We start from the raw sequence: 57,671 nt of genomic DNA on the forward strand, positions 1-57,671 counted from the left end.
GTTCCACACGTACCCATCCCGAACACGACCGTTAAGCCCTCTAGCGCCGATGGTACTTGGACCGCAGGGTCCTGGGAGAGTAGGACGCCGCCAAGCAAATTTTTCTTACATAGATACAAGTTTTGCTTGTGGACATTGTATGATTAATTACACTTGCTTTTGCAAATGTATATTATTCCCTGATAGCTCAGTTGGTAGAGCACTCGACTGTTAATCGAGTTGTCACAGGTTCGAGCCCTGTTCGGGGAGCCAGTAAGGCCCGTTGGTCAAGGGGTTAAGACACCTCCCTTTCACGGAGGTAACAGGGGTTCGAATCCCCTACGGGTCATAGTAATACCTAATGTTTCAACAAGGGATGAGAATCCCGATATGGAGGCTTAGCTCAGCTGGGAGAGCATCTGCCTTACAAGCAGAGGGTCGGGGGTTCGATCCCCTCAGCCTCCACCATATACGCCGGTGTAGCTCAACTNGGAGGCTTAGCTCAGCTGGGAGAGCATCTGCCTTACAAGCAGAGGGTCGGGGGTTCGATCCCCTCAGCCTCCACCATATACGCCGGTGTAGCTCAACTGGTAGAGCAACTGACTTGTAATCAGTAGGTTGGGGGTTCAAGTCCTCTCGCCGGCACCATTAATGCCTGGAACCGTGGTGTAGTTGGCCTAACATGCCTGCCTGTCACGCAGGAGATCGCGGGTTCGAATCCCGTCGGTTCCGCCATTAATCCNCACCATTAATGCCTGGAACCGTGGTGTAGTTGGCCTAACATGCCTGCCTGTCACGCAGGAGATCGCGGGTTCGAATCCCGTCGGTTCCGCCATTAATCCTAAAACAAAATAAGGCTCGGTAGCTCAGTCGGTAGAGCAGAGGACTGAAAATCCTCGTGTCGGCGGTTCGATTCCGTCCCGAGCCACCATGTAATCCTGGAGGATTAGCGAAGTGGCCAAACGCATCAGACTGTAAATCTGCTCCCGTACGGGTTCGGTGGTTCGAATCCATCATCCTCCACCAGTTTTCTCATGAGTCATTAGCTCAGTTGGTAGAGCACCTGACTTTTAATCAGGGTGTCGAAGGTTCGAGCCCTTCATGACTCACCATTATATGCGCGTGTGGCGGAATTGGCAGACGCACTAGACTTAGGATCTAGCGTCTTTGACGTGGGGGTTCAAGTCCCTCCACGCGCATCCTTTATTTGCGGAAGTGGCTCAGCGGTAGAGCATCGCCTTGCCAAGGCGAGGGTCGCGGGTTCGATTCCCGTCTTCCGCTCCAATTTGCGCCCTTAGCTCAGCTGGATAGAGCGTTTGACTACGAATCAAAAGGCCGGGAGTTCGAATCTCTCAGGGCGCGCCATTATTTTTTTCTATATCGGGATGTAGCTCAGCTTGGTAGAGCACCTGGTTTGGGACCAGGGGGTCGCATGTTCAAATCGTGTCATCCCGATTTATCGTATGCGGGTGTAGTTCAATGGTAGAACTTTAGCCTTCCAAGCTAATAGCGTGGGTTCGATTCCCATCACCCGCTTAAATATTAAAGAAAAGTCCTGCATCTGCAGGGCTTTTTTGGTTCTAGCTTTTAATTTTTTATTGAGTATTGTAAAGGCTCTGAAGTTTTTGGTTTTAGAACTTTGAACCTTATGTTTTGCTTTTAGAGCTTTGGGTTTTATGTATATCCTCCTCTTTGAATGCAAGCATAGTTATAACAGACAGAAGCCCTCTCTTATAAAAGAAAGGGCTTCTGTTACATTCATCTCATTTAAGTGGATGCAGCAGTCATAACACTTCGAGCATACGCTCATGAAGATGAATGGCCTAGACAATGTATAGCGTTACCACGGTATTGAGCCGTTTATTTTAACGGTGGTCGTGGTCAGTTGCTCTTTTACGCATGCCTGCCAACCCTAGAAGTCCAAGCAGACCAAGCCAGCCCCAGTCCATCCCGTTATCACGGTCTGTTGCGGCATTTGTACGAATGCTGTTGGTACGATAATCACCATTGCCAACGTTGTTAGCATTAGGATTTGTGTAATTGTTGTTTCTGTAGTTGCTGTTCTCATACTCTGTAGTCTGCTTCGTGCTGTGGTTCATGTTGTTTGTTGCTGTATGTGCAGAGGCAGATCCCGCAAGTGACACCGCTAGAGCAACAGAAGCAACGATTGTGCATACCTTTTTCATGATAATGAATCCTCCCTTCAGTTATGTGCTGCGAGTTTAATATCCCCAAAGGAAGCCCTGTATTATGTAGTATTTTCACACGTTAATAAAAACCATTTTTTGTGGAGAATTTGGTTATGTTAAGATAGTGCTGTTTTGGATCATGTATTTGTTCGATTAGGTAGCTGTTTTCTTTTCAAATCAGAGCTTGTAGTGCTTCCATGGCGTAACACACAGAAAAGAAAGTTAAAAAAAATCTAGAATTTATTGCGTCACTGTGATAAAGTATACAAAAGCTTGCTTTGCCGGTCATGTTTCTTTGTGCAGCATCTTGCTTATACAATACAATAGTAAGTGTTTTGATACTCTTCGTTTGAACCCATATTCACATCACCTAGACTGTATATTTATGAATTTTAAAGTATAGGTATAAGTTTTGATTGGAATGAATAGTACGTGAAAAAGGTATCATGCAACAGCTATTGTCCATTAATTGAAGCAGAACAAGGAAATGCATAATAAAGCGCGTTTTTATGATCAAAATCGGGGTTAATCCCCATTTTTACTAGTAGAAAAATGAAGATTTTCGTACCATTTTATTGTATGATGTTATGAAGGTGTCAAATTTTCGTGTACGAATGCGAACGATCAGATGGGAGGATAAGCATGACTGAAACTATGGTAACCGCCAGCAAAAGCCAATCGAACAATCTGCTTCGGAGAGACGTGCGGTTCCTGGGTAACATACTCGGAGAAGTTCTAGTCCACCAAGGGGGCACAGAGCTTCTAGATATCGTTGAGAAGATTCGGGAAACGAGCAAATCGTTACGTGCAGAATTTTTGCCTGAACTGTATACAGAGTTCAAAACGATGATCCAGGAATTAGACTCGGAGAATCGCCACCAGGTTATTCGAGCTTTTGCAATTTATTTTCAATTAGTTAACATTGCTGAACAAAACCATCGGATCCGGCGTAAAAGGGATTATGAACGCTCTGCGGGAGATACTGTACAGCCAGGATCTATCGAGAAAGCCGTACAGGATCTGAAAGAACGTGGGTTGTCTCATAAGGAAGTTGAAGAGATTCTAGATGAATTGTCATTGGAACTGGTTATGACTGCTCATCCAACCGAGGCAATGCGCCGAGTGATTCTGGACATCCACAAACGGATATCAGAAGATGTCATGCTTCTTGATAATCCTACGCTAACGTTGCGTGAACGTGAGCAGTTGCGGGAGAAGTTGTTGAATGAGGTCATTACCCTCTGGCAAACAGACGAACTCCGTGACCGCAAACCGACTGTACTGGATGAAGTACGGAACGGGATGTATTACTTTCATGAAACGTTGTTCCACGTACTTCCGGACGTATATCAGGAGCTTGAACGCTGCCTGAATAAATTTTACCCTGACCATGACTGGCATGTGCCGACGTATTTGCGCTTCGGTTCCTGGATTGGTGGAGACCGGGACGGAAATCCTTCGGTAACTTCAGAGGTAACATGGCAAACGCTTCTGATGCAGCGCAAGCTCGCATTGCGTGAGTATCAGCGGATTATGATTGAATTGATGGGACATCTTAGCTTCAGCACTAATATTATTCATGTTTCCGATGAGCTGGTGCAGTCGATCGAGCAAGATCGCAACTGTGTCACATTGAAGAAAGTGGATATCTGGCGCAATGAGAAAGAGCCTTATCGTATCAAACTTGCCTATATGATTGCTAAATTAAATAATGTGCTTGATGAAAATAAAGAAGGTCAGCCAGACCGCTATAGTGGCGCTCAGGATCTGATTGATGATCTAATGATTATTGATCGCAGCTTGCGTCATCACTTCGCAGATTATGTGGCAGACACAACCATTCGCAAAATGATTCGCCAAGTTGAGTTGTTCGGTTTCCACACGGCTGCACTTGATGTACGTCAACATAGTAAAGAGCATGAAAATGCAATGTCAGAAATTCTGGCTAAAATGAACATTGTAGAAGATTATGCTCGCCTCACAGAGGATGGGAAAATCGATTTGCTTGCTCGATTGCTGGAAGATCCACGGCCACTGACTTCCCCTTATCACCAATACAGTGAGGGAACGAAGGAATGTCTGGATGTCTTCCGTACAATTAAACGGGCTCAAAACGAATACGGTGCAAACTGTATCACAAGTTACCTCATCAGTATGACGCAAGGTGCAAGTGATCTTCTCGAGGTAATGGTATTCGCAAAAGAAGTAGGCTTGTTCCGTAAAGGACCAAATGGAGAAGTTGAATCTACGCTTCAGGCAGTTCCTTTGTTTGAAACGATTGATGACCTTCACGCTGCTTCCGAGATCATGCAGAAGTTGTTCAACCTTCCGGTATACCGCGCAAGCGTAAGTGCCCGAAATGAACTGCATGAGATTATGCTTGGATACTCAGACAGTAATAAGGATGGCGGAGTAGTTACCGCGAACTGGGAGTTGCGTGTTGCAATGAACGCGATTACGGCAGTGGGTAACGAACATGGCGTCAAACTAAAATTCTTCCACGGACGTGGAGGTGCTCTAGGACGTGGAGGTATGCCACTCAACCGTAGTATCTTGGCTCAACCACCACACACCATTGGGGGCGGCATTAAGATTACGGAGCAGGGCGAGGTTATCTCGTCACGTTACTCTCTCCAAGGGATTGCATACCGCAGTTTAGAGCAGGCGACTTCGGCACTGATTACGGCTGCACTCAACGGTTTGGAGCCACAAGAGTCGGTATCTGAACAGCAGTGGGATAACATCATTAGAGAGATCTCTGAAGTATCACTGACGAAATATCAAGATCTTATTTTCCGTGATCCAGATTTCTTCAACTTCTTCAAGGAATCAACACCGCTGCCTGAGGTGGGTGAGCTTAACATTGGTTCTCGTCCATCCAAACGGAAAAATAGCGATAAATTTGAGGATCTTAGAGCAATCCCTTGGGTATTCGCTTGGACTCAAAGTCGTTACTTACTCCCGGCATGGTATGCGGCAGGAACGGGACTACAAAGTTTCTATCAGGATAAAGAGGAAAACCTTGCTGTTCTGAAAGAAATGTATGCAAACTTCCCATTCTTCCGTACATTGATTGATACGGTTCAAATGGCCGTTGCCAAAGCAGACCTTGTTATTGCCAAGGAATACTCTGCGATGACATCCAACAAAGAAGCACGGGATCGCATCTATGGCCAGATCGAAACAGAGTTTAAGCTGACGAAAGAGCTTATCTTGAAGATTACGGGTGAGACTGAGATTCTGAATGACGTACCAGTTATCCAGGAATCCATTAGGCTGCGTAACCCATATGTGGATCCATTGTCCTATATGCAAGTACAGCTTCTAAGTGAACTGAGAGATATGCGTGAACGTGGCGAAGATGACACAGAGCTACTTCGTGAAGTGTTGCTTACCATCAATGGTATTGCTGCAGGTCTCCGGAACACAGGCTGATATAACAAGTTAGAGGATCATTTTGGAATGAGCTATTCATTCGAAAACGCATATGTTTGTAGAGTAAAATAAAGCATTCTCTCTTCAGTTTCAGCGAGAGATAAGACGGGACTCCAAATGGAGTTCCCGTTTTTACTGTTTTTGGCCGTTATTTTGTAGCACAGTCTTGATTTTTGACCAAAGTTGATTTACGATTTGATTGGTGAATCACAAGTGTGGACGGGTATCAGAAGGCGGAAGACCCATCAGCATGTCTGGGGGAATTAGAGGTGGACAATTTAGAGAACAGGCTACTAAAGCTGGTGCTTAAGGGTGATCAGCGAGCCTTTGCAGAGATCGTTGAATTATATAAGGACAAACTGTTTCATTTGGCATACCGGATGCTGAACAACCGTCATGAGGCTGAAGACGTTGTACAGGAGACGTTTTTGCGTGTGTTTCGAAATATGGAGAAATATGATCCGAATCAGAAGTTTTCCACCTGGATCTACCGGATCGCGACGAACTTGTGTATCGACCGGCTGCGCAGGAAGAAGCCTTCTTACTCTTTGGATGCGGAGTTGAATGATCAGGAAGGATCTGACGGTTATGCGATGCTCCCAAGTGATGATCGTACTCCTGAGAGCGAAGCGCTATTGTCAGAAACGCAAACACTCATTCGTGAGGCCATTGACAGTTTACCCGCCAAATATAAATCAGTGATGATTTTAAGATATTTACAGGACTTGTCGTTACAGGAAATCAGTGATGTCACGGGCATGCCCGTAACAACGATCAAAACACGTGTACACCGTGGTCGTGATTTTTTACGCAAAAAATTAGAATATAAGCTGTAATTGCTCATTTCAAATTTTGGGCGAAATTATTTGAAACATATCCGAAACGGATGCGTATGTAATGTATGCAAGTCTTATGTATGCTTTTTACAGATACAAGGACTAAGTGATTGAAGAAAGGATTGGCTCTCATATGGATTGCAACTCGGCCGTCTCTTTAATGCATGAATGTTTGGATGAGTCGTTGTCCCCGGCACAGAAGATTGAACTGAAAGGTCATCTTGTAACGTGTCCGGAGTGTCGCATGCGCTTTAAAGAGTTAGAACAGACGGAAATGCTCCTTTTTGCCATGAAACATTATTCACCGTCTGCCTCGGATGAGCTGACCAATCGAATTATGAACGCTCTGCCCCAGCCCAAGAAACAGCAGTTTTGGCTCAAATGGGTCAAAGGACATCCCGCGCTGACGGCGGCAGCCTTCTTTTTGGTCGTGATGCTCTTTAGTGCTTGGAGTTTCTGGGATCAGAATAACGAAATGGTCGTTAAAGGGAATAATCTGGATCAGATCGTCATTGAAGGAAACACGGTTATTATTCCGGCAGGCAAGTCAATTGCGGGCGATCTTACTATAGAGAATGGAACCGCCCAGGTATACGGTGACGTAGACGGCAATTTGACGATCATCGACGGACAATTGTTTCAGGCATCAACAGCGCATATCTCTGGTCAGGTAAAAAGTATCGATCAGGCGCTAGATTGGTTCTGGTACAAAATAACCAATATGGTGAACGAAGTAGCTTACCGCTAGAACACGGTGAATTCTTCAATGGTAAATACCAAGCAGGGTACCTCAAGATTGCATGGGGTACTCTTTTTTTATATGGATGAGCTGTATTGGTTGAATTTGCATGGTTTATGTAAAGTTTGTGACCCCGTAACTTGCAACCTGAACGTGAACGTTATAACCTAGATACTAAAGAGAACATACTACTACATATAGATAAGCACTTGCATAAATCCTAAGAACGCCTCTCCATTAGCCAGAGCTAGATCTGGTGTGTGTATTCAACTAAGCGTTAGTGGAATTAGGGCACTTCTTACAAGTCACTTCAATACTTGGAGCGAACGGATGGAATATTGCAAAGTGCAGAGATAAAGGATTACTTAAAATCCTAATGGGTTAATATGAGATCAGGGTTTTACTCATCAATGGGGATAGCGGGGGCTGGCTTATGAATTATTTTGCTGACTTAACGTGGAAAGAGTCCATTAAGGACGTTATCGATATATTGATTGTTACCTATATTATGTACAAACTGATTCTGCTTGTACGGGGTACGCGTGCGGTTCAGCTTCTCAAAGGGATTCTATTCCTTGTGCTGATCTGGGCTCTAAGCACGTGGCTGAACCTGTATACACTCAAGTGGTTGATGAACCAGATGTTTACGTTTGGTGTCGTTGCGGTGTTTATTATCTTCCAACCGGAGCTTCGTCGTGGTCTGGAGCAATTGGGACGAGGTAAGCTATTTGGACGTTCAGCGGCAGCGAGTGATGAAGAATTAACCGTGTTAATCGGTGAGATTATTAAGTCTGTGAATTATTTGTCACGACGTAAAATTGGTGCACTCGTTGTATTTGAACGGGAAACCGGTCTCAATGATTACACCGAATCAGGCATACAGATGCAATCTCTCGTCAGCTCGGAGCTGATGATTAATATTTTCATTCCAAATACACCATTACATGATGGTGCGGTCATTATTCAGGGTAAACAGATTTCGGCGGCAGCCTGTTATTTGCCTTTATCCGAGAATCCTTTTATCAGCAAAGAACTGGGTACACGTCACCGTGCAGCGATCGGTATTACCGAGGTTGCAGATGCCGTATGTTTGGTTGTTTCTGAGGAGACAGGCCAAGTATCGCTGGCAATGAATGGACAAGTGGTGCGTGACATCAAGGAAGAATCACTCATTGCGAAACTGTATGAGGAGCTGCGCCCTACATCCAATCTGAACAAAAAGAATGGTTGGACTACCTTCTGGAAACGGAAGGGGGGACGTAACAATGGATAAATGGTTCAATAACAATAACTTTGCGAAAATTCTTGCCCTAGCGGTCAGTTTGCTGCTCTGGTTCATGATTCATCTCGACGAGGTTCCAACTACGCCCACCATTGCAACCGGGTCAACAAGTCGTATTGTGGAGCGTACGGTGCCTGTCCAGCCTTATGGACTAGACAGCAATTCGTATGTACTTACATCCTTAAGTACGGATGAGGTTCGTTTAGAGATCAAAGGACAGCGTTCTATGTTAACCTCTATTTTTACGAATGATGATTACAAAGTGCTTGTGGATCTCAGCGAGGTGAAGGATGGCTCGAATACGTTGCCACTTGTACCCGATCTGCCATCAGGCGTTGAGGTCGTCAGCATGGAGCCTTCCATGGTCACGGTAAACGTGGAAAAACTGGGCACCAAATCCTTCAATGTGAATATTGTACCCGAAGGAGAACCATCCGCTGGATACAGTGCTGGAACGCCTGTGGTTGAACCTTCAGGCGCAGTTAAGGTAACTCTCCCCGAAGGACAATTGGAGGCTGTAGCGAAGGTTCAGGGCAGTGTGAGCGTGAAGGATGCGAAGGATGATATAACGCAGAAAAAAGTGAAGCTTCAAGCATATGATGCAGAAGGCAAGGTAATCGATAATGCAGTTATCTCACCGGAAACGGTGGAAGTGCGAGTTCCGGTTAATCAGCCCTATACATCTATACCCTTGAGGATCAAATATTCGGGACAGCTCCCGGAAGGATTGGTACTGTCTAAGGTAGAACCTAACGTGAAAGAAGTCTCGGTTTATGGAACAGAGGAGGCGCTTGCGGGTATCCGGTCCTACGACCAACTAACCTTAGATCTTACTCAGTTTGAACAAGCCGGGGAATCGACAGTTAACCTGGACTTGACGCCGCCTCCCGGTTTTGAGAAAATCGAGCCTAGTTCGATTCAGCTTAAGGTAACTGTAGCGCCATACGATGAAAAAGAAGAGACGACCAAAGTCTTTCCGAACGTACCGATAACCCTCACGGGGATCGGAAACGGATTGGAAAGTGAATTGGTTACACCCAAGAGTGGTGGGCTCAACATCACACTCAAGGGTTCTTCAAGTATGCTCGAAGGTTTGAGCATCGATGATATCAAGCTGTCCGCAGATCTTCATGGTTTAGCAGTGGGTAATCACGAGGTACAGGTGACTGCTGATCTGCCACGATTCGCCGAACTTGATGAAACATCCAATGATTTGAGTGCCACGGTCAAAATTACTGAAAAAGCGGATGAAACTACGGTTACTCCTGGCGAAGATGCCGCGGATGAAGATACGGTGGGACCGGAGCCTTCACCTGTAGAAGTGGAGAATGGTGATACGGAGCCTGCTCCTGAAGAGGAAGAGACCGAATCGAATACGGAAACACAGGAGCAGACTCCACAAGGCAACGTACCGAATCGGGGAAATACGAATAGCAATAGTAACGCAAACAGTAGTGGATCGAATCCATAGGGATTCGAATCGTCAATTTGAATATTAGTCGTGTTCAAAAAGGCCGGTTTTCAGTACCGAGAAGATGGGATGAAGATAGAAATGGAGTAGCGGAGCGTAGATTAAGCTACGTGAGCAACTACATTGTTTCCGAAGGAAACAAACTTCGTAAGCCTCCACTTATTTCGGATGAATTCCATATTCGACGCTGAGGTGCCGAGGCATCCTTCGTAATCAAAAGCGGACTTTTTGAACAACCTCTATTACATTTTATGCTCTTATATGATGCGAATAAAAGGAGTTAGATCATGGGGAAATATTTTGGTACAGACGGTGTAAGAGGGGTTGCTAATAAAGAACTAACAGCAGAACTTGCGTATAGCATTGGACGTTGTGGGGGTTACGTACTTGCAGGTGGCGTGGAAAGACCGAAAGTAGTCATTGGTATGGATACTCGGATCTCGGGTCTCATGCTTGAATCTGCACTTGTGGCAGGTCTGTTGTCCATTGGTGCAGATGTCATCCGAATCGGTGTTGTATCCACTCCTGGTGTAGCATATCTTACACGTGTATTGAAAGCTGATGCGGGTGTTATGATCTCTGCTTCACACAATCCGGTTGAGGATAACGGGATTAAGTTCTTTGGTGGAGATGGTTTCAAACTGTCGGACGAGACAGAAAACCGGATCGAAGAGCTAATGGATGCGGAGACAGACCAATTGCCACGTCCTGTAGGTGGTGGTCTAGGTACGGTGACTGTTGATGAGCAGTCTAGATTCCGTTATTTGGATTTCTTGAAAACAACCGTTAATGAATCGTTCTCTGGACTCAAAGTTGTGCTCGACTGTGCGAACGGAGCTGCCTATGAACTGGCACCGAAATTGTTCAGTGAACTAGGTGCAGAAGTCATTGCAATTGGTGCTGAGCCTAACGGCCTGAATATTAATGAGCAATGTGGATCTACACATCCTGAGCAGTTGAAACAAGAGGTGCTGAAACATAAGGCAGACCTGGGTCTTGCTTTTGACGGAGACGCGGATCGACTGATTGCTATTGATGAGACAGGTGCAGAAGTCGATGGGGACTTCATCCTGTGTATCTGTGGGGATGCGATGAACCGTGCCGGCAAACTGAAGGATAGTACTGTTGTATCTACCGTAATGAGTAATATCGGGTTCTACAAAGCAACAGAGAAGCTGGCACTCAAAACAGCTAAGACGGCAGTAGGTGACCGATATGTCATGGAGGAGATGCGTCGTGGTGGGTATAACCTGGGCGGAGAGCAATCTGGTCATGTTATTTTCCTGGACTACAATACAACGGGTGACGGCATGCTGACTGCGATTCAACTCGTGGATACACTGAAGGCATCTGGCAAAAAACTGAGCGAACTGAAATCACTCATGACTCAGTACCCACAGGTATTGGTCAATGTGCGTGTTCAGGATAAGAGTAAATATGAAGGCAATACCGCAATTGGGGAAGCTATTGCCGTTGTTGAGAAACAGCTTGGTGATAACGGCCGCGTACTCGTACGTGCCTCAGGTACCGAGTCACTGATTCGAGTTATGGCGGAAGGGCCGGATAAGGTAGAACTGGAGCAATTTGTAGCTCAAATTGCTGATGTCGTACAGAAAGAATTAGTATAATTCATCGTGGAACGATGATTGAAGGGATTATTTGGATCAATTTATGGATCTGAGCGTATAGTCCCGAAGGATCGTCTCTGTCGTAATGAAATAGAGTAGTACATTCATAAACTCACATCCTGAACGGGTGAGACCATCGGTCTGTTTATACGGTCTAGGATGTGGGTAAATATGCTGAAATTGTCACAGGTACTTTGCTCCATTGCAAAATGAACCTGACGTGCATATAATGAGTGGAGTCGTCATTCAGACACAGAAAGTGAGGATCGTAAGGTATCAGTTACACAAGCGCCAGAGCTTGAAGTTGCGCGGGAAGCATCTTGCGTCACTATATCCAGGTTGAGCATAGGATATGGATGAGCAGGATCGACGGCAATCAAGCTGACGAGGTGGAGGTGTTCGGATTGTTCGGCGGGGACCTCCCGGTGATGCATCAGAGCCGTAAACCGGATTTTGCGGAAAATGGATGGGTGACTGTCCACACAACGCGTCGGTGGGTGCAGGATACAACTTAAAAATACAAATGAATGTGCACGAAGAGCACTACAGGTGCGCGCACGGGAAAATGATGTACATTCATGATTGCATTTATAACATTCATACCAGCTTATGATGACAGCGGAGCGGCAAGAGGCTGCTCTGATCATTGATAATTGAATAAGTAGCGAGTATTCATGAACCGTTAGGCAATCATTCATTTTTCCGCTATGCCGCGCCAACCAGTCTCTCTTCGTGACACAGTATTCATATACAAACGGAGGAACTTAAATTATGTGCGGTATTGTTGGATATATTGGTAATAAGAACACTCAATCGGTATTGGTCGAAGGTCTGAAGAAGCTCGAGTATCGTGGTTATGATTCTGCGGGTATTGCTGTATTTACACCAGAAGGTCTGCAAATCACCAAAGCGCTTGGACGTCTTGCGAACCTTGAAGCTAAACTGGAAGGTGCACCGCTGGTAGGTAATGCCGGAATCGGACACACACGTTGGGCAACTCATGGTAAACCTTCGGATGAAAACTCCCACCCACACACGGATGAGAGCCAGAAGTTCTCTGTAGTTCACAACGGTATTATTGAGAACTACTTGGATCTGAAGGATGAATTGATGGCAGAAGGCCACACATTCACTTCAGAAACGGATACGGAAGTTATCTCCCACTTGATTGCACGTGAGTACGATGGCGATATCGTTAAAGCAGTGCAAAAAGTAATTACGTTGATGCGTGGGGCATTCGCTCTGGGTGTACTGACTGAGTATGAGCCAGAGAAACTCGTAGCTGTGCGTCAAGCTAGCCCATTGATTATCGGTGTTGGTGAAGGTGAAAACTTTATCGGTTCTGATATCCCAGCGATTCTGGAGCATACACGTAACGTGTACATTCTGAACGATGGTGAGATGGCTGTATTGACACATGATGCTGTCGAATTGATGACGATTGAGGGCAATTTTATTTCTCGGGAAATGATTCATGTCGATTGGGATGCTGTAACCGCAGAAAAAGGCGGATTCGAGCACTTCATGCTTAAAGAAATTCATGAGCAACCAAAAGCATATCGCGATACAATGCTGGGTCGCATCGACAATGAAGGCAAAAAAGTTCAGTTGCCTGAGTTGAACATGACTGAAGAGCAAATTAAAAATATCCGTAACATTCAGATCATCGCTTGTGGTACTGCATACCATGCAGGTCTGGTTGGACGTACAATTATTGAGCAATTGGTACGTATTCCGGTAGAAACAGACGTTGCTTCGGAGTACCGTTATCGTTCACCAATCGTGAACAAAGATACCCTTGTAATCGTAGTAAGCCAATCTGGTGAAACTGCAGATACACTTGCTGCACTGCGTGAAGCACAGTCCAATGGCGCACACGTGTTGGCAGTAACAAACGTTGTGGGTAGCTCCATCGCTCGTGATGCAAATGATGTTATTGCAACGTTGGCAGGACCGGAGATCGCGGTTGCTTCCACGAAAGCATATACATCACAACTGATTGCGTTCAACTTGCTCGGTCTGTATTTGGCACAAGTACGTGGTACACAAACAGCAGAAGAAATCGAGCACATGCTTGCTGCAATGCAAGCTCTGCCTGAGCAAGTAGAATCCATGTTGGAGCAAGCTGATGCAATCAAAGGATATGCAGAGCAAATCTCCAAACATCAACATCTCTTCTTCATCGGCCGTGGTTTGGACTACGCTGTAGCACAAGAAGGTTCGTTGAAACTGAAAGAGATCTCCTACATCCACTCCGAAGCTTATGCTGCGGGTGAGTTGAAGCATGGTACACTCGCATTGATCGAGGACGGTATCCCTGTTATTGCTCTGGCAACACAGGAGAACGTACTTGAGAAAACGGTGAGCAACATTAAGGAAGTTAAAGCGCGTGGCGCAGATGTACTGGCAATTACGTATGAAGAGCATGTAGCAAGCTTGCTGAAATCCGTTGACCAAGCATTTGCTATTCCTAAGACGTTGCCATTGCTGAGCCCAGCTCTGTCCGTTGTAGCTCTACAATTGCTTGCATACTATGCATCTCTTGCACTGGGTCACGATGTGGATAAACCACGTAACCTGGCGAAGAGTGTAACAGTTGAGTAATTTGGTTCACGTTTAAAAGGACTATGAGACGGGCGACTAACGGTTGCTCAGTCCAATGTAGATAGATAACTAAAAACTCCTTACAACATTCGTTGTAAGGAGTTTTTTTAATGAAAAGAAGGGGGTGCCCCGGGTCATTGTATGACGTTTAAGGACACCCTTTTAACTATGAATTACATGATTTAGTGAATTAAATAAAATTAATAAATTATCCAATTATATGATAACTATGAAGTTCGTTTTGCAAGTGAATCAAGACTGTCTCTGAACAAGATTAACCATGTCTCAAGCCCAAGACGTAATCGTATCAACCGGGAGGCGGTAGGAAGGATATCCTGCTTTGGCTGCTTTACCGATGGAGATCAGCATGACAGGCTGGAATCTGGCCTTATCTAGGCCAAAGACCTCGGCGATTTGATCTTTATCGTAACCAGCCATAGGGTTAGTGTCGTAGCCATGAGCACGGGCAACAAGCATGAGCTACATAGAAATGAGTCCAGAGTCAATCAGATTGATATCACGCAGATCAGATGTGCTCAGGTTATCATAATACGGTTTCGCCTGCCCCATCTGCATCTCCTTAACCTCTTGCGGCATATAACCAAGCTCCACTGACTTATTGAAAATTTCTTCCATATATTTGATGTTGTGGGCATCATAGAATACGGCAATAAGAGCCGAAGAGGTTAGCGCCTGCGTCTGGTTAAACGAGGCTAGGGGTGCAATTTTCTGTTTCCCTTCAGCACTGTCAATAACGAGGAAACGCCATGGCTGCATGTTGATGGCAGATGGAGCACGGGAAGCCTTCGACAAGATTTCCGTCATTTCTTCGCGGGAAATTTTTACTTCGGGATCGTATTCTTTCACTGAACGACGTTCTAGAACGATCGAGTTAAAATCATTTGTTTTACTAAAGTGGTCAGTTGTATTCATGTAGGTTTCTCTCCTCTATAGGCATAATAGTGAGGTGTTAACTTTGTAATTCATCTCACTATGAGGAGTCTAAACTATGAAGTATACTTTATAGCAACAAATGAAATGAGGGTGACTTGAGTGAAAATTAACGAAGTATCTAAACGAATCAACCTTCCCATATCAACGCTCCGTTACTATGAGAAGGTTGGTATTATTACCGAAGAGTATGTGCTGAGAGACCAGAACAATTATCGCATATACACGCCGGGTATCATTCAGCACTTGGAAGTTGTTAAGCAATGCTTGGCGGTTGGGTTTACGATTCAGGATATAGAATCCATGATCTCGAAGAACGGTTTCTCCGAAAACGAACAAAGTGCTATCATTCAGGGGGAAATATCTGAAATCGAAGAGGCTCAGCTCAAGTTAGAACATGCGAAACAAAGTCTTAACGATATTCTTAGATTAAACATTACGTGTGAGGATGGCTTTGGGAAACACTAACGATAGGCATGTATGACTCATTGACTAAGTTCCGCAGAGACTTTCCAATCGGGCTCATCGGCTTGAACAAGCCATTTATCATTGACTTTCATCATCGTGAGCAACCCTTTGCTCGGAACCCGTTTAACCTCGTTCTCATCCTGGTCAAGCAGTACAAAGTCTAATGTATAATGCAGATCGTACGTGTTTTCAGTTGGCTGATTCAGTGGTTCGAATGCAAGATTTTCGGGCTTTAGGGATAATTGCTGCTTCTGTACAATAAGAAAGGGCAACGTTGTATAACGATTAAGCTCGGCTTTGGAATAATACTCGTCTGTAAGATATGGCTTCATTAATTTATTCCGTTCAAGGATCGACTCTTCTGAGAAAATATCCTCATGATATGAAACGGTATATTCCACGTTTTTGTATACTTCGCCGGCTTGGATTGCCTGGTTCACCTCTTTCGAATTGTCGCATCCCGTAACTACGGTAAGCAATACGATGAACATCGCCAATAAAGCCCCTTTTAATCGGAGTGTCATTATAATCTCCCCTCTCATGTATGTATAGTTTAATTTTACCATATTTGATACTTATATTATTGTTATTAATGAATTCACCATATGAAAACAATAAAAAATCCCCTACTTCCATAAAGGTAGCAGAGGGGGATTTTGAGATAAGTTACTTGATGGTTCACGCTATTCGCTACTCACATCAGCATCTGATGCATGTTCTAATATTTCTGTACTACTCTTTGGTTAATATTCTGCTATTTTGCTCTGTGAATTACGTCTGTTCCTTAGCTTAGCGATTACGGTTACCTGTATTTACGTTGCCACTTCCACCCTCAATACTGATAGACTTGCCTGAGGTATCGGTAATATTGTTCTTAATTTCATTCGAGCTAGAGTTGGTAAGACGGATACCGGTAATGGAGAAACCGGAATGGGTTGTCATCTCATTACCAATCACTTTGTTCTGGTTGGAGCCGTCTAGACGAATAACCGCATCTGGTTTAAGCGAAGTGTTGGTTTGGATAAATTCATTGTCTGTAAAGGTATTACCACTTGCTTGCACCAAGAGACCTTGGAGAGAGGCATTTTTGATCGTATTTCCGTAAACATGATTTCCGGTTGCTCCTGTCAGTACAAAGATACCCCGCGGATAGTTCTCGATCACATTGTTTGTAATGGTGTTGTTGGCACCGTCATTAGGGATACGAATACCAGCATAGCCGTCTGATTGGTGGGTACGGTTAATGATCTGATTGCCAGACACGGTGGTATTGGTTGCGCGAGATAAGTTAATTCCACTACCGCCGCCCGAATTCGTAATTTGATTGTTTATAATTTGAACGTTGCTAAACTCACCAGTCGGGAAGCTTTCGTGCCCTGTGGCAATGGCATGTCCATTGTTCCGGTCAAAGCGACTGTTGGTGATCTGGGAATCTTTCGTTCTACGTAGCAAGGCTCCAATGGTTGTATCTCGGATCTCGATCTGGTCAAGTGTGAGATGGGAGACAGGAATATCAATAATAATTCCACCTACCTGACTAGCACCGCGAGCTTCCCGATTTTCACGGTCGGCATCAATGGTCAAATTGGAGATGTTCACGTTGATACGATTGGTTTGATTACGGAGAATCGGATTACCGATGACATATTGGCTAGAAGAGCCTGTCTTTTTGAAAATGGTTTGTCCAATCCCATCACCGGTCAGACTAACTCCGGCATATAACCGAATAGACTCATCGACATAGTATGTACCTTTTGGAAAATAAACGGTTCCTTCCATTCCTCGATCATAGAAATACTTCAATGCATTTTGAATTTCCTTCGTTTGAGCATTTTTTGAATTGGCTTTGACCCCAAAATCGGTTGCCTTAATCACATTGTCTGCTGCTTGAACTACGCCCGTTCCGACTGTAGCCCCTTGAACAACAAAGGCAGTAGCGACAAGAAGCAGTAGGCTAAGACGAACCTTTTTCTTTAAACCTTTAAACATATACCTATTCCCCCTAACCAATAAGTGAGATTTATCACAAAAACCCCCTTTTTTTATTGTCGGTTTTTAACCTACATTATTTAAGAAGATGAGCGAATTAAAGTATTGGTACAAATCGAAATGCTATTGTATGATCAAGCCAATGATCTTTTATGTTCTATATCGATCTTCTGATTGTAAAAATATATTGTTATAAAATCAGGTGAATAAGTGATCCAAAAGTCCCGAATCCGGGTATCATTAATATAGTTATCTTAAATTAATATAGATACATATTATATGAAAAGTTATTTTAGCCTTTGCCTGTTATTGCAAGAGATTTCTATCATGGGATTAGAGTGGGGGATATGGCGTGTCTATAGTTGATGTGATGAAAAAAGATGTTGTGACGGATGAGTTGGTGATCAAAGCGATGGAGAAGAGTTTGGCGATTATTCGATTCGATATGAAACGCAAGGTTACGTATGTGAATGATGTATTTGCCACAACGATGGGCTATCAAAAAGAAGAGATGTACGGCATGCAACATGAACAACTTTGCTTTGGAAGCTTTGTGAACAGTGTCGAATACGAAGCCTTCTGGAGTAGTATTTTCAGTGGAGTGAGCTTTCAGGATAAGGTAGAACGTAAGGATGCAAATGGCAACTCCGTGTGGCTTGAGGCTACGTATATGCCTGTTTATGATGAGAATAATCAGAAAATACTCGGTGTATCCAAAATAGCGACCAACATCACTAATCGCCAGAACAATATATCAACAGTAGTTCATGAATTGAAAACGATGTCACATGAGCTGAGCGAGCAGGCAGATGGGGGCATCGGACGTAGTCAGGAATTAATGTCCAGTATTTCATATATTTCGGAGGTATCCGCTCATAACCGCATGACATTGAGTCATTTGCAGGAACAGGCAGGATCGATTCAAGGGGTGGTACAGACCATCCGTGAAATTGCATCACAGACACAGTTACTCGCCTTGAATGCAGCGATCGAGGCTGCACACGCGGGAGAGTATGGTAGAGGGTTCGATATTGTTGCCAAAGAAGTGAAGAAGCTATCGGGGATTGTAGAGAACTCAATTAATGAAATTCGTGATAGCGTTACTGGAATTACCAAAGAAATCGGAAATATTGCGGGCGGAACGCAGAAGGTTGAAGATTATGTGGAGCAGAGTAAAGAGCGGATTGAGATCGCTTTGAATGATTTCACGTCGATTGCTGCATCTGCTCAATTACTCGATGCCAAGGCGCAGCAAGTAACCAAAATCGTGTGATGAATCGCAAAGAAGTTTTCGATTGCAGATTCAATCATGCTATAACTGGCATGCGATTGAGTTACATAGGTTGATTTCATAAATATATATGACTTGAATAATGGATGCGGTTCCTTGAGGGGAGCCGTTTTTTGCTGTGTATTATTAGTCGAGCGAGACGAGACAGTACACTTTTCTTTTTTTTCATCATCCTCATCTTGATCTTGATCTTGATCTTGATCTTATATCTTGTCGTGATACATCCGTAAGCTTTGAAGTTATGCGACATTACTTCGCTATAATTAGGTTTACAAAAACGGGAATGTTTGTGTGGAAACGGGGACACAATACTTTCGAATACCTGCAGCTTATCATGCAGAGAAATGTTGGGGTGAGTATATGTGGTCTACCATGGTTTCCTATGTGCCCGAATGGTCAGTATGGATGCAGGCCTTCTTGGTCATTATCATCCCCATTGGCATTACCCTGACTACACGGTGGATCAATGCTTCGATCAAGCGTGGTAGCTTCACTCGTTCCAATAAACCGTCAGTATCCCCAAAGGATATCTCACCGGCCGCCGCAGGAGTAGGGAGCGGAACGGAGACAGGGCACTATGCCAATATTAAAATAACCGGTAACTACCATACGGATCTAATTAGTATTAAGGAAACTTTCGGTAAAAATGCAGATGTGCATCTTCGGGAGTTTACGATTAGAGGTACCAATACACGGGCTGCCGTTATGTTTACCGAAGGTCTGGTAGATGTGAATTTAATGGATGAATACCTTATTAAATCATTAATGTTCGAAGGTGTGCCTGAGCAGACTCAGGGGGAGTTTGTGCAACAAAATAACGCTGACTTCCTGGCGACGTATTTGAAGGAGCAACTGCTTCCTGTAAGCCAAGTGCAGGAGACGTCATCACTTCAGGAACTATCTGTTGGTGTACTGCTAGGCAAAAATGCATTGTTGGTGGATGGACTACCTGGAGCAATGTTAATCGGAACGGCTAAGGGGAAAACGCGTGGTGTAGATGAGCCTTTATCCGAAGGTTTACTTCGCGGTCCACGTATCGGCTTTACAGAGGAGTTAAGCGATAATACAGGGATTTTGCGTCGCCATGGCAGTAATCAGAGTTTATTTATTCAAAAATTTGAAGTAGGCACACGTGTCAAAAAAGATCTGGCGATTGCTTATATTCAGGATATTGCTGATCCTAAGCTTGTAGCTGAAGTGCAGAAGCGAATTCAAGAGATGGATATGGATGATATGCTCGAATCGGGTTATGTGGAACAACTTATTGAAGATAGTACGCTTAGTCCTTTTCAACAGATTCTGAATACAGAAAGACCTGACCGGGTGATGGGTGCTTTGCTTGAGGGTCGGGTAGCTATTTTGCTGGACGGCACACCCTTTGTACTCGTTGTACCTGTAACCTTTAGCATGCTGCTGCAATCGCCTGAGGATTATTACGAGCGCTGGATTCCGGGCACTTTTCTAAGAATGCTGCGTTTTATGTCCGCTATGCTAGCTTTGCTTGCTCCTGCTCTCTACATCTCTTTTATTTCATTCCATCCCGGGCTTATTCCAACCAAACTGGTACTGACGATAATTGAGACACGAACAGGAGTGCCGTTCCCTTCCCTGATTGAAGTATTAATCATGGAACTCTCTATTGAGATTCTAAGGGAAGCTGGAATTCGTCTACCTAAACCGATTGGACCTGCGATGGGTATCGTAGGGGGTCTAATCATTGGTCAAGCTGCCGTACAGGCGGGAATTATAAGTCAGTTCCTCGTTATTGTCGTGGCGGTAACAGCGATATCTTCCTTTACGATTCCTGTGTACAGCGCAGGTTTAACATTACGAATTTTAAGGTTTGCGGCGATGTTTAGCGCAGCTGTACTTGGATTATTCGGAGTGGTTATGTTCTTTTTACTCGTGTGTACACATCTGTCACGGCTTTCAAGCTTCGGCGTACCTTATGTTGCGCCAGCGGTTCCGTATCACCTGGGTGAATGGAAGGATTTCTTCATCCGTGCTCCGCTCAATATGATGCGTAAACGTCCCATCATGACTAATCCAATAGATAAGGATCGTAAAAAATAAGTTACTTTACAAAGGGCTGGAGGTGAAATGCATTGAATGAAGATAGGCCTCTAGGCAAAATTACGACGACTCAGGCCGTTGTAATTATCGTCAATTACATGCTGGGTGCTGGGATCTTGACGTTACCTCGAACGACGAGTAAAGCTGTTGGAACACCAGATGTCTGGATTTCCATTATTTTGGCTGGGTTGATCGTTACAGGCATTGGCATTATCCTGGTCACTTTGTGCCGCCGCTTTCCAGGGAAGACCGTCTTCCAGTTCACCCGCGAGATCACGGGGAGCTGGATTGCTTACATATTAGGATGTGCCATGATTCTGTATTTCACGATTATTGCTGCATTCGAGATTAGAGTTATGGCGGACGTAACGGGAATGTATCTGCTTGAACGTACACCCACTTGGGCGATCGTAATGGTTTTTATGTGGATAGGTATCTATCTGATCTCTGGTGGACTTGTCGTTATTGTGCGTGTATTTGAAATTATTTTGCCAATCACATTGCTAATATTTGTGATGGAAATTTTGCTTAGTAATCAGTTATTCGAGATTGGCAATCTTCGACCTGTACTTGGAGACGGAATTATGCCCGTTCTTAAAGGATTGAAACCCTCCTTATTATCATATACAGGTTACGAGGTGATGTTTGTCATAACTGCTTATATGCAAAATCCGAAAAAAAGCAATAAGGCGATGACATGGGGATTGATGACTTCCACCATCGTATATTTGATTACCGTTGTTATGGTTGTAGGTAGTCTGTCTCTGGATGGTATCAAAACGAGAACATGGCCTACACTGGATTTGGTGAGGAGCTTCGAGATTCAAGGACTAATATTTGAGCGTTTCGAATCCTTATTGCTTGTAATCTGGATAATGCAGATCTTCTCAACAACAGTCATTACCCATTACTGCGCTTCAGTTGGGATTCGTGATTTATTTCGTGTGAAGAAGATGCCAGTCATTGTGTATGCCCTGCTTCCATTCATCTATATCACAGCTTTGATGCCCAAAAATGTGGATCAGACCTTTGCATTAGGGGATATGCTGGGCAATGCATCTGTATTTTTGTTTGCTATTTTACCTCTGGTGTTGCTGGTGTTAAGCCTAATTCGCAAAAAAGGAGGCAAACATGCATGATGCGGTTTCGTATGCTTGTACGTACAATCACTAGTCTATGCATTCTGTTACTGATATCCGGTTGTTGGAGCAGTAGAGAGATTGAGGAGCTAAGTTTATATGTAGGGCTGGGTATTGACGTCGCCCAAGAGACAGAGTTTGAAAAGAGCGTTGCAAATCAAGGAGGAGATTATGCGAAGCAGAAAGTGTTAACTGCAACGGTTCAGATCGCCCCAGGGTATGCGAGTGGTCAAAATAGTGGACAATCGGGATCTCCATCTGCGGGTAAAACTTCTTATTCCAATGAACAGCTAACAGGGGATTCTATGTTACAGATCTTTCGTCAGTTTGCATTAAGACGAGATCGTCCACTCATCGGACATCATCTGAAGGTCATCGTAATATCGAAGGATATTGCCAAAACGTATGGTTTGGATCAACTGCTTGATTTTGTACTGCGAGATAACGATATTCGCCCAAACTGCCTGGTATTGATCAGCCATCGACGTGCAATTGATGTGCTCACTTCAGATGATCCGACGCGAATTCCAGCTTTTTACCTCACAGGGATCAGTAACAATGCGTACTTATCCAATAAAATTATGGAACCTGTTCCGTTAACTAAATTAGATGCACAGATGCAATCTGGCTCTAGTTTTTTGCTACAGAATGTACTTAGTTTTAAAGGCGAGGACAAATTCTCTGGGGCTAGCATTTTTAAAGGAGAAACCACTAAATTCATTGGTGAACTGAATCAAACCGATCTAGAGGGGTTAGCATGGCTTATGGATAAAGAACGAGGAGGTGTTATTAAAACATATAATAAACAAGGATTTACTGTGTTATATGAAATCAAGAAGAAAAAAACCAAAATCACACCTAAAGTGGTGGGTAACGATATTTCATTTGACGTGAAGGCGGAATCTGAAGGTTGGCTGATGGAGGATTGGCGTGCACCCGAAGAAGAAGAGAAGGGAGCCTACCTCAGAGAATTAGAAAAGAATTTTACGGATATGGCGGAACAGCAAATTGATCAAGTGCTCCATAAACTTCAACATACCTACAAAGTAGACGTTGCCGATTTTCGGGATAGCTTACGGATTAAATATCCGAAAGTGTGGAAAAAGGTCAAGGATGACTGGGATGAAGTCTTCAGCACCGTGCCGATTACGTATAAGGTAAAGATCAATATTACGAGTCCAGGTTCTTCAACAGAGTAGTCATACGAAAAGCCCTTTCGTTCCTTATAAGGAGGCGAGAGGGCTTATTCTGTTTCTATTCTGTTTCTTTACCTTTTCTTATTCAATAACCAGATTGCGCGGAGAGGAATGACGAATAACTCGTGAAGACACCCATGAACCATATGCTGCCGCAAGTATGGTAAGGCAGGCGAATAATAGGATTCCAGCCCAGTTCAAAATAAGGGGAAGCTCTACGATCCCGTATCCAGAAAGGACGAGCTCTAGAAGAACAGGTAGTACATATATGCCTATGACAATGCCCAATAAGGCGCCGATGGAGGACAAGATTACAATGCCCATGGCAATCGACAATCGAATTTGGCTTGATGTTAAACCAATGGATTTATATATGCCATACGTTCTGCTTTCCTTTCGAATGCTGATCCTGCAGGTGCTAAAGATAATGATAAATGTAACCAGAATAAACAGTAGCCCGATTAGTGTCATCGGATAGACCAGAATGTCTGCTGCTTCAGCATATACGGAATCAAGCAGCGTTTTCTGGGTAACAACAGAAGTAGAATCCTTGAATTGCTCATTCAATGCATGGACAACAGGTTCTACTTGAACCGGATCATTCACATTGATAAAAACCACATCCACATCCTTGTAACTGGAATTCACGCTATGCATCGCATCCATGGTGATTCGTCCGGAGACGGACATGTTGGCAATCGCTTGATAGACACCCGTGATCACGAAAGTACGCTTTTGTCCTTCAATGTAGATATCAATGAGATCACCGAGATCCTTATGATACGTTTTGGCTATATTTACACCGATCGAAATTTCATTCTCCAACCGAGGATTAGATCCTCTTAGATTCTCAAACCCAAGCTGATCATAGCTCCCATCCAGCACACTTAGAAACAGACTCGTGGATTGACTCTGCGGATTGATCGAAGTGTGAGGGCGGATGACCCCGGACGTATTCCCTTGCCAGCCTACATTCTGGATGCGGGTATCTTGTTCTAATATTTGCTCTAGCTTATCTAGGGAAAAATGACTCTTATTCACCACTACGGCTGCGATGTTGGCATTATCATACCCCCATTTAGCGGCTGTCTGGTATATTCCACTGACACTCGTCACAACGACATAACCAAGAACGAGTACAGCTGATGCCATCATCGTGAGTAGTAGTATAAGAGCAGAGCTACGGATGTTCTTCATCAGATTGCGAAAGCCAATGACGACAGAAACCGGATATCGTGAGAACCCAATCGCACGGAAGAACGGTGTATTCATCCGTTGAGCAATGCGAATATGGTCAGCTTCGGACATCCCATAACGAATGGCCTGCACAGGTTCAATATGTCGTGCTTTGTTGGCATAGAGCATAACGAACAAGATGACCATAGCGAAGAGAAATGCACCCACAAGCAAGGCTGCACCAATTCCCTGCATTGGAATATCGCCACCACCAGCGCTGAGTGAGGACACTGAGATGCTCATTAACGGTTTGGATATCCACACACTTAGCATAAGCCCAGGAAGAATGGCGACTAGAGATAATATGGCGTATTGTATGACATACGTGCCAATCATCTTATGGGAAGTCAATCCTAGCGATTTGAGGATCCCGATCGTTTTATAGTTAGCCAAGATGGCATCGGAGATTGTGAACCCAATCGTAACGAGAGCGATAACTAGCATAACTACGCCGAGGAAGATCATAATGAACCCGATAATCTGATTAATAATCAGATAGAAGGAGGATATACTCTCAAACTCCATCTTGGTCTCCAGAAAAGGGACATTATGCTCAAGGTTATACTTCTCCCAATAACGTGAATTCGTGCTGTAATCGTCAAAATGAATGCCGAACATGTAATTGTCATTTCCTGCGAGTGCCTGAACATCCTGTTGATAATCCGTTGGATTCATCCAGACCCGTGCAGTGTTGGTGAATGGGGCACCGTAAGGAACATCTACAACAATATCGGAAACCGTCAGATTGAGGTTAGTGGAACCGGCTCTGAAGCTTATCGTATCGCCAATTACGATATGGTATGAGTTCGCCATGGAGGTAGGGATCCAGACCGAACCTTGTCCAGGCAAAGTTGGTTGCAATCCGCTGGCAAAAATGAGTTTATCCACATCCCATGGGGGAGCAGGCGTATCTATCATGTATAGATAGAGATTCGGAATATCCAAGCCGTCAAACGTAATTCCTGACAGTGTCCGGTACTGTAGTAACGGAGAGACATCAACATGTTCTTGTTCCTGCCACCAATCATATACAGCCAGAGGATCATTCAGGTCTTTCTCAAAGGAGAGAATCTGATGAGAGCCATGGGCACGATCATGCATTTCTTTAAATAAATTGCCGGTATTCGCTAGAATAATGACGGCTGTTGCTACAAGTAGTGTGGATAAGAGAATGAGGAGCGTGCTAAATCCATTTTGCGTTTTGTTTTTCCGGAGGTAAGAAAGGCTTAATCGCCACATGATTGCCATAGCCCTATTCCTTCCTCGAAACAAAATTGAAGATCATCGATTCACGATCGTGGATCTGCTCTTCGTCATATTTGCTGAACTCAAGAATACCTGCTACCTTACCATCTCGGATGAAAATAAGGCGGTCTGCACGACATGCAGCCTTGATATCATGAGTAACCATAACGACCGATTGTCCCTTGCGGTTGATATCGGTCAAGATATCTAGGACAGCCTGGCCGTGCTCATAGTTCAGACTACCCGTGGGTTCATCAGCAAATAACATATCAGGTGAGTTAATTAGTGCACGTGCAATGGCAGCTCGTTGTTGTTGTCCACCTGACGTTTCAGAGGGAAGGCGATGATGCTGTTCATTGATATCCATGGCTGTCATCAATTGACTTGCTCTCGCGGCGACCTCACTCCTCTTGGAACCGGCGATATAGCCGGGTAATGCGATATTTTGTTGGATCGAGAGGTCTGGGACAAGGTTGATACTTTGATAGATATAACCGATTCGGCGGGTGCGGAATTCAGACATTTCCCGTTCGGTATAAGCGTCAATGCGTTGATCCCGGAAATACACTTCACCTGCTGTTACCTGATCCAATCCGCTTAGCAGGTACAACAGGGTAGACTTGCCTGAGCCCGAGTTGCCCATGATTACGGTGAAATCGCCTTCGTATATATCCAGATCAACATTACGTATAGCATGATACTGCTCACTACCCGTATTGTAGGTTTTGCATAAGTTTTGAGCACGTATAATGGCTGTCTTGACCAAGAAGATCACTCCCTATGATTCATTTTAATTAGTTTAAGGGAGACACATTGAGGAAGTCTTATCTAATTATGAATAAAGTATTACATGGTCAGCTAGTTAACATATGGGCAGATGAATTTGAAAAATCGTACCTTGTCCTTCTTTGCTCGAAAAAGTGATCTGACCTCCGTGTGCTTCAACAATACTTTTGCAAATGGATAGACCAAGACCTGTTCCCTCCTGTACATACGAGTTAGAAGGAGAAGCTGCGCCCTTAAAATATCGTTCGAATATAAAAGGCATATCCTGAGCCTGAATACCTTGCCCCGTATCTGCAATAGTCAGTTTAAATTGTCCAGCATTTAGCTCGGTCACAATCCGAATCGTATCTCCGGGAACGGTATGTTTAAGGGCATTGAATACGATGTTGGATAGAACCTGCTCCATTCTCGTTGAATCAATCTGCATAAGTACATTAGGGATCGATGCCGGTTCTTCATAATTCAGACCTCTCATCTCCACCATGTGTGCAATGGGCTGTAACATATGTTGAAAGGTGGCAAGGCTGTACACTTCGCGAGGTTCGACAGAGATCTGACCTAGCTCCTGCAAAGCGTGAACGAGCAGATCCTCAACCAATCTAGCCGTTTTATCCGTATGGGTTCGCATGACCTCCATATACTCCATCAACGTTTGTTCATCGGTACATAAGCCTTCCAGAATAGCCTCTATGTATGCTTTAACGGTTGTAATGGGTGTTTTGAGATCGTGCGATATATTCGTGATTAGTTCTTTCTGTGCTCGTTCCTGACGTATACGCTCTGCATTCAGATGCATGATCTCCGCGCGCATCAGATCAAGCATAGCGTATAATTCGCCCATTTCATCTACTCGGGAGTATTGAATAGGCTGATCGTACTTCCCTTTGAGAATGGACTCGGCGTGTTCTTTCAACTGGCTGATCGGAGAGAGTAGGTGCTTCTTGACCTTTCGTTTCATAGCGATCAGACAAGCGCCTAGCATAAGGGAGACGCCGGCTAACGTGATCATGACCCAGAAGGCAGAGGTGAGCGGCTGCTCAACAACAACCATAGATAGGGGAACTGTAAAAATGGCATTGCCAATCTGCCTTCCATTAGTTCCATCGATAACAGGAAAGGCAATATTGAGCGACTGCTTATCATCCGTAACCTGTGCCGCCTGATTCAGATCATAATGCAGTACAGATTGCAGATTCAGCTGCGTGCCCTCCAAGGAAGGGGTAGAAGATATGACCACGACGCCATCTAATCCAACATAGGTCAGCTCAACCCCGTTCTCTTGCACGATAGATCGCAATTGATCCCGAGTTGTCGGATCCGTTAACTGCTGCTGTTTTTGTTCAAGTTCAAGAAGAAGTGGATTAACTGCAAGCCGCACCTGATTAATGGATAGATTGGAGTTGTTATTTTGTCTGTCCATAAGCAGATTCACGAAAAGCAATAGACTGCATGTAATCAATATCATTAGCAGAATGAAGGTTATACGCAGCCAACGTTTAGACCACATATGCAGTGACATGTCATTGCCTCCCTTTGGCTTATTCATGGTTGAACTTGTAGCCGACACCCCAAACGGTTTTCAGAAGACGAGGCTCGGAAGGGTCTGCTTCAATTTTTTCTCTTAATCTGCGGATATACACGGTAACGGTATTCTCGTCTCCATAAGCAGCGTAACCCCAGATCGCATCCAGAAGCTGTGACTTCGAGAAAACCTGGTTTTTGTTGCTCGCTAGATAGTAAAGTAACTCAAATTCTTTGGCAGAGAGGGAGACCTCTTGATCATCTATCGTTACCTTGTAGCCCTTCTTATCTATGACAAGGTTAGACAGCCTCAGCAGATCGGTAGAGGCACGTTCCGTTGTCAGACGATCATATCTGCGGAAGTGTGCGTTGATCCGAGCCAGTAACTCACTGAGCGAGAAAGGTTTGGTCATATAATCATCAGCGCCAAAGCCTAAACCCAGCACCTTATCCGTATCGCTGCCCCTCGCGCTCAATATTAATATCGGAATATGGTTACGGCGCCGAATCTCACGGCAGACCTCGATGCCGTCCAGATCTGGGAGCATAATGTCCAAAATGATGTAGTCTGGCTGCAGCATATCCATGATGTGCAATCCATCTTGACCGTTATTGGCAATCGCAGCTTCGTAGTTGTTCTTGATCAAATAGTCTCGTAGAATGCGCGAAATATCCTGTTCATCTTCAATAATGAGAACTTTGCGTTTAGATTCCATTGCTATCGCTCCAGTTCGTAAAAATATGAATGGTCCTGCTATGTATGAATTAATAAGAGGTTGATGTTAGAGTACTATGGTTAACTATACAGGTTTGTTGGAGAGGCGTCATGGGGGAGTTCAACGACTTCAACGGTTGCACAAATAAAAAAGCCGCCACCTGTCGGAGTTTGTATCGTACATACATTTTCCGAGGAGATGGCGGCTCTTCTAACGATATTGCTAATTCATAACGTGTTAGTAATCTATTCGTGTCAGGTCGTAATTCATGATCGCTTTTCCCCTAGGGTCCACTACAATAAAATGGGTTCTGTTGTTGAGAATCTCGTAGTTCGTATTTTGATAGAAATCCATTTCCGTTTCAGAGAAGGCTTTAATGACATTCAGATTGGTTGAATCCAATATGTTGATTTCGTACCATCCTCCCTTTTTAACTGTGAACATCAGACTCTGCTGATCTCTTGAGACTTCGATCATTCTCAGGATACGGTTATACCCTGTAGCGAGAGGTTTGTATGATTTGCTTGCCAACAGTTTACCATCTGAAGCGTACAGCTTTAATGAATTGTTTTTACCATCCATAAAGAGGAGACGGTTTTGGAGTGTGTAAGTCTCCGTCCGTTCGCTTACATATGGAAGTTTTTTTGTCCATTGTAACTGCCCTTTAGCATTATAGGCTTTGAGGGTTACCGCGTTTTTGACAACGTTTTGAGTAACGATTGTCCCATCCTTTAGTACATTAACAGGAATGTATGATATTCCGTTCTTCGCTGTTACGATTTTTTTTCCTGTAGCTAGATTCAATATGTATGTATTAGGGTCATCACTATAGGTTTTGGCAAATACATAATCACCTTCTATACCCAAGATGGAATACGGCATTGTATATTTTTTGGTTCTCCGGCCGTTAGAGTCATAGTGGTATAAGGTGGCTTTATAATCTTTTGAATGCGAAGCGACATACAGACTTCCGTCCTTACCCGGATACATGTCACTCTCATAGGAATGATATGCAACATCTTTGTTGAAGGGTAGAGTACCCGTCCATATTTTCTTACCGGTTGCTAAGTTCATGGCACTGACTTTGTTGTTCTTGTCGAACATGAAAATGTACCCGTCTTCTGAAGGGACAAAATCAAAATTTTCAAGGATAGACCATCGGAGAGTCCCCGATAAGGGATCTATATTTTCTAAATAACGTTTCCCTCCAACCATGTTATAACCAAGTAGGCTCTGATTACCTCGGGAATCCACAACGGCCCCAGGGATTATATTCCAAGGGAGACTCCATTCCCCCTTGTCAATGTTGTACACCCATTCGGGCTCAGGAAGGTCTTTCGCCTCAGCGGAATTGCCTAGTACCAATAGTGGGCTAATCAAGCTGGCAATAAGCAACGATTTAATCAGCGTCCATTTCAACGTGCAACAACTCCTCTAATATAGGTATTTTATACTATATCACATAAGGAACATTTTGGAATAATATGTCGAATTATCATTTACGTTTATTTCTTGGACAATTGTAGAACCGCATACTTTTGGCGAAAATAAAGATGATATGTTCTATCTCTATAGAAAATATCAATCAAAGAATAGAAACATTTAATGATCACCTGTAAAAGATGCATGCTACAATGACGGAAATACATAATTCTTAGTTCATAACTAGGACTTTTTTATGATTTTTATGAGAGTACTCTTTTTTAATCTGGAACTTAATCACGAATGAACGATGAGCGACTTATGGATCCTGTGAAATTATAGAGGGGGATTAACATTGACAACCAACATAACGGTGGAGCTGGCGCAAGAGAAAGATTATGCGGAGATCGTAGATGTGCTTGTGACGAGTTATACCGAATATGAGCGTGCGTTTAACGATAAGGAGCGTTGGGATAAGTATATTGGGGAAATTAGAGAATCGCTTCTTAACCCGTCTATCGCACAATTATGGGTAGCTCGGATAGATGGAAGCATTGTGGGCACAGTCCAGTTGTTTGAGACGGCTCAAAAAGCATATGCCGGTTTCGAGTCGCCGATTGATTATCCGTTTATTCGCTTACTTGCCGTTCATCCAAACTGGCGGGGACATGGTGTTGCGCGGGCATTGCTTGATCGGTGCGTCGAATCCGCCAAAGCGTTCAATCGTGATTTTGTATATTTGTATACGAGTCCTAGTATGCTTAATGCCGTAGCGTTGTATCGGCGGTTTGGTTTTGAAGAAGATCCGGCCTACCATATCGGGAATGACGAGTTCGGTGCGCTCTGCTTCAGATATCCTACACATGTTCAACAAGTCGAGAGTGTGTAGCTATTTAGTTGGAGAAGTGTCGAACTGAAAAATGTCTAATTCTATCGTCAAAGTGATTACAATAGGAGGGGACGACACCTAGCCCTACCTTCTAAACGTTAGCTTATTTGATTAAGCCAGCTTAGAGAAGTAAGGCTTTTTGGTACGTTCAAGAATGTCCTTAACCTTAATTCAAACGTGCTCTAGATCCATTGGTGGATGGGACTGCGATTCCCTGTACTCCGCAGGTGACATCCCGAAGTGTGTACGGAAGACCCGATGGAAATAGGAATAGCTTGCGAATCCACAGGATTCCGCAATGTGTTCCAATGTCATTTCACTGTATTTCATACGCTCCAGCGCAGCGTTCAGACGAATTTCGATTGCATATTGGATCATGGTCTGACCATAGTGCTCCTTGAACAATCGTACCGCACGCGATAGGCTTAGTCCCGCGTATCGTGCGGCCTCTTCCAGTTTGAACGTTACGGTGGCATGTTCCTCGATGAAACGTTTCAGTTTGAGGGCCGAGGAGACGGCACGGTCGGTCTGAATGTTTTCTTTGATAGCACGGTCAATGTATAGGCATAAGCCACGAAGGAGTGCATCGTTCAGCTCTGCGTTTTCCTCCAGGGGGCCACGACGCTTTTCAAGCAACATGTTCCGCCATAGACTAACCAATTTGTCATCTAGACCGATTCGGCTGAGGGTAGGTCGCGCTGTTTGCCCCCACCAATGATCGATCCAGCTTCCCTCGCAAAATAAATAGTAATCCCCACTCGATAAGCGGCCCTCTTTATGTGGCTCTTCTACAACAAGACGATAATCATCCCCAGGCTTAAGCAAGAGAAGATCGCCACTGGTCATCGTGAATTCCTCATCTTGGATATAGATCTTACATGTGCCTTCGGTCTGCAGACGGAACAAAAAGCTCTGTAAGTTGCCCCTCATATTATGATTAAATGCTTTGTAATGGTAGGAGTAGTCGCAGATCAGTACTGTAGTTTCCATTGGATGTAGTCCTCCTATATGTAGGTGTAGCATGATGCTCAAGAATATGATTCATTCACGTTCATATCGTAAAGTCCATGGTGGGGAGTTAACATGGAAATTCATGTTAACACACGTCAGAAAAATTTGATCAAATAGTTCATGGTTTGACGATATTGTATATGTTCATTCTAGCCTGTTTTGCGGTAGGATGAAACCAGATAGAGCAATGAAAGCAAATTCTAGAGCAGAGGTGTAGATATCATGGGAAAACGTAATATTGGATTGCAATTGTTCACACTCCGCGATGAGACTGTAGCAGATTTCCGTGGAACTTTGCGCAAAGTAGCTGAGCTTGGTTATGAAGGCGTGGAGTTTGCTGGATATGGAGATATTCCTGCCGAAGAAATGAAAGCGCTACTAGATGAACTAGGATTGAAAGGATTCAGCAGCCACGTTTCACTGCATGCGATGCGTGAGAACCTGCAACAACAAATCGATTACCTCAAAACGATTGGGGCTCAATATATGATCTGCCCGTACTTGATGCCAGAAGATCGTCCAGAGGACGCAGAAGGCTGGAAGAAGCTATTTGCAGAACTTCAAGGGTATGGGGAAGAGGTTACGAAACAAGGGTTGACCTTTGGTTACCACAACCATGATTTTGAGTTCCATGGCCAGGTTGGCGATGAGAATGCTTTTGACGCGATGTTTACTCAAACGACACCAGAGTCTGTACAGGTTGAGATGGATGTATGTTGGGTTCAGTTTGCGGGACAAAATCCAATCGAGTATATTAATAAATATGCGGGACGTTTGCCGCTGCTTCACTTGAAGGATTTCAGCAAAGACGAACAGGGTCAGATGAAAACACTGGAACTGGGACAAGGTTCGGTTGATCTGCCAGCCGTGATTGAGGCAGCTACCAATGCAGGTGTAGAGTGGCTGATTGTAGAACAGGATGTATGTCAGAATCCACCTCTTGAAAGCGTAGCCAATAGCTACAACTGGCTGAAACAGAATTACTTGAACCAATTTTAATCAGAGTATTAAGCATTCATACCAGACTAATCTACTTGTTAAAGGAGACATTTGTACATGAGTAAAATTAAAGTTGCTGTATTCGGCTGTGGAGCCATTGCCGAGCGCAGACATATTCCAGAATACGCTGATAATGAAAATGTTGAGCTTGTCGCTTTTGCCGATCCGATCGTGGAGCGTGCAGAGAAAATGGCTGAAACTTACGGTGGTAAGGCATACTCCAGCTATGAAGAATTGCTTGCTAACGAAACGGTTGACGCGGTAAGTGTATGTACTCCGAACTACCTGCATGCACCGATGGCGATTGCTGCGGCGAACGCTGGTAAGCATGTATTGGTAGAGAAACCGATGGCTGTATCGACCGAAGAAGGCGAGCAGATGATCGAAGCTGCTAAGAAAAATAACGTATTCCTTATGGTTGGACACAACCAACGTCTGATGCCTCCTCACGTAAAAGCGAAGGAAATTCTGGATTCCGGTAGACTGGGTAAAGTATTGAATTTCCGTACTTCCTTTGGTCACCCTGGACCAGAAGCATGGAGTGTGGATGGCGCTGACAGCTGGTTCTTCCGTAAAGAAGAAGCGATCATGGGAGCTATGGGCGACCTGGGCGTACACAAATCGGACTTTATCCGTTACTTGCTGAGTGATGAAGTATCCGAAGTTGCTGGATTCATCAGCACATTGCACAAAGAAGGTACGAAAGTAGACGATAACGCAACATGCCTGCTGCGCATGAAGAGCGGTGCAATTGGTACTTTGGTTGCTAGCTGGACGCAATATCGCGCAGGAGACAACAGTACTGTACTTTGGTGCGAGAATGGTGTGATGAAGATTGGTACAGTTGATGGTGACGAGGTTATCGTTGAATTGACGAACGGTACAGTTGAGACTTACAAAGTAGGCGCTATGGCTACCAATGAGAAACAAGTACCAAGTGGTGTCATCGATGCATTCGTAGAATCTATTGTTACGAACACACCTCCAAGCATCTCTGGTGAAGAGGGTCTGCGTTCCTTGCAAGTCATCCTGGCTGCCTTCGAATCGGAGAAAACAGGTCAGATCGTAAAACTGTAATACTGTAGACACGTTATTATACCGAAAAAGAAATAGGCATTCATGATGGTTTATCCCATTTAACATTTATGTCATGAAATATATCGAAAAGGCTCACTTCCCGTGCTTCTGGGAGTGAGCCTTTTTGTTCTAATAAATAATCTTTACAATGACACAACTACAGAGACGAAGGCTTCGCATCACTGCCAAGATCTAACCAATTCACTTCTTGAGTGGATAGGGAGATGCGTGATCCCTCGTCACAGGACAGCAGCTCTGCCTGGTTTTGAGCACCTATAAGTGCACACGTTGGGAAGGATTGATTCAATACATACGCAAGCGCAATCTGAATGGGCGTTGTATTTTTGGCTGCAGCCAGTTGCTCAGCTCTGTTCAATCGTTCCCAGTTGCCGTCACTATAGAACACACGAACCAGATCTGCATTATCCCGTACTTCTGGTGTGAAGCGACCTGTAAAGAAACCACGAGCCTGAGAAGACCAGGACAACAAAGGCAATTGTGTACGTTCATGCCAAGCTAGCGTCTCTGCATCTGCGGATACACAGCCTGCCCAGAAGGGCTCATTTGCTTTGGCAAGACTGAGATTCGGACTGCTGAACGTAAAACCTTTCAGACCATGGGATGCGGCATAGGCATTGGCTTCCTCCAGGCGCTGCCAAGTCCAGTTGGATGCACCAATCGCACCAATTTTCCCAGCTTCAATGTGCTCATTCAGCGCTTCAAGAATCACACCAACAGCAACATTAGGGTCATCGCGGTGCAAGGCATATAACTCGACATGAGGAGTCTGGAGTCGTTCCAGACTCGTCAGAAGGTCGCTGCGAATGGCATCAGGGTTAACCCGTGGGCCGTCTTGGTTGTGGTGAGCACCCTTGGTCAGAATAACAATCTCATCACGGTTGCCGCGTTCCTGCATGTAACGTCCAAGCACTTCTTCGCTCTGTCCTCCGCAATAGATATGAGCCGTATCCACGGTGTTTCCACCGATGGACAGGAACGCATCCATATTGGCAGCAACTTTCTCATAAGCGTCATGTACAAAATAGTCCGTGCCTTTAATTAAGCGGGAGATGCGTTTACCCGCACCATCAATCGTAATAAATTCCATATTCACACACCGTCCTTATATATAGTTCGTGTTCTGGCTAAACCCATATTAGCTACTGTGATGCTGTTAAGCATATTTTGTAATCAAAAGCAGACTTTCTGAACAACTCTTAAAGTGTGATTCGTGTACGTTCTTCTGCTGAGCGCAGGCAAGCTTCGAGTACCTTCATGTTGGCTACTGCATCGTCAGGCGCGAAGCGCAGTGCTTCACCATGAAGTACAGCACGTGCCATGTCATCTCCCTGAAGGGAATAGTGATTCACTTGTGGAACAACGACTTCTCTACGATCTCCACCCGAAGTGACGTAGAAGTTAGAGCCTGCATCTGGGTTGCTTATATAAGCAGAAGGTACTTCAATTCGTCCATCTGATCCAAGGACTTCCAGCGTATTGCGGAAGGCAGCCCACATGCTGCTGTCAAATGTAACACCAACCTGGCCATCGAATTCCAGCAATCCTGAAGCCATCATATCCACATGATCATGTTCAGGAGAGAACATGCCAATCACCGTTGCTGCAGTGGGCTCTTGCCCAAGGATTAGACGCGCAGCACTGATGGAATAACAGCCAATATCATAGAGGGCTCCGCCGCCCCATTCCCGTTTGAATCGAACGTTACCGGCCGAACCGGAATTGTTGAATGAAAACGTACTATGAATCCCGCGAACTGTACCAATTTCACCGCTAGCGATAATCTCCTTAATCTGATCATAACGTGGATGATGGCGATACATGAGTGCTTCGGCAAGCTGTACCTTAGCATCCGCACAAGCCTGAACCATTTCCTCGGCTTCCTTCGCAGTCAGCGCAAGTGGTTTCTCGCACAGAATGTGCTTCCCTGCTTCTGCGGCGCGAATTGTCCATTCTCGGTGCAGATGGTTTGGGAGGGGGATGTACACTGCATCGATAGAGTCATCTGCAAGTAATGCTTCATAACTGCCGTAAGCTTGATCTATACCTAGTTGGTCGGCAGTCTGTTTCGCTTTTTCTTCATCCCGACTAGCAATGGCAGTGACCACGTTAAGCTCGGATTGTTGCAGACCCGGAATAACGGAGCGTACAGCAATGCTAGCGCTACCAAGAATGCCCCAACGCATTTTACGATCTGAATTCATAGTTGTATTCCTCCTGTATATGAATGTATATTGTGATTATATGAGATACCTGAATGAATTAAAATAATAATATATTGATTATAGTTAACACAAAATTGTTGCTTAAGGAGAAACGGTTTATGTTAAGACAGACAACGCTATTGACCCTTCAAAATATCCCCTATTTTTGTTATCCCGAGTCGATTGGACACTATACAGAACACCCCCAACATAACGTTTGGCGTGAGACAGGTGCACTCAATAACTTCAACATTCACTACGTTGCCGCAGGCAAAGGATACGTTGAAGCAGATGGTGTCGTGCATGAGCTTCGAGCTGGACAGGCTGTCCTGTATTTTCCGCAACAGCAGCAGCGATATTACAGCAGCGAGGATGATCCGTGGGATGTCCGTTGGGTTCATTTTTATGGAGATCGGTTGCATGATTATATGATTGAGCGAGGCCTGCATCGTAATCTGTTGTGGACGCTACGTCAGCAGGCTCCATGGGAAGAAGCACATCTGGCGCTGCTCACCGAAGCGGAACAGAATCGGATGCTGCGACCAGCCCAGTTGTCTACGCTCACCTATGCAGTATTGGCTGAGTTCGTTCAGCATGCTGTTCCACTGAAAAATACACGTACAAGCAATGCCGAAAGCCGTGTGCTAGCCTTACTTCCACAGATGCAGCAGGAGGCTTGTCAGCCATTCTTGCTACAGGATTGGGCTGATCTAGCGGGAGTAAGCTCGTATTACTTTTGCAAATTGTTCAAGAGTGCTGTAGAGATGACACCGATGGAGTTCATTACACGTTCTCGGTTACAGATGGCGAAGCAATGGTTATTAGAGCGGCCAACTGCCAATATTGGACAGATTGCGGAAGAGGCGGGGTATCCGAATGCCAGTTATTTTAACCGTCAGTTTATGGCCAGAGAAGGCATGACTCCTACGGATTACCGAGGCTTATACCATAGTTAGTCATAAAGAGGTTGTTCAAACTGAAAACCGTACTTTTTGAACACGCACTTAAAGTGAGTTAACCCTGCGAAGCTGGAGAAGATGGGAAGTTTGACACTGCGTCTAATCAGGTCTATTATGGATAAATTAAATCCGTATATAATGAGGTGCCCTCATGAAATATTCCAAAGCTACGAATTATGCGTTGCATACAATGCTGCATCTTGTAATTACTGAGCCAGAGCAGTTGGTTAGCGTACATCAGCTGGCAGAACTTCAGAAAGTATCACCTACTTATCTGTCCAAAATCTTGACCAAACTGGTCAAAGCAGGGATGATCGAATCGACCTCGGGAGCAAATGGAGGCTATCGTCTGAGTCGAAAGAATCCAGATCCTTCTTTTCTTGAGATTATTCATGCCATTGAAGGAAAGGCTTCTTTGTTTGAATGTACACAGAACCATAACGACAGTTGTCTGATCCAAAGAGTGATGGTACATGCGGAGGAGCAGATGGAGGACTATTTGAATAATCGCAAAATGTCGGAGCTAGCTGCTGAGATGAAGGCATGGCATTCTTCCCGAACAGAGTAGTAGAGTCTGAACAAGAGGATCGTTCAATACTCCAGCCTACTCTAGATCGCTAGATCAGAGCATACGATTATACAGGCTGACAGACTGATATCTTCGATCACAGGTTTACGGGCATGATGCATGGTGCAGGTATGTATATCTTCATAGCGGTTGAGCGTTGATTACAACGCAATAGAAGAGTCCTAACAAAAAGGTCTAAGCGTAAACAGATAAATCTGCTGTTTCTCTTGGGCTTTTTTTGTAGGCGAGTTTTCAGACACGGCCTAGGCAAGGATGTTTCAACATATACCTCAGATGGGTAATATGCAAACGTATAGTCTGTCGTTGTGCCTGGTAGGAACCGAATGGTACAATGAATAAGAAGTTTATTGCATACATAGCACGAATGATACGAACATATCTTACATCTCTGGAGGTACAACACATGAGCCAATCAACGATCAATGGATTAGAACGACTGCTTGCACTGGAGAGCATTAGAAATACCAAAGCACGCTATTGCCGCTTTATTGATACCAAACAGTGGGACGCACTGGGTGGAGTTTTCGCTCCAGATGCTGTAGCCGATTTTAGCACAGAAGGTAATCCTATTCCTGTATTGAACGGCCGAGATACAATCGTACAAGTATTCCGGGATCTCGTCGATGTAGCGGTGACAGTGCATCATGTACATAGCGCCGAAGTAGAATTTGTATCTGAGAACGAAGCAAAAGTTATCTCACCTATGGAAGACTGGGTGACTTTCCCTGAAGGCAATGAGAATACATCATTTCACGGGTTCGGGCATTACCATGAGACATTTGTGAAGATTGATGGAGAATGGTACATTCAGCATACTAGTCTGAAACGCCTGCGTCTGGATATGTTTGAATAGTTTAATATCTGATCTTCATTTGGTTTTCCATATGGATTAGAAATCACAAACGCCATGAGTACATGATATGTACTTATGGCGTTTTGTTATGTATATCTACGAGCGAGTACTCGCGTTACATTGTAAAAAGCCAGGTGAATTCCCATATGGAATTCCCTGGCTTAGAATGTCGTGTGCTGTAATTGTATTAAAAGATGTTCACATTATAGAATCAGGCTGTCGTTTTCTTGCGTGATTGCATCCGTAAGTACAACTGAGAGAAGATTACCGCTGCAAGTGCAACAACTGTCATGCCCCAGAAAATACTGCTATATGCGGAGGACAGTGTCCATTGTTGCATAGCCGTCAAGGCAACACCTGTAACAGCTACACTGAAAGCGCCGCTGAAGAACTGGCTTAATTGGAACAGCCCCATGCCTGCACCAACCTGATCCATCGTTAGGTTGCCAGACAGTTCATTAGATACGCTGGTTGTCAGCGCAGAGAAGCCCACACTAAGCAAAATGTATACCGCCATGATGGCGTAAATGCTGTTATGAGCAAATAAGGCGAACAAGCCAGCCGCTGCTAACAACAACCACGGTGCAAATTTCAGCAAGAGTGTATTACCATGTCGGTCAATCATGCGGCCGATCCGATTGGACAGCAACATCGATACAACTGCACCAGGGAAGATGACTAATCCAGATTGAGCAGGAGTCAGTGCATATAAATGAGCCAGAATCTGCGGCAATAGGAACAAGGTCGAGAAGTTATTAATGTACGATACAATGCCTAGTGAGCTGAGAACCATATATTTTTTGTCACGGAACAGTGCAGGCTGTACGAATGGATCCACTGCACGGCGAATCCGTAACCAGAATAGCAATAACGCCGCAACACCAACGACAATGGTTATCCACTCTCTTGAGGTGAGGAATAACAGAATACCTGTTGTCCCAATGGCGAGCAGAAGCGCACCGAGCAAGTCAAACGAACCTTTTTTCGGCATTTCACTTGGGAGTAGTCTGAAGAACACAGGGATTAGGAACAGAGATAGTCCAGTAACGATAAATAGATCATGCCAACCTAAAAACTGTGTGATGCTTCCGCCGATAACCGGCCCAAGTCCAAGACCAAGAGAGCTGGCAGACATAATAACAGCCATTGATTTACCACGGCGATCACTTGGGATATAGCGAGTAATAAGGACGATAGCCAGTCCCGGAATTGATGCCGCACCCATCGCCTGAATTAAACGCGCAATGAGTAACACGATAAAGTGGTTACTGAAAAAACCGAGAACCGACGCAGCGCCGAGCAAGGTAAGCCCGGTTGTAAACAAGGTGCGAATCGGCACAAAGTCCGATAGACGTGAGAATGTAATGGAAGAGATGGCAAAGACAATAGAGTAGCCTGTAACAATCCAGGAAGATGCAACAGATGAGAGCGTGAATTCGGCTGCGATTTTGGGCAGTGCCAGATTGAACATCATCGTGTTCATCACGACGAGTACAACCGTGAAGCCAAGCAAGCTGACGATTAACTTTTCTTGTATTCCAGAGGTTTGTTCTCCGGATGGTGCAGTTACCGTGCTGTTCATATAAAACCTCCTGTAATTTTGTGTTTCGCAACATTTCAGAAACTACGTGTAACATTTGCAAAATGTGATATGATGTTAACCCCTGCCTAACCGCATGGGTACATTAACGTAATGAATAAATAAAGTTCGATTGGTATCGAACTTTAGAAATATATCATGAATCTGTGCTAAAATACAATGGATAGTCTGAAAAAAGGAGACTACAGTATGAAAATATTGCATCATCCTCAAGTGGAGGATATTCAAATTTCTTCCGTATTGTATGCTTTAAGTGATCCAACACGTCTTGGTATTGTTGCAGAGGCCGCTAGAAGTGGAGAACAGCCTTGCAGTCATTTTCATGCGCCTGTTGTAAAATCGACCATGTCACACCACATTCGAACGTTGCGAGAAGCAGGCGTTATTCGAGTGAGAGTGCAGGGAACGCAGCATTTCCTGACCTTGAGATCGGAAGATTTGGAAGAACGTTTCCCAGGGCTGTTAGAGCCTTTATTACAGGCAGCATCTCAAACGAATAGCGACAACGCCTAGAATCTGTCCTTTCTTCAAGTTGAAGAGGGGGCATTTTTTTATTGTATTCCATTCGGATGTGTCTTCGATCTCGCTTAAAGGTATCTTGCACAGCGTTTACGCAAACTGCTGCGACATTCTGTGTCGTATCAAGACCTCTATAATAACGGTGAACAGAATCAATTTCATAATACCTTTAGGTGCTTCAATCCAGACGACACTTTTAGTGAGTTATGAAATTGATTCAACACACCAAAATTTATTGAAAAGAGGTTCACAAACGTTGGCAAAAACCAAAAGAGGACGCGTGCTGTGGAGTCTTCCATCCAGAGGACGCGGAACATGTCCGGTATGCGGCAGTACACGTATCAAATTGTTGTATTCCCAAACCAAAACAGACGGCACGATGTTGAAAGTATGCAAGAAATGTTCAAAAGCAGTGCAGTCCAGAGTGGATCAGGTAACTGTATAACGCAGCGCAGCCTGTTCAATCGAACAGGCTCTGTTGGTGTACCAGACAGGATAGGAATTCAGCAGAATGCTTTTATAATAGAAGGAGTGAGCTTAAGCGAAAAGGAGGTGGGAAGATGAGCAATATGCATCGTATTCACTGGTTTGACGAGCAGATTCGGAGTGGGCGTTTTCCTAATAGTGGCTGGCTCGCACGAGAATTCGAAATCTCGCGTCGACAAGCGCAGCGGGATATTGAATATATGGCAATCTCCCTACGTGCTCCTTTATTATACATGGCGAAGTACCGTGGATATTGTTATGAGGATCAGACTTACCGTCTGCCCCATTTATATATGACAGAGGAAGAGCAGCAGGTGTTGAAATATCTGGCACATCGCTATCGGCATTACGATTATGAGCAGGCAGAGTCGGTGAAACGTGTCGCGCATCTACTTGAGCGTTTTACGTTGGAGGAACATCCTACAGAGCAAAGGAAACTTCCCGTATTTACAGCACAACCGAAACAACTGCAATGGTATGAATTGTTGACCCACGCCATAGCTGATTCGTGCCGAGTGCACATTCATTATAGGGATCATAGCGGAGAAAGGCAGCTCTCCCTATGTCCTCTCAAGTTGATCTCACAGTTTAACGCCGATTATGTTATTGGTTATGAAACCGATCCTGTACAGCAAATGACCATTCGGTTGGAAGGCATCATTTATATGTCAGTCTCGGAGGAGAGGTTTGAATACAAGGCTGATGCTCTGCTCAGTGGGTGGGAAGAGCCATTGCCCGTTCGTAAACCGTTCGTAGCGGAGATTCGTTTGAAGGAAGGACAACATTTTGAATTATGGCATGGATATCCGATTCGGGATCGGCAGGATCAAATTTATTTTATTGAATTTCATGATATGGATGCGTTCCTCCAGCATTTGTTTCGTAGCGAGTGGGAGGAACTATTGTCGCCAGGTTGGCTGAGGAGAAAGCTTCAGCAACGTGCAGAGCAATTATTGGATAGATTAACGGTTCAGCGGGAAGCAAATGTGGAATAGACAGCGTAGAAAGGAGGTCGTGTCTTGGCTGAAGTCATGTTAGATCACTTCATGATGAAACGGGAATCCAAATCGTATGTGGATGGCCTGCATGCCATATTGACCCATACGGGTCAGTTTCAAGGCTCCAAATATATGCTCGCTGGATACACAGGTATGGCTTTTAAACTAGCAGTGCATCAGCAGTTACTTCCCATGTCAGTTACAGCCTACGGACAGTGGGGAGAAGCGCATCGGCCCGGCATTGATAACCTGGGTATCTTCACCATCTGGGATGGTGGACGTACACGACATTCTACGTTCAGTTATTACCAACAGGATGCTGTGAATTGGGTGAAACGTAGTCTAGATGAGGGTAGAGGCGTAATTTACTGGATTCCTGAATTCGGTGTCATTCACGGTTATGATGACGATGACCGAATCTTCTATGTGCAGGATGGGTGGAGTGAGGAATCCCAGATACTACTGTATGACAATTTTGGGCTGAACTTCACAGGCTTCTGGTATTGTCAGATATTCGGAGACCAAGTCCACATGGCAGAACAGGAGATGGTATTGGAGTCCTTACGACTAGCGATAGAGGATTGGGATACTCCTTATCGTCTGTTGCCTGATCGTAATATTGCTTCTGGCAAGCTGGCTTATGAGGTGTGGGTGCGGGCACTGCAACGTACAGATTATGATGCTTCAGGAGCAGCTTATATTTTGGACGCCTATTGTCAGTCACGAACTGAGATTCAGAAGTATTTACACGTTGTACGAGGGTTATGGAACGAACTGAACCAGGCTCACACATGTTATGAACAGATTGGAGTATTGATCCACGAGATGCAAACATGCATCGTTCAGCAAGAGGGCAGACGGATTCTACGCCAAGACACAACCGAGAAGCTGGCACACGTATTGTTGAAGGCGAAGGCGCTGGAGGTGCAAGCCATGGATTATTTTCGAATAATCTCCTTCCGATACCCTGACCGTAAACGCTCTACAGTACCAAGATGGGGAGCACATTCAGCCAGATAGGAGGGAAGTGGGAGTGATGAAATCAAAATTCATGTTAAGCGACTTGATAGCGCCTGTACCGTATCAGCATATATCAGATGATCAGAGACGACGACGGGTCAACAGCTCGTATTCGGATGTATTGTATCGGATTCTGAAGCATCAACGATGGGGTGATTTCACTCAGGACATGATTGCGGGAATGACAGTCAGTGGTTTTCGATTGGTGGTTGATCGGCGTCTAACCGCAGAGTCGATCTCGGCATACAATTGGATGGCAGAGAATTTTGTAGCGGCTGACTTCATTGGTGTAACGGCGAGCCAGGCGGCAGGTTTTTCATTTGAACCCACCTTTCCGCTGTATCAGAAGCAGGCGTTGCATGATATCAAGGCCAGTATTAACCGCGGCGTGGGAGCGATTCTGTGGCATAATCAATTTGTCATTGCTGCTGGGTATGATGATACCGAGCAACTGATCTACCTTTGTGATTGTGAGGGACAGGAGCTGCAGCCCCTACCTTATCATTCTTTTGGAAAAAATGAATCCCCTTACTGGTATTATCAAGTACTGGAGTCTCATCAATCGGTGGATGTATGGGAAGTCTGCAAGGAATCGTTAATCCAGGCCGTCTACAAATGGGAAACTCATGACTACATGTTGCCGCCCCAAGAGTATGCCTGCGGAGCAGAAGCCTATACGACCATTGCTGCAGCGCTACAGTCAGGAACGTATGACACGGTTGAGGCGGCAATCGTCCTACGCTATTATGCAAAATCTAGACAGGATATCGCCTCGTATGTGGCAGCACTGGAGCATCTGTCCATACATATGGATCGGGTTATAAGCGAATACGCCTTACTCGCAGAGCATTATACCGACATCGTTGAGGTGATCAATGACTACTCCGCATGGGATGCAAGGGAACCGCAAAGTGTACAAAAGGTGATTGAGCAGATTCAAAGGGCAGGGGATAGAGAGCAACAGGCTATAAATGCTATTAAAAATGCTTTCCCTGAAACGATTGGTAATCGTTTTGCAGATATTGGTTTGAGATAAGCAGAGGATGCATATGCAAAAACGGATAGGCATAAGAGCCTATCTTTTTTAGTTTTTACTCCATACACACGTACACACCTATCAAACGTATTTCACCCTTATTCAGAAAAATAATACAAAAATTTGATTTTGGGGTAATCCAAAACGATCCGTATTCCGAATATTATAATAGATGGTCTTTTTTGGATGATAAATACTGATGGACAACAGGGGGCGGGAGTATGGTGCAGAATCCGGAAACCATTCAGGAATGTATTGAAAAGGCGAGACAGCGACTCTACCAGATTGCAAATCAGTACCCGGATCTATGGCATCCTGAAGTGATTCGTCAATCCATGGTCTTGGATGAACTGATCAATGAATATAACCAGGCAACCCGATTGAAAAAAACGATAAAAATATAAGCTGGAGATGTCTTTTTCATTAATCTGCAACATGCATTGGTCTGTCAATTGCATCCGAGATTCTCCTCATCAATGTTGATTATCTTCGAATATAAGGGGAGAGCATGCCACAGGAAAGAGAAAGCATACCTATTCATGAAAATAAATGTAAGCGATATCATTATTAGCTTTATATAAGATGAACTATATCTACACGAGACCGGAGAGGACAGAAATAACCATAACAAGCGGAACGTTCGCCAGAACAACCGTACGTAAGTCTCATTGTTTCAGTCAGTCTTATGAGAGTAAAATAATAGGTGATAGATGTAGGTTAACACGCAGATATCAAGGATGGCCTAGGGCCAATCTGATTGTATAAGAGGAAGTAGATGCTGTAAGAGAAGAGTACATAACAGATAGCGAAAGGCAGGAGAACAAGTGACTATAACAATTAGTGCAGCCATTGAAGAGATGGTTGCAGAGATTCATATATGGTTTGATGAACAGGCGAAACGCACAGATCTGGACAGCATTGTGCAACGAACCACGTTGCAGAGGGGAATTTTCAATGATATTTTGCTAGATTACAGACCTGGGCGAACAACGGTAGATAGTGCCGATCTGGATTTGGATGATAGTTTTACATCGAAGAATGCAGGCTTCCTCACACTGGAAGAGGTACGAACGGTGATTCAACCGCAGCTTGTGGAGGTGGTTAAAGGCAAGTTGGAGCAATGGGCACATACACCGTTGATTGATTATCATTTTACCTTTCGCGCGAAATTCCCAACCACCGAAGGCAAGCTGCACCTAACATTGCTGGATTATGTCCATGAAGAGAAGAGACAGCAATTACTTGAACGTGTTCATTCCTATGTAGACGAGAAGGTGGAGAATGGTACATATCCCACGAAGCCACTAGAATCGTTTTTCTTGACACGTCATCTTCTTGACGTGAACCTGTTTCCTGAATTGGATGTAGCGCGAACGATAGCGATCTTTAATCGGATTCAGGAGTTGAATAAGAGCCGTCCGGAGGCACTCGCAGAGCATCGTAGGAATTTGATCCATGCTCTAACCGATTGGGCTGAGAATCAATTTTTGCCCCAGTATTATGATATTCAAACATCTACCTACCGTGCGAATGAGTATACGCTCAAGCCAGGTGCAGTACTAGAGCAGCGGGAGACCCAGCATCTGGATGAAAATGAGAACCAAGAACAGCTCGCGCAACCGATTGATCTGTTATTGTACGGAGCGGTCATGATCCTTCGCTATGAACCGAGCTACAGTAAACCTAGAGGTCTCAACTTCATGGAGCTTGCCGTGCAACTGGGCAGTAAACGAGCAGTACGTATGATGGATGAGGGTAGTGGAACCTTTGCCAAGGAAGAAATCATTGTGAAAAATAAACAGGTCGAGTGCAAAGCAAACGATGTATACTCGCTCATCACCATCCACATACGCCAGGAAGAAGCCTCTGCCTATGAACAAGCTCTTACCTTTATTATTCACTTACTGGAACGGGGATTTCCGAAACATTATAAAATCAAATTGAAATCTAGTGATAAGCAATATTTACCGATCAAAGGGCTGGCCAAGTCCGATACCCATCGTTTCTTCGCTAATGCACTGCAATATGCAGAACTGCATTCGCTTCTTGAGCAATATGCCCGTAAGGCGATTGAACAATTCGAATTTTATGCAGATACAGAAGGGGAAAAGAACTGTATGACGGGCAGCTACGCAACTTTTGGACTGGGACTCACAGATGAGCAGTATTTTCCATTAGTAGTTCACTACATGAATCATGTGGATGATGAGCATCAGCTAGTGCAGGATAAGTTCATCACTGTGTTTGCCGAGAAATATGGTGTTACCACCCACTCTGCACCTATATTAGTTCATTGTCTGCGCCGTGCTACAGATAGTTTGAAGCTGAAAACTCTGCCTGAGCTGGAAAGTGAGGACAAGCTTGCTCTGCTTGCACAGCAGATGAATGGCCTACAGCCTTACGAGGTTGAGCATGTGCTATATCCAATCTGGGGCAAGGTCGAGAAATTAGCCACGCTGGCTCGTAAGGCGGATGGAAGACGTAAAGAGTTACTGCTTGAACTGTTGCAGGCTGCTGGGAAATAAACGGGTAAGCTTACCAACCAAGGGGGATGAGGAATGGAATCGTTGCAGCGAAGCGTATGGGTAGGTTTATCTACTCCAGAGAAAGAGGAGTGCATGCAGACGATCGCTCGTAAGCTACCAGAGCAGATGAGATATGATGGGCTACAGACATTTGAACGGTATGGTCAGCGAACAGAGACCGCTGTATTCGTCTGTGGTGGGCAAAAGTTTGTATTTGTGCCAGGGGATGGTGTAACGCTGGGTTGGGATGGCTGGCAGGAAGGGATGAACGAAGCAACGTCTACCGATCTGCTTGAGACGGTGAGTGAGTATGGCGTAGAGGATGTGGACTCGTTTCTCAGCGATCAGATGTCGCCTGTAAGGGAAGTAGAGATTGCCCCGATGCTGGTAGAGTGCCGTACCCATCCACTTGGTTGGATCAAAGTGACAGAAGAAGAGGCGAGGAAGCAGGGCGATCCTGATTTTGCAGCAGCGTTGGAGGAGTTCAAGCAGGGTAAGCTGAATGAATATGAACAATACCAACAGTTTCGCTTAGTTCGTCACGGTGAAGATATCCAGATCTTATGGTTCAATGAAGATTTAACCCTGAGAGATCTTTTGGAAGAAACAGCGGAAGCGGGATTTGGTGTACTTACCGAGGATGAGTGGGAGTATCTGTATGGAGGCGGGTGCCGTATGTTATTTCCTTGGGGCGACAGCTTTGATTACACCTTAAAATTAAAGCACTTTGGTGACTTACAGGAAGCGGACAAGCTGATGGGCGATTCCACTGAACCTCCCCCTGCCTTGGTAGATGAGGCTGACCGACCCTATGATCTAGAGCTGCCCAACTTTTTTGGGGTGCAATTTGTCGGGGATCCCTATACGTATGAACTTACACTAGATGACGATGGAGAGATGCAGCCCAAAGGTGGAGACGGTGGTTCCATGATCTGTGGTGGTATGGGGCCATTAGTCGGCTTTCTCCCCGCTGCTGCTGTATTTTATCGTGATACCAATGCGAGTGACCTGGACTGGGAAGATATGATGGATTGTATGCACTACAGGAAAGTGATTCGTTTAATAGGGGGTGCCCATTCCTAGACTGGCTTAGGATAGTGTACTAGGGCAGAATATGCTTGGTTCCAAAAGCACATAAAACAAAGCCATACCCGTTAAGGACATCATACGTTCCTAGGGGTATGGCTTTCTATAATTCTTCTTTCGAAAAGGCTGACCTGTTATCGAATATCCACAGACCATGCACCATCGGCTTGTACCGCGATTGCATATACGCCATCTGTTGTAATGTTCAAGCTCGTCGATCCTGAGTATGTACCAGTCTCATCGATCAGTTTTGTATTGGAATCGAGGCCAACGGTTTTGTTAATATAAGCAGTAAAGTGGCTATCTCCTTTATGTTTGAAGGTAAATGTGGTTGTACCGCTTTTGATATACACAAATACCACATTATCTCCTTTGCCCTTTGTCTTGGCAGGAGCGCGAAGGGTATCCTCTGGAATTTTCTGCGTTGTGTGCAACGTCCAGGCGCCATCTGAAATGACATCCAACGTAAACTGCGCGTTTGTTGGAATGTGAGCGAAGGATTTTCCACTGTATTCCCCAGTTTTATCAAATATTCGTGCAGACTCGCCATTTTCATTGGTCAAATTAACCTGGAATGAGCCATTGCCTGCATGAGTGGCATCTATGGCGACCATACCATAATTCAGTGGAAAAGGATCCGTTATTTGATTACCCTTAGCTTCAAATTGAACTGATCTGGCAAGATACTGTTCAAGAATCGGTTTGCCGTCTAATTCCTGATACAGTTGCTTAACTTGTTCATAGTCGTCAGCAGCTATGCTCTCAGCGAGTGTGAGTAGAATGTCTTTATTTTCAGGTTCATATTTGTTATTGGCGTATTCGGTAATACGTGCAGCCATTCGTTCTATATCCCCGGGGGCGATCACTCCTTCGACAGTCGCTTGTTTCATGTATTCTTTAGCCTCGGCCAATGCTTTATATTTTCCACCCGTATTTTGAATATCCTTATAACTAACGCTCTCACGACCTGAATTTGGGAATAAAATATCCACCGTTAACAACCAAATGACTCCTGTAATGGATGCAGCAATAATATACCATTTGGGACTGTTCGTTGATTTTTTGTGAATGCGCCATGCCGTGATGATGAAAAAGAAGCACAGTAATAATATTAATATTGAAATAATGATCATATGAATCTCCCTGTTCGTTATTCTGTTGATCTCGTGCTAAGAAACAGCATATTCCATTATAAACCAATTCCTTGTGAAATGAAGCCGGACAAAAGCCCTTGTTTTCAGAAGTGAAGAAAGCATTCTAGATAGGACAAAACACACATCGAGTCTGCCTATATAGGAAGGAAAAGACCGATGTGCGTTGTGTTGTGACTGATCAGCTGGGTATGAAGAAGCACCGCGTGCTGAAAGCTGCACGCGGTGCAAAAATAGAAAGTTATTTATTAGATGTACTATAGTCGCGATGGTGTTAACTGAACTTATTTTAGCTTCTGCACAGAGACTGCCATTTGCTCCAGTTGGGCATGAGTCAATTGATTGTTTGGCGAGCTTATCGTTACATAGCGATCATCCAGTTGGAAGGTCAGCAGATCGGTCTGATCGGGAGTATACCACTTGGCAGATACGCCATTTGGTAATTTTACCGTTTTTCCATCATAGCTGAATGAATAGTCTTTGGGCGATATCGTTACATTCATACGATTGAATACAAAGTTTACACCATCACCGCCAGCGCCTACACTTTTGAATGTATCTCCGGCAACCATATGCTGTGGCGCATACGCGGTTTTGAATCCGTCGAACTTCGCAAATGTCTTGCGGATGTTATCCAGTTGTTGCTTGGTGTAGTTCACATCTGCGAAGGCCGTGATGCCTTGATGATTGTTGCTGTTAGCTTTCTGAACAGAGACCGCAACTTGCTGCAACTGCGCTTGCGTCAGCTTGTGGTCTGGAGAGCTAATGGTAACGTAACGATCATCCAGTTGGAAAGTCAGCATACCGGTTTTGTCTGGAGTATACCATTTGGCAGTAACCCCATTGGACAATTTCACATTTTTGCTCGTATAGCCGTCTGAATAATCCCTTGGTGAGATATCCACTTTCATATGATTAAATATAAAGCTGACACCATCGCCACCTGCACCTACACTTTTGAACGTGTCACCTGTAGTCATTTGTTGTGGTGCATAAGCCGTCTCGAAACCATCAAATTGGGCAAAGGCTTTTTGGATCGCTTCTTTTTGAGCTGGAGTATACGTTACATTGGTTAGAACTGTTGGATTGCTAGTTGCTTGACCAATAATCACTTGTCCCTTTTGGCTGTCATAGGATACGGGTACATGGAGTGCATCAGCCAGTGCGCGTACAGGCAGATACGTGGAATTGTTATATGTGATTGGAGCTAGTTTGTTACCATTGCCATCTGTAGGTGAGTAAGCCGCACCATTGACATTGAAGCTGATTCCGTGGTTAAGATAGGCGGAGATTTTCTCCAGTTGTGTACCTGCAAATACTCCTGTTGCACCAGTTAACGTCATTCCCAGTACCATCATCGTTGCTACGGATTTCTTCATGTTTTTTTTCATCATCTATCTCTCCTTAAAATTGGAATTGGTTAGTATCTTGTGGGCTCGCTGTCCCTTATGGCTTTATATTAAACCTGGAACATATCCAGAATAATTCTGAATTATCTCCAACTTGTAAACATATGCGTCATGGCTCACGATAAGGGAAAGGACATCTGATCTTAGAGAGCAAACGAAACGGTGAACATAACAAGGAGGGGGCAGGATCAACATGGATCTGAAAACTATAGCGTCACATTATACCTTGGGGGAGATTCTGAATTGTACATCGATGCAGCAAGGGACAAGTTCAGCAGCGATGTTGCTGGAGACCACGTTAGATAGGTTTGTATTGCGTCAGCTCAGGGATGAAGGACAGGCTTTGGCTGAATATGAAGTATACGAGGCACTGGCACCTGCAAATATATCACCAAGTATCCTGTGTACGAAGGAAGGTCTGCCTTATATTACCCTTGGGCATATGATTTATAATGTTCAGACTTATATTGAAAAAGTAGTGCCGCAGCACTCGCTAAGCTTGAATTATGTTGAGTTGGGTAAAGTGATTGCACGTTTCCATCAACGCATCTTGCAGCTGGATATGACTAGACTTGGTCAGAAGGATCGTTTTGCTCTACCTTCATTATGGGAAGCCGTAAGTGGGGATATTCTGAATTCGTCATCTGAGGTAATACGGCGTTTGGCAAGTCATGTGGAGGAATGTTGCAAGTATCAATCGAAGCATACGGCTGTAATACATGGGGATCTAGGGCTGTGGAATGTGCTATTCACGGAAAGTCATATGTATATCATTGATGTCGGTGAAGTACGGTGTGGGAACCATCATTTTGATCTAGCAGCCATACTGTCTTCGACGTGTTCTTCTTCAACAACAGTATGCGAGCTGGAGGAGCGAATGATTCAATTGGAACGTGGATATCGCTCTGAAGGGCGCGACGTTAATCGGGAGATTCTATACGAACAGATCCATCTATGGGTCATTCGTGGACTGTTAGCCATCATAAGAGAGAAGGGAATCATTGCTCCAACGATCCCCTATATCGAGCGGAATCTAGCGTTTCTCGGTAAATGTCAGACGGTAATGAGCTGAATTCAGAGTGGTGGATAGGATAAGATAGGATCAATTGGCTGAGAAAGATTTAGTTCACTAAATAAAGGATTAATCCACCTACGCCAAATACGATTGCAAAAACATATACATACGAAAGCCGGCTCAGATTTTGCTTGGTTTTGCGGTCATACTCAGGATTGCTGGTTTGATTCGCCTTCGAATTACCGATAATCAGCGTAGCGATTCCTCCGAATAAAGCGATAGCGATAACTAAAATATAGGGCAACAACGTATGCTCGACCTCCCTTTCAAAATAATAGATATGAATCGATACATATGTCGTTATACAAATAATACGTATGTTGCATAAGCCGCAATAACTAAACAGACAACCCCACCGATTCGAGTGGAGAATGTATAAAGAGAAGAGGGTTCCGTAGCATCAGAAGACTTCCACTTTTCCGTGATGATCCACAGAACAGATGGAGCAATTAACATTAGTAAGCCAACGAGACTGAAGATAATGGCAATAGTCAAAATCATTTGAAGGCGCCTTTCTGTTGGTGAATTACAATAATTGGCGATTTTCCATATGTCATCATTATATCATACAAAAAAAGGAAGAGGGAGTGCCCTCATCCTAGATTAATCATTGATTTTCGAATGAACTTTTAAAATTTAAAAGATTGAATAATCCTTGTCCTGGCGGGCTTTCGCGACTCTCTTTTATGGGGGTTGCGATTTTTTTTTGAATTTGGAGTGATCCGAATCTGCAATCCCTACGTTACACCCTATGAAGATGACGACAAGGAAAGAAATGATACCCAAAACGACACAAGGAGTGAACACATGATGAAGATGAAAATGAAGAAGTTTATTGCACCTGTACTTAGTTTGACACTGTTGATGCCAGGGATTGCAGGAGCTGCTTCTGCACCACAGACACCAATGACAATGATGAAAGCATCGGTGAACACACCGGCTGCAGACCTTAGAGCGAACCTGGATCACCTATTGTCTGAACACTTTGCACTCGCCGTAACCGCGATGGCAAAAGCTTATGATGGAGCAAAGGATGCCGATGCAGCATACAAAGCACTGGATCAAAATGCACTGGATATGCAGCCAGCGATCGCTTCCCTATACGGTGACGCTGGTGCGAAGGAATTCGAACGTATCTTCCGTGCACATAACAAATACACCGATGATCTAGTGAGGGCAACCAAAATGGGTAACCAAGCTGGCATCAAGCAAGCTCAAGCGAACATCAACGGCTTTGTGGATGAATTCTCAACATTCCTCAGTACAGCAACCGAAGGCAAATTGCCAAAAGCAGCAGCCAAACAGGCTTTGCAAGTACATGAAGATCTCGTGCAAAAAGTATTCGATGAATACGTCGCTGGAGATTATGCGGATGCATACAAGGCTTACCGTGAAGGCTTCAAAGAAATGTTCGACGTAAGTAAAGCACTTTCTACAGCGATTACTACACAAATGCCTGAGAAATTCGATCACACCAAAGCGGACACGAAAGCAGCTGATTTGAGATCTACGCTCAACCACTTGGCATCCGAACACTTTGCGCTCTCTGCTCTGCAAATGCAGGAAGAATACGATGGACGCACAGCAGCTTCCAATGCACTGGTTACAGCTGAAGCTGGCAACACCGCTGATTTCAAAGCAGCCATTGCTTCCGTTTACGGTAACGATGGTGCCAATGCGTTCGAGAAAATTTGGGTAACCAACCACGTTAATGCTCAGAGTGATTATGTAAAAGCTGTTAAAAACAACGATGCGGCGGCTCGTGCAGCCGTAGAGAAACGTATTGATGGATTCACAACAGAGTTCGCAACATTCCTGGATGCTGCAACAGCAGGCAACCTGCCAAAAGCAGCAGGACAACAAGCGCTGACAACACATGAGAACCAAGTGCAAAAAGTCCTCGACCAATATGCAGCAGGCAATTATGATGCTTCTTACACGACGAATCGTGAAGGGTTCAAAGTGATGTTCGGTGTAGGTCAAGCGTTGGGTAACGCGATTGTGACTCAATTCAACGATAAGTTTCAAGAGCCAGCAGCTCCAACAACGCCTGCACCAGCTCCGGATATGACAACGGTATGGATGCAAGTGAACAGCAAAATGCTGAAAATTAACGATAAAACAACCAATATGGATACAACACCAGTACTGTGGAAAAACACAACCTATATTCCACTGCGTTTCTTGAGTGAAGGTATTGGTGCAACGGTGAAATGGGACAAAAAGGCACAACAAGTAACGGTCATGGCGGGCAACGATACGCTCGAATTCTGGGTGAACAACAATGTGATGGAAGTTAATGGTGTGAAGAAAAACGTAGGCTCTACCGTATTTGTCAACAAAGATGGTCGTACGCAAGTACCACTGCGCTTCATTGCTGAGTTACTGAAGTGGGATGTGAAATGGGCACAAAAAGACGGTTCCATTACACTAACCAAATCGATGTAACTCGAAAAAGTGAATAGAATGACTGTTGTCGATCACCAAACTATTTCAAGAAACCATGACCCTATTCTCTGGGTAGCGTAGCTCTTCTTACCCAGGATTGTAATCATCATCTAATCATATTGTGCTGCCCACTACATGCTGCTCTAGGATGTAGTGGGCAGTTTTGTTATACACGGATTTCGTTCCAAATAAATTCAAATATTTGGTATAATCATCAAGTAATGACTTACATAACAGCTTGGATAGCCGATGTAGCCTAGAATGATGTATGATCTATTTAGTATGAGCAAAATAAAAGGGGGACAGTGGAATGAGTACATCATCCAAACCGGAGCGTTCAGCGAGAAATGTGGACACGCGGTTATTTATTGCTTGGGCCGTTTCTGTCATCGCAACAGGCGGCAGTTTATATTTTAGTGAAATTAAAGGATACATTCCTTGTGATCTGTGTTGGTTCCAGCGGATTTTCATGTACCCGTTAACGATTGTGCTCGGGATTGCTTATTTCAAGGATGATGTGGGCATTGCCAAATATGTACTGCCGCTCAGCTTTGTTGGTGGCGGAATTTCGTTATATCACGTTACGATCCAGCGTATCTTCTCTGCTACAGGTAATGCCGTGGCTTGTGGTAAAGTTCCTTGTTACACCGATTATCTGAATTGGTTCGGCTTCATTACGATTCCTTTGCTCGCTCTAATCGCTTTTATTATCATCATTGTAGCGCTGTGGGGCATTGGCAAAGCATCCAAATCTTCTTTGTAAGAAAGGATAGATGGTTGATGAGCGGACATATCCGTAGGTGCATGTCTTTTATTATGTTGATTATACTGACCGCGGCTTGCTCTTATCAGGATCAGAATGCATCGGGTGAGATGCCGGTCATGATCAAAGTACAGCTCATGGTTCCGGAACAGGTCTCACCTGGTGAGCCTGTGTCTTTACAGTTGAAGCTGACACAGGGGGACGCGCCAGTTAGCAATGCGGATCAAGTGCAGTTCCAGATCTGGAACAAGCTTAATGAGCCTGCTCCGGTGTCGCCGGAAGAAGGCTATATGACTGTTGAGAAGCTGGAGGAACAAGGGGCATTGACAGCCAGAGAAGTGCAAGATGGAATCTACGAGGTAGATTATACATTTGAAGAACCAGGCTCTTATGTGGTTCAAGCTCATGTAACACATGGGTCTATGCACAGTATGCCGAGAAAGAATGTTGAAGTGAAATAAAGCGGGCGTAGCCGTCATTTGGTTCAGCGCGGTAAATGTGTTTATTATATTTAATGATATTAATGAATTTAATAAAGTTGTAGGAAAAGAGGTTGTTATGGCAACAATTCATGATGTTGCACTCAGAGCAGGAGTGTCCGTAACTACCGTCTCACGTGTATTAAATAACCGGGGGTATATCAGTCAGAAGACCCGGGATAAAGTGTATCAGACAATGAGTGAACTGAATTATCGTCCGAATGAGATTGCCCGTTCTCTTTTGCGCAAGCAGTCCAATGTCATCGGCTTAATTATTCCTGATGTGTCCCATCCGTTTTTTGGTGAGATGGCCAATTATATTGAATATCATGCGTATCAGCATGGGTTCAAGATTATGCTATGCAACTCGCATATGGAGCCTTCCAAAGAGCGAGAGTATGTGGAAATGCTCAAAGGCAACCGAGTGGATGGCATTATTATGGGTAGCCATACACTTGAAGTAGATGAATATATGAATCTGCATTCACCTATTGTTACCTTTGACCGTCAGATCGGTACGGACATCCCGTTTATTTCCTCTGATAATTATCAGGGAGGAGTTATGGCTGCTGAATTGCTTCTTGCTAAAGGCAGAAGGAAAGTGGCTCATATCTGCGGTAATCTAGGATTGCAGATGCTCTCCAATCGCAGAACAGCAGGTTTTGTGGACAAGCTGGAGGCACACGGTATCAGGCCAATCGCTACACATGAAACGAATCTGAACGTGTTTAGTCAGGAGCAATATACGGAACTGGTTGAACAATTACTGGTGGAACATCCCGAAGTGGACGGTTTGTTTGTGACTAGTGACCTAATCGCTATTCATGCGTTGAAACAAATTATCGCCCGTGGTCGCAAAGTTCCCGAGGATATTTCCATCATTGGGTATGATGATATTCGTGCGGCAAGTTATGTGCTGCCAGGCATTACTACGATCAGACAACCTGTGGAACGCATGGCTGAACTTGCGGTGGAGCTGATTCGTCGTCAAATTGCTGAAGAAGAAATTACAATGGAGAACATTTTGCCAGTCACCTTGGTGGAAAGAGAGACGACCTAATTGGGTCGTTTTTTTATTTATGTCAAACGATTGACATGTCAAACCTTTGACATTATAATCAGTCCTGTAAGCGGTTTCTTTCATGCATACTCATAAACGGGGGGAATAACAGATGAGAAGAGAGCGGAAATGGGCGAAGTTATCCATATTATCATTAGTTATGGTCGTCATTCTTTCGGCATGTGGCGGTACACAATCAGGATCGGAAACAGATACATCCAGCGGATCTGGTGATAACGTAAAGATTACGCTTTTGAATTCTAAGACAGAGATAAATAGCCAGCTAGAGCAGGCAGCGAAAGACTTCCAAGCAGATAACCCTAATATTACGGTGGAGATTGTACCTGTAGGTAACGGACAGTCGCCATTTGAGAAAGCTTCAGCTTTGTACGCTTCCGGCAATCCAACAACGATGATGATGCTGGATACAGGGGATGTAGAGAAATTTAAGGATCGTGTTCTGGATCTTACCTCTGAAAAATGGATGAAGGATGCCGTTGAGAACAGCACAGCAGCAACGACTTTTGATGGCAAAAACTATGCCTTTCCACTCTCCATTGAAGGATATGGCTTCATCTACAATCAGAAAGTGCTGGATGAGGCTGTAGGTGGCACATTTGACCCACAAACGGTACAAACAACTGCACAGCTTGATGAACTGTTCCAGAAAATTGCAGCGACCGGCAAATCACCTCTCATTGTTTCACCAATGGATTGGTCGCTCGGAGCACACTACCTTGCACTTGCTTATGGTGGACAGTCGCCAGATCGTGCCAAAGTCGATCAATTCATTCTTGATTTGAAAGCGGGTACAGTGGATTTGGCTTCGAATGCGGTCTTTAATGGCCTGATGGATACGTTTGATCTTATGAAAGCTAACAATATCGACAAAGCTTCTCCGCTCTCTGGTACATATGAGCGTGGGCCTGAAGTGTTAGGAAAAGGCGAGGTAGGCATATGGTTCCAAGGGAACTGGGCATGGCCGCAGATCGACAGCTTTGATACAGCAGGCGGACAATATGGCTTCCTGCCAGTGCCTGTAAGTAACAACGCAGACGATTTTGGTAATAAACAAATCTCTGCAGCCGTATCCAAACGCATACTGATCGACAAAGAAAAGAATACACCCGCACAGCAGGAAGCAGCGAAAAAATTCTTAGACTGGATTGTGTATGAGTCGAAAGGACAGGATTTCCTTGTGAATCAGGCAAGTATCATTCC

49 protein-coding genes, 15 tRNA genes, 1 rRNA gene and 1 pseudogene (1 of these 66 running past the window's edge) are annotated in these 57,671 nt (G+C 44.4%); 49 read left to right on the forward strand and 17 right to left on the reverse strand.

What is annotated here, in order from left to right; all coding sequences use genetic code 11:
- From rrf to ASD24_RS06025, 16 genes are all read left to right on the forward strand, one after another.
- Positions 1–96: ribosomal RNA gene (gene rrf / locus ASD24_RS05950) — 5S ribosomal RNA — on the forward strand; the annotation flags it as partial.
- A gap of 80 nt (positions 97–176) precedes the next feature.
- A tRNA-Asn gene (locus ASD24_RS05955) sits at positions 177–252 on the forward strand.
- Between the two features lie 4 nt (positions 253–256).
- Positions 257–328: transfer RNA gene (locus ASD24_RS05960), tRNA-Glu, on the forward strand.
- 43 nt (positions 329–371) lie between these two features.
- Positions 372–447, forward strand: a tRNA-Val gene (locus tag ASD24_RS05965).
- Between the two features lie 23 nt (positions 448–470).
- A tRNA-Val gene (locus tag ASD24_RS05970) sits at positions 471–546 on the forward strand.
- A 5-nt stretch (positions 547–551) separates the two neighbouring features.
- A tRNA-Thr gene (locus ASD24_RS05975) sits at positions 552–627 on the forward strand.
- A 9-nt stretch (positions 628–636) separates the two neighbouring features.
- A tRNA-Asp gene (locus ASD24_RS05980) sits at positions 637–714 on the forward strand.
- 22 nt (positions 715–736) lie between these two features.
- A tRNA-Asp gene (locus tag ASD24_RS05985) sits at positions 737–814 on the forward strand.
- 20 nt (positions 815–834) lie between these two features.
- Positions 835–910: transfer RNA gene (locus ASD24_RS05990), tRNA-Phe, on the forward strand.
- Between the two features lie 9 nt (positions 911–919).
- A tRNA-Tyr gene (locus ASD24_RS05995) sits at positions 920–1,005 on the forward strand.
- A 10-nt stretch (positions 1,006–1,015) separates the two neighbouring features.
- A tRNA-Lys gene (locus ASD24_RS06000) sits at positions 1,016–1,091 on the forward strand.
- Positions 1,092–1,097: 6 nt separating this feature from the next.
- Positions 1,098–1,178: transfer RNA gene (locus ASD24_RS06005), tRNA-Leu, on the forward strand.
- Between the two features lie 10 nt (positions 1,179–1,188).
- Positions 1,189–1,263, forward strand: a tRNA-Gly gene (locus ASD24_RS06010).
- A 4-nt stretch (positions 1,264–1,267) separates the two neighbouring features.
- Positions 1,268–1,344 (forward strand) — tRNA-Arg (locus ASD24_RS06015).
- Positions 1,345–1,360: 16 nt separating this feature from the next.
- Positions 1,361–1,434 (forward strand) — tRNA-Pro (locus ASD24_RS06020).
- A 10-nt stretch (positions 1,435–1,444) separates the two neighbouring features.
- Positions 1,445–1,515 (forward strand) — tRNA-Gly (locus tag ASD24_RS06025).
- Positions 1,516–1,844: 329 nt separating this feature from the next.
- On the opposite strand, the gene ASD24_RS06030 is transcribed toward ASD24_RS06025, so the two are convergent.
- Complete coding sequence (locus ASD24_RS06030; RefSeq protein WP_056693039.1) at positions 1,845–2,165, reverse strand: WGxxGxxG family protein; 321 nt, start codon at positions 2,163–2,165, stop codon at positions 1,845–1,847.
- Positions 2,166–2,810: 645 nt separating this feature from the next.
- On the opposite strand from ASD24_RS06030, the gene ppc reads away from it, so the two are divergent.
- From ppc to glmS, 8 genes are all read left to right on the forward strand, one after another.
- Positions 2,811–5,603 (forward strand): phosphoenolpyruvate carboxylase, encoded by a 2,793-nt coding sequence (ppc, locus tag ASD24_RS06035; RefSeq protein WP_056693042.1) that lies wholly within the window; start codon positions 2,811–2,813, stop codon positions 5,601–5,603.
- Positions 5,604–5,872: 269 nt separating this feature from the next.
- Positions 5,873–6,439, forward strand: coding sequence for an RNA polymerase sigma factor SigW (gene sigW / locus ASD24_RS06040; RefSeq protein ID WP_056693475.1), 567 nt, complete (start codon positions 5,873–5,875; stop codon positions 6,437–6,439).
- Positions 6,440–6,572: 133 nt separating this feature from the next.
- Positions 6,573–7,187: a zf-HC2 domain-containing protein gene (locus tag ASD24_RS06045; RefSeq protein ID WP_056693045.1), complete on the forward strand. Its 615-nt coding sequence runs from the start codon at positions 6,573–6,575 to the stop codon at positions 7,185–7,187.
- 424 nt (positions 7,188–7,611) lie between these two features.
- Entirely contained in the window at positions 7,612–8,451 is an 840-nt protein-coding gene (gene cdaA / locus ASD24_RS06050) for a diadenylate cyclase CdaA (protein ID WP_056693047.1), read from the forward strand.
- A complete protein-coding gene (locus tag ASD24_RS06055) occupies positions 8,444–9,931 on the forward strand; it encodes a CdaR family protein (protein WP_056693050.1) in 1,488 nt (495 codons plus the stop codon). Before cdaA ends, ASD24_RS06055 begins: the two co-directional genes overlap by 8 nt.
- Before the next feature lie 287 nt (positions 9,932–10,218).
- Positions 10,219–11,559 carry a phosphoglucosamine mutase gene (glmM, locus tag ASD24_RS06060; RefSeq protein WP_056693053.1) on the forward strand — a complete coding sequence of 447 codons (1,341 nt, stop codon included), beginning with the start codon at positions 10,219–10,221 and terminating at the stop codon, positions 11,557–11,559.
- A gap of 356 nt (positions 11,560–11,915) precedes the next feature.
- Complete coding sequence (locus tag ASD24_RS06065) at positions 11,916–12,074, forward strand: hypothetical protein (protein WP_156395352.1); 159 nt, start codon at positions 11,916–11,918, stop codon at positions 12,072–12,074.
- Positions 12,075–12,330: 256 nt separating this feature from the next.
- Positions 12,331–14,163 (forward strand): glutamine--fructose-6-phosphate transaminase (isomerizing), encoded by a 1,833-nt coding sequence (glmS, locus tag ASD24_RS06070; RefSeq protein ID WP_056693061.1) that lies wholly within the window; start codon positions 12,331–12,333, stop codon positions 14,161–14,163.
- 285 nt (positions 14,164–14,448) lie between these two features.
- Here the strand turns inward: glmS and ASD24_RS06075 are convergent.
- Positions 14,449–15,096: pseudogene (locus tag ASD24_RS06075) on the reverse strand (nitroreductase family protein).
- 120 nt (positions 15,097–15,216) lie between these two features.
- Here ASD24_RS06075 and ASD24_RS06080 point away from each other — a divergent pair.
- Positions 15,217–15,582: a helix-turn-helix domain-containing protein gene (locus tag ASD24_RS06080; RefSeq protein ID WP_056693064.1), complete on the forward strand. Its 366-nt coding sequence runs from the start codon at positions 15,217–15,219 to the stop codon at positions 15,580–15,582.
- A 17-nt stretch (positions 15,583–15,599) separates the two neighbouring features.
- Here ASD24_RS06080 and ASD24_RS06085 read toward each other — a convergent pair whose 3' ends face one another.
- Both ASD24_RS06085 and ASD24_RS06090 read right to left on the reverse strand, forming a co-directional pair.
- Positions 15,600–16,106 carry a hypothetical protein gene (locus ASD24_RS06085; RefSeq protein WP_056693067.1) on the reverse strand — a complete coding sequence of 169 codons (507 nt, stop codon included), beginning with the start codon at positions 16,104–16,106 and terminating at the stop codon, positions 15,600–15,602.
- A 265-nt stretch (positions 16,107–16,371) separates the two neighbouring features.
- Positions 16,372–17,571 carry a glycosyl hydrolase family 28-related protein gene (locus ASD24_RS06090; protein ID WP_056693069.1) on the reverse strand — a complete coding sequence of 400 codons (1,200 nt, stop codon included), beginning with the start codon at positions 17,569–17,571 and terminating at the stop codon, positions 16,372–16,374.
- 352 nt (positions 17,572–17,923) lie between these two features.
- Between ASD24_RS06090 and ASD24_RS06095 the strand changes: the two genes are divergently transcribed.
- The 4 genes from ASD24_RS06095 (at position 17,924) to ASD24_RS06110 (ending at position 23,273) form a co-directional block, all read left to right on the forward strand.
- Positions 17,924–18,844 (forward strand): methyl-accepting chemotaxis protein, encoded by a 921-nt coding sequence (locus ASD24_RS06095; RefSeq protein WP_235540415.1) that lies wholly within the window; start codon positions 17,924–17,926, stop codon positions 18,842–18,844.
- A gap of 378 nt (positions 18,845–19,222) precedes the next feature.
- The gene (locus ASD24_RS06100; RefSeq protein WP_056693482.1) at positions 19,223–20,935 is read left to right on the forward strand and encodes a spore germination protein; all 1,713 of its coding nucleotides are present in this window, start codon (positions 19,223–19,225) and stop codon (positions 20,933–20,935) included.
- Between the two features lie 32 nt (positions 20,936–20,967).
- Positions 20,968–22,074, forward strand: a complete 1,107-nt coding sequence (locus ASD24_RS06105; protein ID WP_056693072.1) for a GerAB/ArcD/ProY family transporter — start codon at positions 20,968–20,970, stop codon at positions 22,072–22,074.
- Positions 22,071–23,273, forward strand: coding sequence for a Ger(x)C family spore germination protein (locus ASD24_RS06110; RefSeq protein ID WP_056693075.1), 1,203 nt, complete (start codon positions 22,071–22,073; stop codon positions 23,271–23,273). Before ASD24_RS06105 ends, ASD24_RS06110 begins: the two co-directional genes overlap by 4 nt.
- A gap of 78 nt (positions 23,274–23,351) precedes the next feature.
- On the opposite strand, the gene ASD24_RS06115 is transcribed toward ASD24_RS06110, so the two are convergent.
- The 5 genes from ASD24_RS06115 to ASD24_RS06135 all read right to left on the reverse strand — a co-directional run bounded on the left by ASD24_RS06115 (position 23,352) and on the right by ASD24_RS06135 (position 30,193).
- Positions 23,352–25,754 carry an ABC transporter permease gene (locus tag ASD24_RS06115; RefSeq protein WP_056693077.1) on the reverse strand — a complete coding sequence of 801 codons (2,403 nt, stop codon included), beginning with the start codon at positions 25,752–25,754 and terminating at the stop codon, positions 23,352–23,354.
- A 4-nt stretch (positions 25,755–25,758) separates the two neighbouring features.
- Entirely contained in the window at positions 25,759–26,517 is a 759-nt protein-coding gene (locus ASD24_RS06120) for an ABC transporter ATP-binding protein (protein ID WP_056693080.1), read from the reverse strand.
- 96 nt (positions 26,518–26,613) lie between these two features.
- Entirely contained in the window at positions 26,614–28,056 is a 1,443-nt protein-coding gene (locus tag ASD24_RS06125; protein ID WP_056693082.1) for a HAMP domain-containing sensor histidine kinase, read from the reverse strand.
- Positions 28,057–28,075: 19 nt separating this feature from the next.
- The gene (locus tag ASD24_RS06130; RefSeq protein ID WP_056693083.1) at positions 28,076–28,774 is read right to left on the reverse strand and encodes a response regulator transcription factor; all 699 of its coding nucleotides are present in this window, start codon (positions 28,772–28,774) and stop codon (positions 28,076–28,078) included.
- A 237-nt stretch (positions 28,775–29,011) separates the two neighbouring features.
- Positions 29,012–30,193 carry a PQQ-binding-like beta-propeller repeat protein gene (locus ASD24_RS06135; RefSeq protein WP_056693085.1) on the reverse strand — a complete coding sequence of 394 codons (1,182 nt, stop codon included), beginning with the start codon at positions 30,191–30,193 and terminating at the stop codon, positions 29,012–29,014.
- 358 nt (positions 30,194–30,551) lie between these two features.
- Here ASD24_RS06135 and ASD24_RS06140 point away from each other — a divergent pair, with 358 nt between their 5' ends.
- Positions 30,552–31,085 (forward strand): GNAT family N-acetyltransferase, encoded by a 534-nt coding sequence (locus ASD24_RS06140; protein WP_056693089.1) that lies wholly within the window; start codon positions 30,552–30,554, stop codon positions 31,083–31,085.
- A gap of 171 nt (positions 31,086–31,256) precedes the next feature.
- On the opposite strand, the gene ASD24_RS06145 is transcribed toward ASD24_RS06140, so the two are convergent.
- On the reverse strand, positions 31,257–32,075 hold the full coding sequence (locus ASD24_RS06145) for a helix-turn-helix transcriptional regulator (RefSeq protein WP_056693093.1): 819 nt from the start codon (positions 32,073–32,075) through the stop codon (positions 31,257–31,259).
- Positions 32,076–32,318: 243 nt separating this feature from the next.
- Between ASD24_RS06145 and ASD24_RS06150 the strand changes: the two genes are divergently transcribed.
- Both ASD24_RS06150 and ASD24_RS06155 read left to right on the forward strand, forming a co-directional pair.
- On the forward strand, positions 32,319–33,095 hold the full coding sequence (locus ASD24_RS06150; RefSeq protein WP_056693096.1) for a sugar phosphate isomerase/epimerase family protein: 777 nt from the start codon (positions 32,319–32,321) through the stop codon (positions 33,093–33,095).
- 57 nt (positions 33,096–33,152) lie between these two features.
- Positions 33,153–34,172 carry a Gfo/Idh/MocA family protein gene (locus tag ASD24_RS06155; RefSeq protein WP_056693099.1) on the forward strand — a complete coding sequence of 340 codons (1,020 nt, stop codon included), beginning with the start codon at positions 33,153–33,155 and terminating at the stop codon, positions 34,170–34,172.
- Positions 34,173–34,329: 157 nt separating this feature from the next.
- Here the strand turns inward: ASD24_RS06155 and ASD24_RS06160 are convergent, their stop codons facing one another.
- A complete protein-coding gene (locus tag ASD24_RS06160) occupies positions 34,330–35,280 on the reverse strand; it encodes an aldo/keto reductase (protein ID WP_056693102.1) in 951 nt (316 codons plus the stop codon).
- A 109-nt stretch (positions 35,281–35,389) separates the two neighbouring features.
- A complete protein-coding gene (locus tag ASD24_RS06165; protein WP_056693105.1) occupies positions 35,390–36,394 on the reverse strand; it encodes a Gfo/Idh/MocA family protein in 1,005 nt (334 codons plus the stop codon).
- Positions 36,395–36,513: 119 nt separating this feature from the next.
- Between ASD24_RS06165 and ASD24_RS06170 the strand changes: the two genes are divergently transcribed.
- From ASD24_RS06170 to ASD24_RS06180, 3 genes are all read left to right on the forward strand, one after another.
- On the forward strand, positions 36,514–37,350 hold the full coding sequence (locus ASD24_RS06170; RefSeq protein ID WP_056693107.1) for an AraC family transcriptional regulator: 837 nt from the start codon (positions 36,514–36,516) through the stop codon (positions 37,348–37,350).
- A 154-nt stretch (positions 37,351–37,504) separates the two neighbouring features.
- The gene (locus tag ASD24_RS06175; RefSeq protein ID WP_056693109.1) at positions 37,505–37,921 is read left to right on the forward strand and encodes an Rrf2 family transcriptional regulator; all 417 of its coding nucleotides are present in this window, start codon (positions 37,505–37,507) and stop codon (positions 37,919–37,921) included.
- Between the two features lie 424 nt (positions 37,922–38,345).
- A complete protein-coding gene (locus ASD24_RS06180) occupies positions 38,346–38,795 on the forward strand; it encodes a nuclear transport factor 2 family protein (protein ID WP_056693111.1) in 450 nt (149 codons plus the stop codon).
- A gap of 211 nt (positions 38,796–39,006) precedes the next feature.
- On the opposite strand, the gene ASD24_RS06185 is transcribed toward ASD24_RS06180, so the two are convergent.
- Positions 39,007–40,377 (reverse strand): MFS transporter, encoded by a 1,371-nt coding sequence (locus ASD24_RS06185; RefSeq protein WP_056693113.1) that lies wholly within the window; start codon positions 40,375–40,377, stop codon positions 39,007–39,009.
- A gap of 207 nt (positions 40,378–40,584) precedes the next feature.
- Between ASD24_RS06185 and ASD24_RS06190 the strand changes: the two genes are divergently transcribed.
- From ASD24_RS06190 to ASD24_RS06225, 8 genes are all read left to right on the forward strand, one after another.
- Entirely contained in the window at positions 40,585–40,908 is a 324-nt protein-coding gene (locus tag ASD24_RS06190) for an ArsR/SmtB family transcription factor (protein ID WP_056693116.1), read from the forward strand.
- A 262-nt stretch (positions 40,909–41,170) separates the two neighbouring features.
- Positions 41,171–41,359, forward strand: a complete 189-nt coding sequence (locus tag ASD24_RS29880) for a hypothetical protein (RefSeq protein ID WP_082560303.1) — start codon at positions 41,171–41,173, stop codon at positions 41,357–41,359.
- 115 nt (positions 41,360–41,474) lie between these two features.
- The gene (locus ASD24_RS06200; protein ID WP_056693121.1) at positions 41,475–42,395 is read left to right on the forward strand and encodes a helix-turn-helix transcriptional regulator; all 921 of its coding nucleotides are present in this window, start codon (positions 41,475–41,477) and stop codon (positions 42,393–42,395) included.
- Between the two features lie 24 nt (positions 42,396–42,419).
- The gene (locus tag ASD24_RS06205) at positions 42,420–43,418 is read left to right on the forward strand and encodes a C39 family peptidase (RefSeq protein ID WP_235540417.1); all 999 of its coding nucleotides are present in this window, start codon (positions 42,420–42,422) and stop codon (positions 43,416–43,418) included.
- A gap of 13 nt (positions 43,419–43,431) precedes the next feature.
- Positions 43,432–44,454 (forward strand): hypothetical protein, encoded by a 1,023-nt coding sequence (locus ASD24_RS06210; protein ID WP_056693123.1) that lies wholly within the window; start codon positions 43,432–43,434, stop codon positions 44,452–44,454.
- A 221-nt stretch (positions 44,455–44,675) separates the two neighbouring features.
- The gene (locus ASD24_RS06215) at positions 44,676–44,858 is read left to right on the forward strand and encodes an aspartyl-phosphate phosphatase Spo0E family protein (RefSeq protein ID WP_082560304.1); all 183 of its coding nucleotides are present in this window, start codon (positions 44,676–44,678) and stop codon (positions 44,856–44,858) included.
- Positions 44,859–45,311: 453 nt separating this feature from the next.
- A complete protein-coding gene (locus tag ASD24_RS06220; RefSeq protein ID WP_056693488.1) occupies positions 45,312–46,979 on the forward strand; it encodes a DUF6138 family protein in 1,668 nt (555 codons plus the stop codon).
- Positions 46,980–47,012: 33 nt separating this feature from the next.
- Entirely contained in the window at positions 47,013–48,062 is a 1,050-nt protein-coding gene (locus ASD24_RS06225; RefSeq protein ID WP_056693125.1) for a hypothetical protein, read from the forward strand.
- A gap of 137 nt (positions 48,063–48,199) precedes the next feature.
- On the opposite strand, the gene ASD24_RS06230 is transcribed toward ASD24_RS06225, so the two are convergent.
- Together ASD24_RS06230 and ASD24_RS06235 are read right to left on the reverse strand one after the other, a co-directional pair.
- Positions 48,200–49,198, reverse strand: coding sequence for a hypothetical protein (locus tag ASD24_RS06230; protein ID WP_056693127.1), 999 nt, complete (start codon positions 49,196–49,198; stop codon positions 48,200–48,202).
- Between the two features lie 302 nt (positions 49,199–49,500).
- The gene (locus tag ASD24_RS06235) at positions 49,501–50,610 is read right to left on the reverse strand and encodes a stalk domain-containing protein (protein ID WP_235540419.1); all 1,110 of its coding nucleotides are present in this window, start codon (positions 50,608–50,610) and stop codon (positions 49,501–49,503) included.
- A gap of 208 nt (positions 50,611–50,818) precedes the next feature.
- On the opposite strand from ASD24_RS06235, the gene ASD24_RS06240 reads away from it, so the two are divergent.
- Positions 50,819–51,697, forward strand: coding sequence for a phosphotransferase (locus ASD24_RS06240; RefSeq protein WP_056693131.1), 879 nt, complete (start codon positions 50,819–50,821; stop codon positions 51,695–51,697).
- Between the two features lie 49 nt (positions 51,698–51,746).
- Here the strand turns inward: ASD24_RS06240 and ASD24_RS06245 are convergent, their stop codons facing one another.
- Positions 51,747–51,947 (reverse strand): hypothetical protein, encoded by a 201-nt coding sequence (locus ASD24_RS06245; protein ID WP_156395353.1) that lies wholly within the window; start codon positions 51,945–51,947, stop codon positions 51,747–51,749.
- A gap of 53 nt (positions 51,948–52,000) precedes the next feature.
- Positions 52,001–52,201 (reverse strand): DUF6199 family natural product biosynthesis protein, encoded by a 201-nt coding sequence (locus ASD24_RS06250; protein WP_056693137.1) that lies wholly within the window; start codon positions 52,199–52,201, stop codon positions 52,001–52,003.
- Positions 52,202–52,516: 315 nt separating this feature from the next.
- On the opposite strand from ASD24_RS06250, the gene ASD24_RS06255 reads away from it, so the two are divergent.
- From ASD24_RS06255 to ASD24_RS06275, 5 genes are all read left to right on the forward strand, one after another.
- The gene (locus ASD24_RS06255) at positions 52,517–54,148 is read left to right on the forward strand and encodes a copper amine oxidase N-terminal domain-containing protein (RefSeq protein ID WP_056693490.1); all 1,632 of its coding nucleotides are present in this window, start codon (positions 52,517–52,519) and stop codon (positions 54,146–54,148) included.
- Positions 54,149–54,458: 310 nt separating this feature from the next.
- Positions 54,459–54,911 (forward strand): disulfide oxidoreductase, encoded by a 453-nt coding sequence (locus tag ASD24_RS06260; protein WP_056693144.1) that lies wholly within the window; start codon positions 54,459–54,461, stop codon positions 54,909–54,911.
- A gap of 53 nt (positions 54,912–54,964) precedes the next feature.
- Positions 54,965–55,372 (forward strand): FixH family protein, encoded by a 408-nt coding sequence (locus tag ASD24_RS06265; protein ID WP_056693149.1) that lies wholly within the window; start codon positions 54,965–54,967, stop codon positions 55,370–55,372.
- Positions 55,373–55,469: 97 nt separating this feature from the next.
- The gene (locus tag ASD24_RS06270; RefSeq protein WP_056693153.1) at positions 55,470–56,450 is read left to right on the forward strand and encodes a LacI family DNA-binding transcriptional regulator; all 981 of its coding nucleotides are present in this window, start codon (positions 55,470–55,472) and stop codon (positions 56,448–56,450) included.
- Positions 56,451–56,562: 112 nt separating this feature from the next.
- A protein-coding gene (locus ASD24_RS06275; RefSeq protein ID WP_056693155.1) for an ABC transporter substrate-binding protein crosses the window boundary here: on the forward strand, positions 56,563–57,671 show its 5' portion. The gene runs 214 nt beyond the window's last position; 1,109 of the gene's 1,323 nt are visible here — the first part of the coding sequence; it begins with the start codon at positions 56,563–56,565; its stop codon lies off the right edge, out of view.

This window comes from Paenibacillus sp. Root52, from assembly GCF_001426865.1.
In the GTDB taxonomy this organism is placed as follows: Bacteria; Bacillota; Bacilli; order Paenibacillales; family Paenibacillaceae; genus Paenibacillus.

Excerpts from the sequence above, each read along its gene's own strand:
- ASD24_RS06030 (WP_056693039.1), bottom strand. The coding sequence starts at position 2,165 with ATGAAAAAGGTATGCACAATCGTTGCTTCTGTTGCTCTAGCGGTGTCA.
- ASD24_RS06170 (WP_056693107.1), top strand. The coding sequence starts at position 36,514 with ATGTTAAGACAGACAACGCTATTGACCCTTCAAAATATCCCCTATTTT.
- ASD24_RS06220 (WP_056693488.1), top strand. The coding sequence starts at position 45,312 with ATGGTTGCAGAGATTCATATATGGTTTGATGAACAGGCGAAACGCACA.
- ASD24_RS06190 (WP_056693116.1), top strand. The coding sequence starts at position 40,585 with ATGAAAATATTGCATCATCCTCAAGTGGAGGATATTCAAATTTCTTCC.
- ppc (WP_056693042.1), top strand. The coding sequence starts at position 2,811 with ATGACTGAAACTATGGTAACCGCCAGCAAAAGCCAATCGAACAATCTG.
- ASD24_RS06155 (WP_056693099.1), top strand. The coding sequence starts at position 33,153 with ATGAGTAAAATTAAAGTTGCTGTATTCGGCTGTGGAGCCATTGCCGAG.
- ASD24_RS06110 (WP_056693075.1), top strand. The coding sequence starts at position 22,071 with ATGATGCGGTTTCGTATGCTTGTACGTACAATCACTAGTCTATGCATT.
- ASD24_RS06065 (WP_156395352.1), top strand. The coding sequence starts at position 11,916 with ATGAGCAGGATCGACGGCAATCAAGCTGACGAGGTGGAGGTGTTCGGA.
- ASD24_RS06250 (WP_056693137.1), bottom strand. The coding sequence starts at position 52,201 with ATGATTTTGACTATTGCCATTATCTTCAGTCTCGTTGGCTTACTAATG.
- ASD24_RS06150 (WP_056693096.1), top strand. The coding sequence starts at position 32,319 with ATGGGAAAACGTAATATTGGATTGCAATTGTTCACACTCCGCGATGAG.
- ASD24_RS06235 (WP_235540419.1), bottom strand. The coding sequence starts at position 50,610 with ATGATGAAAAAAAACATGAAGAAATCCGTAGCAACGATGATGGTACTG.
- ASD24_RS06230 (WP_056693127.1), bottom strand. The coding sequence starts at position 49,198 with ATGATCATTATTTCAATATTAATATTATTACTGTGCTTCTTTTTCATC.
- ASD24_RS06115 (WP_056693077.1), bottom strand. The coding sequence starts at position 25,754 with ATGGCAATCATGTGGCGATTAAGCCTTTCTTACCTCCGGAAAAACAAA.
- ASD24_RS06180 (WP_056693111.1), top strand. The coding sequence starts at position 38,346 with ATGAGCCAATCAACGATCAATGGATTAGAACGACTGCTTGCACTGGAG.
- ASD24_RS06165 (WP_056693105.1), bottom strand. The coding sequence starts at position 36,394 with ATGAATTCAGATCGTAAAATGCGTTGGGGCATTCTTGGTAGCGCTAGC.
- ASD24_RS06100 (WP_056693482.1), top strand. The coding sequence starts at position 19,223 with ATGTGGTCTACCATGGTTTCCTATGTGCCCGAATGGTCAGTATGGATG.
- ASD24_RS06175 (WP_056693109.1), top strand. The coding sequence starts at position 37,505 with ATGAAATATTCCAAAGCTACGAATTATGCGTTGCATACAATGCTGCAT.
- ASD24_RS06130 (WP_056693083.1), bottom strand. The coding sequence starts at position 28,774 with ATGGAATCTAAACGCAAAGTTCTCATTATTGAAGATGAACAGGATATT.
- ASD24_RS06265 (WP_056693149.1), top strand. The coding sequence starts at position 54,965 with ATGTTGATTATACTGACCGCGGCTTGCTCTTATCAGGATCAGAATGCA.
- ASD24_RS06145 (WP_056693093.1), bottom strand. The coding sequence starts at position 32,075 with ATGGAAACTACAGTACTGATCTGCGACTACTCCTACCATTACAAAGCA.
- ASD24_RS06160 (WP_056693102.1), bottom strand. The coding sequence starts at position 35,280 with ATGGAATTTATTACGATTGATGGTGCGGGTAAACGCATCTCCCGCTTA.
- ASD24_RS06215 (WP_082560304.1), top strand. The coding sequence starts at position 44,676 with ATGGTGCAGAATCCGGAAACCATTCAGGAATGTATTGAAAAGGCGAGA.
- glmM (WP_056693053.1), top strand. The coding sequence starts at position 10,219 with ATGGGGAAATATTTTGGTACAGACGGTGTAAGAGGGGTTGCTAATAAA.
- ASD24_RS06240 (WP_056693131.1), top strand. The coding sequence starts at position 50,819 with ATGGATCTGAAAACTATAGCGTCACATTATACCTTGGGGGAGATTCTG.
- glmS (WP_056693061.1), top strand. The coding sequence starts at position 12,331 with ATGTGCGGTATTGTTGGATATATTGGTAATAAGAACACTCAATCGGTA.
- ASD24_RS06185 (WP_056693113.1), bottom strand. The coding sequence starts at position 40,377 with ATGAACAGCACGGTAACTGCACCATCCGGAGAACAAACCTCTGGAATA.
- ASD24_RS06055 (WP_056693050.1), top strand. The coding sequence starts at position 8,444 with ATGGATAAATGGTTCAATAACAATAACTTTGCGAAAATTCTTGCCCTA.
- ASD24_RS06270 (WP_056693153.1), top strand. The coding sequence starts at position 55,470 with ATGGCAACAATTCATGATGTTGCACTCAGAGCAGGAGTGTCCGTAACT.
- ASD24_RS06200 (WP_056693121.1), top strand. The coding sequence starts at position 41,475 with ATGAGCAATATGCATCGTATTCACTGGTTTGACGAGCAGATTCGGAGT.
- ASD24_RS06225 (WP_056693125.1), top strand. The coding sequence starts at position 47,013 with ATGGAATCGTTGCAGCGAAGCGTATGGGTAGGTTTATCTACTCCAGAG.
- cdaA (WP_056693047.1), top strand. The coding sequence starts at position 7,612 with ATGAATTATTTTGCTGACTTAACGTGGAAAGAGTCCATTAAGGACGTT.
- ASD24_RS06090 (WP_056693069.1), bottom strand. The coding sequence starts at position 17,571 with ATGTTTAAAGGTTTAAAGAAAAAGGTTCGTCTTAGCCTACTGCTTCTT.
- ASD24_RS06045 (WP_056693045.1), top strand. The coding sequence starts at position 6,573 with ATGGATTGCAACTCGGCCGTCTCTTTAATGCATGAATGTTTGGATGAG.
- ASD24_RS06260 (WP_056693144.1), top strand. The coding sequence starts at position 54,459 with ATGAGTACATCATCCAAACCGGAGCGTTCAGCGAGAAATGTGGACACG.
- ASD24_RS06085 (WP_056693067.1), bottom strand. The coding sequence starts at position 16,106 with ATGACACTCCGATTAAAAGGGGCTTTATTGGCGATGTTCATCGTATTG.
- ASD24_RS06125 (WP_056693082.1), bottom strand. The coding sequence starts at position 28,056 with ATGTCACTGCATATGTGGTCTAAACGTTGGCTGCGTATAACCTTCATT.
- ASD24_RS06255 (WP_056693490.1), top strand. The coding sequence starts at position 52,517 with ATGAAAATGAAGAAGTTTATTGCACCTGTACTTAGTTTGACACTGTTG.